57 protein-coding genes, 2 pseudogenes and 1 riboswitch (1 of these 60 only partly in view) are annotated in these 56,256 nt (G+C 62.9%); of the genes and pseudogenes, 23 read left to right on the top strand and 36 right to left on the bottom strand.

Annotated features, from left to right (window positions below; translation table 11 throughout):
• The 6 genes in view from pcaG to pobA are tightly spaced (at most 56 nt apart) and all read right to left on the bottom strand, a layout consistent with a single transcriptional unit that may run on beyond the window.
• Window positions 1-423: the 5' portion of a protocatechuate 3,4-dioxygenase subunit alpha gene (gene pcaG, locus GTW25_RS14350; protein WP_252912862.1), read on the bottom strand. Its footprint begins 192 nt before the window's first position; the window shows 423 of its 615 coding nt (coding positions 1-423); it begins with the start codon at window positions 421-423; its stop codon lies beyond the left edge, outside the window.
• 12 nt (window positions 424-435) lie between these two features.
• Window positions 436-708 carry a type II toxin-antitoxin system RelE family toxin gene (locus GTW25_RS14345; RefSeq protein ID WP_308206262.1) on the bottom strand — a complete coding sequence of 91 codons (273 nt, stop codon included), beginning with the start codon at window positions 706-708 and terminating at the stop codon, window positions 436-438.
• Entirely contained in the window at window positions 686-913 is a 228-nt protein-coding gene (relB, locus tag GTW25_RS14340; RefSeq protein WP_252912859.1) for a type II toxin-antitoxin system RelB family antitoxin, read from the bottom strand. The genes GTW25_RS14345 and relB overlap by 23 nt, the downstream gene beginning before the upstream one ends.
• Before the next feature lie 56 nt (window positions 914-969).
• Complete coding sequence (gene pcaH / locus GTW25_RS14335; protein ID WP_252912857.1) at window positions 970-1,725, bottom strand: protocatechuate 3,4-dioxygenase subunit beta; 756 nt, start codon at window positions 1,723-1,725, stop codon at window positions 970-972.
• Entirely contained in the window at window positions 1,722-2,114 is a 393-nt protein-coding gene (gene pcaC / locus GTW25_RS14330; protein WP_252912856.1) for a 4-carboxymuconolactone decarboxylase, read from the bottom strand. Before pcaC ends, pcaH begins: the two co-directional genes overlap by 4 nt.
• 9 nt (window positions 2,115-2,123) lie before the next feature.
• Window positions 2,124-3,290, bottom strand: coding sequence for a 4-hydroxybenzoate 3-monooxygenase (gene pobA / locus GTW25_RS14325; RefSeq protein ID WP_252912854.1), 1,167 nt, complete (start codon window positions 3,288-3,290; stop codon window positions 2,124-2,126).
• A 57-nt stretch (window positions 3,291-3,347) separates the two neighbouring features.
• Here pobA and GTW25_RS14320 point away from each other — a divergent pair, with 57 nt between their 5' ends.
• Entirely contained in the window at window positions 3,348-4,277 is a 930-nt protein-coding gene (locus tag GTW25_RS14320) for a helix-turn-helix domain-containing protein (RefSeq protein ID WP_252912852.1), read from the top strand.
• A gap of 51 nt (window positions 4,278-4,328) precedes the next feature.
• Here the strand turns inward: GTW25_RS14320 and GTW25_RS14315 are convergent, their stop codons facing one another.
• The 9 genes from GTW25_RS14315 to aptA all read right to left on the bottom strand — a co-directional run bounded on the left by GTW25_RS14315 (window position 4,329) and on the right by aptA (window position 12,893).
• Window positions 4,329-5,324, bottom strand: coding sequence for an ABC transporter substrate-binding protein (locus GTW25_RS14315; protein ID WP_252912850.1), 996 nt, complete (start codon window positions 5,322-5,324; stop codon window positions 4,329-4,331).
• Between the two features lie 21 nt (window positions 5,325-5,345).
• Entirely contained in the window at window positions 5,346-6,212 is an 867-nt protein-coding gene (locus tag GTW25_RS14310) for an ABC transporter permease (protein ID WP_252912849.1), read from the bottom strand.
• Entirely contained in the window at window positions 6,209-7,078 is an 870-nt protein-coding gene (locus GTW25_RS14305) for an ABC transporter permease (RefSeq protein ID WP_252913078.1), read from the bottom strand. The genes GTW25_RS14310 and GTW25_RS14305 overlap by 4 nt, the downstream gene beginning before the upstream one ends.
• A gap of 53 nt (window positions 7,079-7,131) precedes the next feature.
• Complete coding sequence (locus tag GTW25_RS14300) at window positions 7,132-7,665, bottom strand: endonuclease domain-containing protein (RefSeq protein ID WP_252912847.1); 534 nt, start codon at window positions 7,663-7,665, stop codon at window positions 7,132-7,134.
• Window positions 7,655-8,476: an ABC transporter ATP-binding protein gene (locus GTW25_RS14295; RefSeq protein WP_252912845.1), complete on the bottom strand. Its 822-nt coding sequence runs from the start codon at window positions 8,474-8,476 to the stop codon at window positions 7,655-7,657. Before GTW25_RS14295 ends, GTW25_RS14300 begins: the two co-directional genes overlap by 11 nt.
• A 13-nt stretch (window positions 8,477-8,489) precedes the next feature.
• Entirely contained in the window at window positions 8,490-9,941 is a 1,452-nt protein-coding gene (hydA, locus tag GTW25_RS14290; protein ID WP_252912843.1) for a dihydropyrimidinase, read from the bottom strand.
• 70 nt (window positions 9,942-10,011) lie between these two features.
• On the bottom strand, window positions 10,012-11,262 hold the full coding sequence (locus tag GTW25_RS14285; protein ID WP_252912842.1) for a Zn-dependent hydrolase: 1,251 nt from the start codon (window positions 11,260-11,262) through the stop codon (window positions 10,012-10,014).
• 10 nt (window positions 11,263-11,272) lie between these two features.
• Window positions 11,273-11,563 carry a cupin domain-containing protein gene (locus GTW25_RS14280; protein WP_252912840.1) on the bottom strand — a complete coding sequence of 97 codons (291 nt, stop codon included), beginning with the start codon at window positions 11,561-11,563 and terminating at the stop codon, window positions 11,273-11,275.
• A gap of 1 nt (window position 11,564) precedes the next feature.
• Window positions 11,565-12,893 carry an omega-aminotransferase AptA gene (gene aptA / locus GTW25_RS14275; protein WP_252912838.1) on the bottom strand — a complete coding sequence of 443 codons (1,329 nt, stop codon included), beginning with the start codon at window positions 12,891-12,893 and terminating at the stop codon, window positions 11,565-11,567.
• Between the two features lie 211 nt (window positions 12,894-13,104).
• Between aptA and GTW25_RS14270 the strand changes: the two genes are divergently transcribed.
• Complete coding sequence (locus tag GTW25_RS14270; RefSeq protein WP_252912836.1) at window positions 13,105-13,749, top strand: TetR family transcriptional regulator C-terminal domain-containing protein; 645 nt, start codon at window positions 13,105-13,107, stop codon at window positions 13,747-13,749.
• Between the two features lie 30 nt (window positions 13,750-13,779).
• On the opposite strand, the gene GTW25_RS14265 is transcribed toward GTW25_RS14270, so the two are convergent.
• The 6 genes from GTW25_RS14265 to GTW25_RS14240 form a co-directional block, all read right to left on the bottom strand.
• Entirely contained in the window at window positions 13,780-15,246 is a 1,467-nt protein-coding gene (locus tag GTW25_RS14265) for an alanine/glycine:cation symporter family protein (protein WP_252912834.1), read from the bottom strand.
• 63 nt (window positions 15,247-15,309) lie between these two features.
• A complete protein-coding gene (locus tag GTW25_RS14260) occupies window positions 15,310-15,705 on the bottom strand; it encodes a PaaI family thioesterase (protein WP_252913077.1) in 396 nt (131 codons plus the stop codon).
• Between the two features lie 19 nt (window positions 15,706-15,724).
• Complete coding sequence (locus GTW25_RS14255; protein WP_252912832.1) at window positions 15,725-16,645, bottom strand: DMT family transporter; 921 nt, start codon at window positions 16,643-16,645, stop codon at window positions 15,725-15,727.
• 78 nt (window positions 16,646-16,723) lie between these two features.
• Entirely contained in the window at window positions 16,724-18,037 is a 1,314-nt protein-coding gene (gene preA / locus GTW25_RS14250) for an NAD-dependent dihydropyrimidine dehydrogenase subunit PreA (RefSeq protein WP_252912831.1), read from the bottom strand.
• 79 nt (window positions 18,038-18,116) lie between these two features.
• Entirely contained in the window at window positions 18,117-18,434 is a 318-nt protein-coding gene (locus tag GTW25_RS14245) for a hypothetical protein (RefSeq protein WP_252912830.1), read from the bottom strand.
• A 26-nt stretch (window positions 18,435-18,460) separates the two neighbouring features.
• Window positions 18,461-19,810 carry an NAD(P)-dependent oxidoreductase gene (locus GTW25_RS14240; protein ID WP_252912828.1) on the bottom strand — a complete coding sequence of 450 codons (1,350 nt, stop codon included), beginning with the start codon at window positions 19,808-19,810 and terminating at the stop codon, window positions 18,461-18,463.
• A 161-nt stretch (window positions 19,811-19,971) separates the two neighbouring features.
• On the opposite strand from GTW25_RS14240, the gene GTW25_RS14235 reads away from it, so the two are divergent.
• Window positions 19,972-20,664 carry a fumarylacetoacetate hydrolase family protein gene (locus GTW25_RS14235; protein ID WP_252912827.1) on the top strand — a complete coding sequence of 231 codons (693 nt, stop codon included), beginning with the start codon at window positions 19,972-19,974 and terminating at the stop codon, window positions 20,662-20,664.
• Between the two features lie 22 nt (window positions 20,665-20,686).
• Here GTW25_RS14235 and GTW25_RS14230 read toward each other — a convergent pair whose 3' ends face one another.
• From GTW25_RS14230 to GTW25_RS14215, 4 genes are all read right to left on the bottom strand, one after another.
• Complete coding sequence (locus tag GTW25_RS14230; RefSeq protein ID WP_252912825.1) at window positions 20,687-23,155, bottom strand: dipeptide ABC transporter ATP-binding protein; 2,469 nt, start codon at window positions 23,153-23,155, stop codon at window positions 20,687-20,689.
• Window positions 23,156-23,159: 4 nt separating this feature from the next.
• Window positions 23,160-24,314 (bottom strand): ABC transporter permease, encoded by a 1,155-nt coding sequence (locus tag GTW25_RS14225; RefSeq protein WP_252912823.1) that lies wholly within the window; start codon window positions 24,312-24,314, stop codon window positions 23,160-23,162.
• A 9-nt stretch (window positions 24,315-24,323) separates the two neighbouring features.
• Complete coding sequence (locus GTW25_RS14220) at window positions 24,324-25,358, bottom strand: ABC transporter permease (protein ID WP_252912822.1); 1,035 nt, start codon at window positions 25,356-25,358, stop codon at window positions 24,324-24,326.
• 113 nt (window positions 25,359-25,471) lie between these two features.
• The gene (locus GTW25_RS14215) at window positions 25,472-27,142 is read right to left on the bottom strand and encodes an ABC transporter substrate-binding protein (protein WP_252912819.1); all 1,671 of its coding nucleotides are present in this window, start codon (window positions 27,140-27,142) and stop codon (window positions 25,472-25,474) included.
• 276 nt (window positions 27,143-27,418) lie between these two features.
• Window positions 27,419-27,611: riboswitch (cobalamin riboswitch) on the top strand.
• Between the two features lie 142 nt (window positions 27,612-27,753).
• Here GTW25_RS14215 and GTW25_RS14210 point away from each other — a divergent pair.
• From GTW25_RS14210 to exbD, 6 genes are read left to right on the top strand one after another with little or no spacing between them, the layout of a single operon-like run.
• On the top strand, window positions 27,754-29,625 hold the full coding sequence (locus GTW25_RS14210; protein WP_252912818.1) for a TonB-dependent receptor plug domain-containing protein: 1,872 nt from the start codon (window positions 27,754-27,756) through the stop codon (window positions 29,623-29,625).
• A complete protein-coding gene (locus tag GTW25_RS14205) occupies window positions 29,625-30,488 on the top strand; it encodes an ABC transporter substrate-binding protein (RefSeq protein WP_252912816.1) in 864 nt (287 codons plus the stop codon). The genes GTW25_RS14210 and GTW25_RS14205 overlap by 1 nt, the downstream gene beginning before the upstream one ends.
• Before the next feature lie 8 nt (window positions 30,489-30,496).
• Window positions 30,497-31,474 carry a FecCD family ABC transporter permease gene (locus GTW25_RS14200; RefSeq protein WP_252912814.1) on the top strand — a complete coding sequence of 326 codons (978 nt, stop codon included), beginning with the start codon at window positions 30,497-30,499 and terminating at the stop codon, window positions 31,472-31,474.
• A complete protein-coding gene (locus tag GTW25_RS14195; protein ID WP_252912813.1) occupies window positions 31,474-32,259 on the top strand; it encodes an ABC transporter ATP-binding protein in 786 nt (261 codons plus the stop codon). The genes GTW25_RS14200 and GTW25_RS14195 overlap by 1 nt, the downstream gene beginning before the upstream one ends.
• A gap of 1 nt (window position 32,260) precedes the next feature.
• Entirely contained in the window at window positions 32,261-33,073 is an 813-nt protein-coding gene (gene exbB, locus GTW25_RS14190; protein ID WP_252912812.1) for a tonB-system energizer ExbB, read from the top strand.
• A 4-nt stretch (window positions 33,074-33,077) separates the two neighbouring features.
• Window positions 33,078-33,512, top strand: coding sequence for a TonB system transport protein ExbD (exbD, locus tag GTW25_RS14185; protein ID WP_252912811.1), 435 nt, complete (start codon window positions 33,078-33,080; stop codon window positions 33,510-33,512).
• Here the strand turns inward: exbD and glpK are convergent, their stop codons facing one another.
• The 5 genes from glpK to GTW25_RS14160 form a co-directional block, all read right to left on the bottom strand.
• Window positions 33,513-35,000, bottom strand: a complete 1,488-nt coding sequence (gene glpK, locus GTW25_RS14180) for a glycerol kinase GlpK (protein WP_252912809.1) — start codon at window positions 34,998-35,000, stop codon at window positions 33,513-33,515.
• 20 nt (window positions 35,001-35,020) lie between these two features.
• Entirely contained in the window at window positions 35,021-36,526 is a 1,506-nt protein-coding gene (glpD, locus tag GTW25_RS14175) for a glycerol-3-phosphate dehydrogenase (protein WP_252912806.1), read from the bottom strand.
• Between the two features lie 66 nt (window positions 36,527-36,592).
• Window positions 36,593-37,366, bottom strand: coding sequence for a DeoR/GlpR family DNA-binding transcription regulator (locus tag GTW25_RS14170; protein ID WP_252912804.1), 774 nt, complete (start codon window positions 37,364-37,366; stop codon window positions 36,593-36,595).
• A gap of 68 nt (window positions 37,367-37,434) precedes the next feature.
• Window positions 37,435-38,439, bottom strand: coding sequence for an Ldh family oxidoreductase (locus GTW25_RS14165; protein ID WP_252912802.1), 1,005 nt, complete (start codon window positions 38,437-38,439; stop codon window positions 37,435-37,437).
• Window positions 38,432-38,575 (bottom strand): hypothetical protein, encoded by a 144-nt coding sequence (locus GTW25_RS14160; RefSeq protein ID WP_252912800.1) that lies wholly within the window; start codon window positions 38,573-38,575, stop codon window positions 38,432-38,434. Before GTW25_RS14160 ends, GTW25_RS14165 begins: the two co-directional genes overlap by 8 nt.
• 61 nt (window positions 38,576-38,636) lie before the next feature.
• Here GTW25_RS14160 and GTW25_RS14155 point away from each other — a divergent pair, with 61 nt between their 5' ends.
• The 5 genes from GTW25_RS14155 (at window position 38,637) to GTW25_RS14135 (ending at window position 44,401) form a co-directional block, all read left to right on the top strand.
• Complete coding sequence (locus tag GTW25_RS14155) at window positions 38,637-40,898, top strand: mechanosensitive ion channel domain-containing protein (protein ID WP_252912798.1); 2,262 nt, start codon at window positions 38,637-38,639, stop codon at window positions 40,896-40,898.
• Between the two features lie 139 nt (window positions 40,899-41,037).
• Window positions 41,038-41,256, top strand: a complete 219-nt coding sequence (locus GTW25_RS14150; RefSeq protein ID WP_252912796.1) for a hypothetical protein — start codon at window positions 41,038-41,040, stop codon at window positions 41,254-41,256.
• A 148-nt stretch (window positions 41,257-41,404) separates the two neighbouring features.
• Window positions 41,405-42,895: a sensor histidine kinase gene (locus GTW25_RS14145; RefSeq protein ID WP_252912794.1), complete on the top strand. Its 1,491-nt coding sequence runs from the start codon at window positions 41,405-41,407 to the stop codon at window positions 42,893-42,895.
• A 31-nt stretch (window positions 42,896-42,926) separates the two neighbouring features.
• Window positions 42,927-43,340, top strand: coding sequence for a response regulator (locus GTW25_RS14140; protein ID WP_252913076.1), 414 nt, complete (start codon window positions 42,927-42,929; stop codon window positions 43,338-43,340).
• A 5-nt stretch (window positions 43,341-43,345) separates the two neighbouring features.
• Window positions 43,346-44,401 carry a sensor histidine kinase gene (locus GTW25_RS14135; RefSeq protein WP_252912793.1) on the top strand — a complete coding sequence of 352 codons (1,056 nt, stop codon included), beginning with the start codon at window positions 43,346-43,348 and terminating at the stop codon, window positions 44,399-44,401.
• Window positions 44,402-44,408: 7 nt separating this feature from the next.
• Here the strand turns inward: GTW25_RS14135 and GTW25_RS14130 are convergent, their stop codons facing one another.
• Window positions 44,409-45,470: a DNA topoisomerase IB gene (locus tag GTW25_RS14130; protein WP_252913075.1), complete on the bottom strand. Its 1,062-nt coding sequence runs from the start codon at window positions 45,468-45,470 to the stop codon at window positions 44,409-44,411.
• A 172-nt stretch (window positions 45,471-45,642) separates the two neighbouring features.
• Between GTW25_RS14130 and GTW25_RS14125 the strand changes: the two genes are divergently transcribed.
• Window positions 45,643-45,870: a hypothetical protein gene (locus tag GTW25_RS14125; RefSeq protein WP_252912791.1), complete on the top strand. Its 228-nt coding sequence runs from the start codon at window positions 45,643-45,645 to the stop codon at window positions 45,868-45,870.
• Window positions 45,871-45,993: 123 nt separating this feature from the next.
• Complete coding sequence (locus GTW25_RS14120; RefSeq protein WP_252912788.1) at window positions 45,994-47,412, top strand: amidase; 1,419 nt, start codon at window positions 45,994-45,996, stop codon at window positions 47,410-47,412.
• Here GTW25_RS14120 and GTW25_RS14115 read toward each other — a convergent pair whose 3' ends face one another.
• The 3 genes and pseudogenes from GTW25_RS14115 to GTW25_RS14105 form a co-directional block, all read right to left on the bottom strand.
• Window positions 47,413-47,592 (bottom strand): hypothetical protein, encoded by a 180-nt coding sequence (locus GTW25_RS14115; protein ID WP_252912786.1) that lies wholly within the window; start codon window positions 47,590-47,592, stop codon window positions 47,413-47,415. It lies immediately after the preceding gene.
• 68 nt (window positions 47,593-47,660) lie between these two features.
• Entirely contained in the window at window positions 47,661-47,996 is a 336-nt protein-coding gene (locus GTW25_RS14110) for a hypothetical protein (protein ID WP_252912785.1), read from the bottom strand.
• Window positions 47,997-48,115: 119 nt separating this feature from the next.
• Window positions 48,116-49,138: pseudogene (locus GTW25_RS14105) on the bottom strand (aminotransferase class III-fold pyridoxal phosphate-dependent enzyme); the annotation flags it as partial.
• On the opposite strand from GTW25_RS14105, the pseudogene GTW25_RS14100 reads away from it, so the two are divergent.
• From GTW25_RS14100 to GTW25_RS14075, 6 genes and pseudogenes are all read left to right on the top strand, one after another.
• A pseudogene (locus GTW25_RS14100) lies at window positions 49,138-49,332 on the top strand (ectoine hydrolase DoeA); the annotation flags it as partial. The pseudogenes GTW25_RS14105 and GTW25_RS14100 overlap by 1 nt on opposite strands.
• A 4-nt stretch (window positions 49,333-49,336) precedes the next feature.
• Window positions 49,337-50,497, top strand: a complete 1,161-nt coding sequence (gene argE, locus GTW25_RS14095) for an acetylornithine deacetylase (RefSeq protein ID WP_252912782.1) — start codon at window positions 49,337-49,339, stop codon at window positions 50,495-50,497.
• 79 nt (window positions 50,498-50,576) lie between these two features.
• Window positions 50,577-51,770: a GGDEF domain-containing protein gene (locus tag GTW25_RS20590; protein ID WP_252912780.1), complete on the top strand. Its 1,194-nt coding sequence runs from the start codon at window positions 50,577-50,579 to the stop codon at window positions 51,768-51,770.
• 195 nt (window positions 51,771-51,965) lie between these two features.
• On the top strand, window positions 51,966-52,841 hold the full coding sequence (locus GTW25_RS14085; protein WP_252912779.1) for a putative selenate ABC transporter substrate-binding protein: 876 nt from the start codon (window positions 51,966-51,968) through the stop codon (window positions 52,839-52,841).
• Window positions 52,842-52,844: 3 nt separating this feature from the next.
• Window positions 52,845-53,504, top strand: coding sequence for an ATP-binding cassette domain-containing protein (locus tag GTW25_RS14080; RefSeq protein ID WP_252912778.1), 660 nt, complete (start codon window positions 52,845-52,847; stop codon window positions 53,502-53,504).
• Window positions 53,485-55,062, top strand: a complete 1,578-nt coding sequence (locus GTW25_RS14075; protein WP_252912777.1) for a PhnE/PtxC family ABC transporter permease — start codon at window positions 53,485-53,487, stop codon at window positions 55,060-55,062. The genes GTW25_RS14080 and GTW25_RS14075 overlap by 20 nt, the downstream gene beginning before the upstream one ends.
• A gap of 61 nt (window positions 55,063-55,123) precedes the next feature.
• On the opposite strand, the gene GTW25_RS14070 is transcribed toward GTW25_RS14075, so the two are convergent.
• Together GTW25_RS14070 and GTW25_RS14065 are read right to left on the bottom strand one after the other, a co-directional pair.
• Window positions 55,124-55,498: a BRA0787 family protein gene (locus GTW25_RS14070; protein WP_252912776.1), complete on the bottom strand. Its 375-nt coding sequence runs from the start codon at window positions 55,496-55,498 to the stop codon at window positions 55,124-55,126.
• 44 nt (window positions 55,499-55,542) lie between these two features.
• Window positions 55,543-55,731 carry a hypothetical protein gene (locus tag GTW25_RS14065; RefSeq protein WP_252912775.1) on the bottom strand — a complete coding sequence of 63 codons (189 nt, stop codon included), beginning with the start codon at window positions 55,729-55,731 and terminating at the stop codon, window positions 55,543-55,545.
• Between the two features lie 87 nt (window positions 55,732-55,818).
• Here GTW25_RS14065 and GTW25_RS14060 point away from each other — a divergent pair, with 87 nt between their 5' ends.
• Window positions 55,819-56,100 (top strand): hypothetical protein, encoded by a 282-nt coding sequence (locus tag GTW25_RS14060; protein ID WP_252912774.1) that lies wholly within the window; start codon window positions 55,819-55,821, stop codon window positions 56,098-56,100.
• Window positions 56,101-56,256 lie beyond the last annotated feature (156 nt).

The raw sequence follows: 56,256 nt of genomic DNA, 5'->3' as shown, positions 1-56,256 counted from the left end.
GCGCGCAACGATCCAGAACGAGACGTGCGGGGCCTGGCCGCGGCCATCCTTGAACGGCACCGAGCCGGGCTTGATCGTCTCGAAGCGGAACTCGCCATTGTCCATATTCGTCGCACACCGTCCCCAGCCGGTGAAGTTGGGGTCCGCCGAGCCGCGCATTTCAGACGGTGAGTTGTAAAGGCCGGCGGCATCCGCCTGCCAGATCTCGACCAGCGCATCCCTCAGCGGCGTTCCGGTTCCGTCGAAGATGCGCCCGACGATGGTGACGCGCTCGCCCCTGGTCTTGTCGTTGACCATGGAGATGCCGAGGTCCTCGCCATAGACGCCGTCGATCTCGGCGAAATTCGGCGTCAGCCCGATGTGGACGTAAGGACCAGCCGTTTGCGAAGCGGATTCCTTCAGGCGATTGAGCGATTGAGCCATGATGAACTCCTTCTAACGATAAACTTCCCGGCGATGGCCGATATCGATGACGAGGACCACCAAATGATGATCCTGAATTTCGCAGATCAGCCGATAGTCGCCGACGCGATAGCTCCAATAGGACTGCAAATTTCCTTGAAGTGGTTTGCCCAGTGCGCGCGGGTTGTTCGTACCGCCCACTCTTTCGATAAGGTATCGCGTCACGCGCTTGGCGATTGCACGGTCCATTTTTGAAAGTTGCCGTTCCGCGGCAACGGACACCTCAATCGTCCAGGCCAAGTTCACGCATCACCTGCTCAAGCGGCTTGGTCGTTTCCTCTCCACGCCGAATCCGCTTGGATATCTCTTCCGCACGATAGTAATCCTCCAGATCGTCGATGCCGTCTTCGACGATCTGCCTGAGATAAAACGCCTTCGTGCGCCCGGTCTTTGCAGCCAACGCATCAAGACGTGCTTCGATTTCCGGTTTCAGTCTAACCGATGTGGGCATCGCAGCCTCCTATGAATACATGTATTCAATGTATTCAATTTCGCGAAAATCGCAAATCAATTCCCCTCCATCCGGTTCTCGAACATGGTCGAGCGGCGGCCACGCAGCACGATGTCGAACTTGTAGGCGCGCGAATCCATCGGGATCGTCGCCTCGCGGTCGAGCGCCGCCGTCAGTGCTTCGATCGCAGCGCGGTCGTTGATCGTCTTCACGATCGGGCATTGCCAGATCATCGGGTCGCCATCGAAATACATCTGCGTGATCAGGCGTTGCGCGAAACCGTGTCCGAAGACCGAGAAGTGGATATGCGCTGGCCGCCAGTCGTTGATGCCGTTCGGCCACGGATAGGGGCCGGGCTGGATGGTACGAAAGGAATAATTGCCGTCCTCGTCGGTGATCGTGCGTCCGCAGCCGCCGAAATTCGGGTCGAGCGGCGCGATATAGCCTTCCTTGCGGTGGCGGTAGCGCCCGCCCGCATTGGCCTGCCAGAATTCGAGCAGCGCGCCCGGCACGCCTTTGCCGCGCTCGTCGAGCACGCGCCCATAGACGATGATGCGCGGGCCGATCGCCATTTCGCCGGGCTTGGCGAAATTGGTGATGAGATCGTTATCGTGCTCGCCGAGAATGTTGTGGCCGAACACCGGGCCGGTGATCTCCGACAGCGTATTGTCGAGCGACAGCAATGCTTTTTGCGGCGATCGCAGCACGGAGGTCTTGTAGCCCGGCGTGAACGCCGCCGGGTGCCAGTCGCGGTCGCGCTGGAAGAACGCGCCCGTTTCCGGCTTGAGGTTGGAATTGCGGACGTCGCTCATGCCTTTTCCGTCTCCATCTCGGCCAGCACCTGCTTCACCACTTTGATCCCGTGATTGGCGCGCGGCACGCCTGCATAGATCGCGACATGGAGCATCGCTTCCATGATGTCGTCGGGTGTCGCGCCGGTGTTGGCTGTAGCGCGCGTATGCAGCGCCAGTTCCTCGAAATTACCGAGCCCGGCCAGCAGCGCCAGCGTCATCATCGAGCGCTCGCGCTTCGTGATCGTATCGCGCGACCACACATGCCCCCATGCCGCCTCGGTGATCAGTGTCTGGAACGGCTCGTCATAAGCGCTCGGCTTCTTCGTCGCGGCATCGACGTAGGAACCGCCCAATACCGAACGGCGTGTCGCCATTCCCTGATCGTAGCGTTCGGATTTCTCGCTCATAAGACCCTCCTAATATGGCAGCCCGACATAATTTTCCGCGAGTGACGTCGAGGCCGCCTGCGAATGGACCAGATAGTCGAGCTCGGCTTCCTGAATGCGCTGACCGAAGGCACCCGTATCGGGAAAGCGGTGCATGGTCGAGGTCATCCACCACGAAAACCGCTCCGCCTTCCACACGCGCGACAGCGCCTTTTGCGAATAGGCGTCGAGCCCGGCGTCCGACTTCTCCCCATAATACTCCCGCAAGCCGTCGAAGAGATAGCGCACGTCGCTGGCCGCCAGATTGAGCCCCTTCGCGCCGGTCGGCGGCACGATATGGGCCGCGTCACCGACGAGTAACAGCCTTCCGAACCGCATCGGCTCGGCGACGAATGAACGCAGCGGCGCGATGGATTTTTCGATCGACGGGCCGGTCGTCACGCGGTTCGCGGAATCGGGCGGCAGGCGGCGGCGCAGCTCGTCCCAGAAGCGGTCGTCGGACCATGCCTCGACCTTGTCGTCGAGCGGGCACTGCACGTAGTAGCGGCTGCGCGTGGTCGAGCGCATCGAGCACAGCGCAAAGCCGCGTGGATGATTGGCGTAAATGAGTTCGTGATGAACCGGCGGCACATCGGCGACGATGCCGAGCCAGCCGAAAGGATAGACCCGCTCGAAGGTTTCCAGCCCCTTGCCTTCGACCGCCTTGCGCGAGGCGCCGTGGTACCCGTCGCACCCTGCGATGAAATCGCAGTCGAGGCGGTGCGAAACGCCGTCCTTTTCATAGGTTATGAAGGGCTGGCTGCCGAAATCGTGCGGCTCGACATTGCCCGCTTCATAGATCGTCACCCCGCCCGTCTCGGCGCGCTTGTCCATCAGGTCACGCGTGACTTCCGTCTGGCCATAGACCATGACGCGTTTTCCGGTCAGTGCATGAAGATCGATGCGATGGTGCCGCCAGCCAAAGGCAAGGTCGAACCCGTCATGCGGCAGGCCCTGGCGATTCATGCGCGCACCGACGCCCGCTTCATCGAGCATGCCGACCATGCCCTCTTCGAGCACGCCGGCACGAATGCGACCACGTACGTAGTCACCGGTCTGGCGCTCCAGAATGACATTGTCGATGCCCGCATTGGTCAGAAGCTGGCCGAGCAGAAGCCCGGACGGCCCCGCGCCGATGATGGCGACCTGCGTGCGCATTGCATTTCCTCCCGAAATCCTCACCGCCACGAATGACGCAGAAAACGGGCGGCCTCAATGGACAGAAGCATCATCCGATTGCATTATCCGACCATGATGATCCATGCGCCCGATGTTCCCTCCTATCGCCTCTTCGATGAGAAAGCCGACGATCCCGCAGATTTCTGGCTGCACTGCGAACCGATCGCGGATCGCACGCACCTGCACAATTGGGAGATTGCCCTTCATCGCCACGAACAGTTCTTCCAGATTTTTCTTCTGCCCACCGGTTCGGGAGAGATCGTCACCCAAAGCGGAACGCGCCGTTTCGAGGCGCCCGTCATCCTGTTCATACCGCCGGACGCCGCGCATGGTTTTCGCTTCACCCGCGACATCGACGGGCTGGTCGTCACCGCGCTTGCCGATCGCCTGCGCACGCTGACCGCTGCCGATCCGGAGATCGCCCGTTTCGCCTCGCAACTCCGCATCGTCGAGATCGGAAGGGAAGACGCAGAAGCCCAGCGAGCCGTCGAATCCATCGAGCGGATCAATGTCGAACTTGCCGGTCGCGCGGCCGGGCGATCCCTGCTGCTGGAACCCTTGATGACAGAGGCGCTCGTGGCGCTCACGCGTAATGTCGGCGCAAACGGACCGGCACCTTCAGGTGGCATCGGGCGACAGCGCATCGAAGCGCTTCTGACCGTGATCGACACGCATTTTCGTGACCGGCCATCCGTCACCTTCCTTGCCGGCCGCCTCGGCATCTCCCCCACGCATCTGAACAGGGTCGTGCGTAATGCGACGGGATTGAGCGTCCAGATGCTTCTCGACCGCCGCACGCTGGAAACGGCCCGGCGCGACCTGATCTTCACGCCATCGCCGATAGCCAAGATCGCGTTCTCTCTCGGCTTTGCGGATCCCGCCTATTTCAATCGCTTCTTCCGCCGCCAGACCGGCATGACGCCCGGCGCGTTTCGCGAACGGGAGCGCAAGCGGCTGTCGCCATAAAAGAAAAGAGGCGGTCGCCCGCCTCTTTCGTTCAGTCGCGCTGCGAACCGATCAGTCGAGCTGGTCGGTGACGACGGTCGTGGTCGCGCCTTCCGGCTCCTCGGTGATCGCCGGATTGTCCGGCGAGACCGCCGAAAGCAGCGTCTGCACGGTCTGTTCGTAGGATGCCGGATCAAGCGCTGCCGTATCGCCGACAAGCCCGGCCGCGACTTCCACCTGCCAGACCTGACCGTCCTCGGTCAGCGCGCCGGAAAGGTCATTCTCCAAAACGATACCGGCCGCTTCATCGACATTGTCCCTGGCGTATTCCCAGCCGCGCATCGACGCACGCACGAAGCGAACCATCTGGTCTACGAATTCCGGATCGTCGAGACGGTCCTGCATCACGTAAAGCCCGTCTTCCAGCATGCCGACGCCTTCGTCCGCATAGTTGAAGACCTTGAGGCCGTCTTCCGGAACGCCCGCGTCGAGCAACTGCTTGAACTCGTTATACTGCATGGTCGAGATGCAGTCGGCCTGGTTCTGCAGCAGCGGATCGACGTTGAACGCCTGACGCAGCACCTCGACGCCGCCATCACCGCCTTCGGTGGAGAGCCCAAGCTTCGCCATCCAGGCATAGAACGGATATTCGTTGCCGAAGAACCAGACGCCGAGCGTCTTGCCGGGGAAGTCGTCGGTCGACTGGACGCCGCTTTCTTCTGAGCAGACGAGTTGCAGTGCCTGACGCGCGAAGGGCTGGGCGATGTTCACCAGCGGCACGCCGCGTTCGCGCGCTGCAAGTCCGGCCGCCATCCAAGTGGTGATGACATCGGCGCCGCCGCCTGCGATCACCTGCTCGGGCGCGATGTCCGGCCCGCCCGGATTGATCGTGACGTCCAGCCCTTCCTCCTCGTAATAGCCGAGATCCTTGGCGACGAGATAGCCGGCGAACTGGCCCTGATTGACCCATTTGAGCTGGAAGGTGATCGGGTCGAGATCCTGCGCCATGGCCGGCAACGCGGCCAGTGCGACGGATGAGGCGAGCGCGCCCATGATAAGCTTTTTCATGTCAGTTCCCCTTTTTATAGTTCACGTCTTTCCACCACGGATCGACGGATGCCAGAAGGTTACGCCACGCTCGATGAGCGCGATGACACCGTAAAACACCGAACCGGCGAGAGCCGCCACCGCGATTTCAGCCCAGACCATGTCGACATTCAAGCGGCCGATGGCCGAGGAGATGCGAAAACCCATTCCGACGACAGGCGTGCCGAAGAATTCAGCCACGATCGCGCCGATCAGCGCCAGCGTCGAGTTGATCTTGAGGGCGTTGAAGATGAACGGCCAGGCGGCCGGCAGGCGCAGCTTGAACAGCGTATGCCAGTAGCTCGCCGCATAGGTGCGCATCAGATCCTGCTCCATGCGGCTCGCGGCATTGAGACCGGCGACGGCGTTCACAAGCATGGGAAAGAAGGTCATCACGACCACGACCGCCGCCTTCGAATGCCAGTCGAACCCGAACCACATGACCATGATCGGCGCGATGCCGACCAGCGGCAGCGCGGAGACGAAATTTCCCACCGGCAAAAGCCCGCGCTTGAGGAAGGGCGAGCGATCGATGGCGATGGCCGCGGCGAGCCCGGCAGCGCAGCCCATCACGTAGCCCGGAAGCACGGACCGGATGAAGGTCTGGTAGAAATCGGCCCACAGCGTCGCCGTCGAAACGGTGATGCGTGCCCAGATCGCGCTCGGCGGCGGCAGGAGCACGGACGGCACGTTGAAGCCGCGCACCAGCCCTTCCCACAAAACAAGCAGCGCCGCACCGAACAGCACCGGAACGAGGACGTTGATCAGCCGCGCGGCAATTCCACGAGCCCTGACGCGCACGAGCCATTCGTTGATGGCCCATGTGACGAGCCAGAAGGCGACCGCCCCCGTGACGAGACCCGCATTCATGCGTTTGCCCCCATGCGGGCCAGCACGACGCGCTGAGCGACGGTGATGGCGAGGATGAGCATCGCCGACAACGCTGCCGCCATAAGCAGCGCCGACCAGATCTGCACCGTCTGTCCGTAATAGGAACCGGCCAGAAGCCGCGAGCCGAGGCCGCCGGCCGCGCCTGTCGGCAATTCACCGACGATGGCCCCGACGAGGCTTGCGGCGACGCCCACTTTCATCGACGTGAAGAGATACGGCAACGAAGCCGGAAAGCGCAGTTTCCAGAAGGTCTGGTTCGAACTCGCATTATAGGTGCGCATCAGGTCGAGCTGGATCTGATCGGGGCTGCGAAAGCCCTTTACCATGCCCACCACCACCGGAAAGAACGACAGATAGGTCGAGATCAGCGCCTTCGGCACCAGCCCGGTCATCCCGATCGACGCCAGAACGACGACGACCATAGGCGCGATGGCGAGAATCGGGATCGTCTGGGAGGCGATGATCCACGGTAAGAGCGAGCGATCCATGGCGCGGTTGTGGACGATCAGGACAGCCAGCAAAATGCCGAGCCCGGTGCCCATCGCGAAGCCGAGCAGCGTCGCCGACAGCGTGATCCAGGCGTGATAGACCAGGCTGCGCCGCGAGGTCACGTTTTGCCCGACGACCGTGTTCCACAACTCGACCGCCACCTGATGCGGCGCGGGCAGCAGCGGCCGGTCCTGGGAAAACGTGCCGGCGACGAATTCGCCCCACGTCCAGTCGCCGTCGCCGCGCGCGAAGACCTGAAACTGCCATGCCGAGTTCAGCCAGACCGACGCCGCGTACCAGATGACGATGATCGCCGCGACGACGATCAGCACGGGTACGGTCGTGCCATGCGACATGCGAGTCCAAATACCGGTGCGGCCGATGGCGGTCGAAGGAGCGGCGATCGCGATCACGCTTCACCCCCCTCACCCGGCCGCTTCGCGGCCACCCTCTCCCCGGCGGGGAGAGGGGCAGCCTGCCGCGCGGCATTTGTGAAATCCGGAAAAGTCAGGGATGAGCGCTCCCCTCTCCCCGCTGGGGAGAGGGTGGCCGCGAAGCGGCCGGGTGAGGGGTTGAGCCGTCCTTCAAGAGCTGCGAGAATCGTATCGAGAACTGCTTCCCGCTCTTGCAGAACCTCCCCGTTCCAGAACCGCAATACCGAATATCCGGCGCCGTTTAGAAAGAGCGTCCGCCGCTCGTCATGCACAGACTCGGCATGCTGGCTTCCATCAACCTCCCCGACCAGCTTGACCTCGCAGCATACGAAATCCGCGAAGTAGGGGCCGAGCGGTACCTGCCGGGCGAACTTGAAACCGTTCAACCGCCGATTTCGCAACTCGCGCCATAACCTCATTTCGGCGTCGGTCTCATCATCACGCAACAGGCGGGCCCGCCCGGTTGCGCCTTCTCGACGCCTAGTAATCGGCGCCACGCTATTCGTCATAGCTATGCCCCGCCCGCAACCCCTCGCGCACCCGCGCGGCAATGGCCAGAAACTCCGGCGTCTCGCGGATGTCGAGCGGACGTTCCGTCGGCAAGGTGCTTTCGATCACATCGGTCACGCGGCCCGGACGCGGCGACATCACCACGATCTTGGTCGACAGGTACACCGCCTCGGGGATCGAGTGCGTGACGAAGCAGATCGTCTTGTTCGTCCGTTTCCACAATTGCAAAAGCTGCTCGTTCAGATGATCGCGCACGATCTCGTCGAGCGCGCCGAACGGTTCGTCCATCAGGAGAAGGTCGGCGTCGAAGGCGAGCGCCCGCGCGATCGAGGCGCGCTGCTGCATGCCGCCGGAAAGCTGCCACGGATATTTCTTCTCGAAACCGGAAAGGTTCACGAGGTCGAGCGTGCGCGCGATGCGCTCGCGTCGCTCAGTGCGCGAATAGCCCATGATCTCCAGCGGCAGAGCGACATTACGCTCGATGGTCCGCCACGGATAAAGCGCCGCCGCCTGAAAGACGTAGCCATAGGCGCGGTGCCGACGCGCCTCTTCCGGCGACATTCCGTTGACCGAAATCGTGCCCGAAGTCGGTTGTTCCAGATCGGCGATGACGCGCAGGAACGTCGTTTTCCCGCAGCCAGACGGTCCGATGAAGGAAACGAACTCGCCCTTTTTGATGTCGAGACCGACATCCGTCAGCGCATGGACGGGGCCGTCATTCGTCTCGAAGGTGAGGCCGAGGCCCTTCGCCTCGATCACCTTGGTCGTTGTTTGCGGGGCTGGCTTTGAGAGGCTGGCAGGCGCATTCATATGGAATGCCGCCTTAAACGCCGCTGGCCGGAATGCCCGTCCGCTCGATCCTGCGCGGCGCGACGACTTCCTTCCATGTCGACAGGGCCTTCGACACGGGCGGATTCGCCTCGCGCACCACGAACTTGCCGTGACCCGGCTCGGCCTTCACCGCACCGTTCTCCACCGCCACCTTGCCGCGCGTGAAAACCGTGCGCGGCAGGCCCTTCACCTCGATGCCCTCGAACACGTTATAGTCGATCACCGATTGTTGGCTGCCGGCGGCGATCGTCTTCGTCGCCTCCGGGTCCCAGATGACGAGGTCGGCATCCGCGCCTTCCACGATCGCGCCCTTCTTCGGGTACATGCCGAAGATTTTCGCGACATTGGTCGATGTCACCGCCACGAACTCGTTCGGCGTCAGACGGCCGGTGACGACGCCCTTGGTCCACAGCACCGGCATGCGGTCTTCGAGCCCGCCCGTGCCGTTCGGGATTTTCGTGAAATCGCCGACGCCGGTGCGCTTCTGCTCGGTCGTGAAGGCACAATGATCGGTCGCGACCACTTGCAGCGAACCCGCCGAAAGCCCGGCCCAAAGCGAATCCTGATGCTGCTTGGAGCGGAAGGGCGGGCTCATCACCCGCCGTGCGGCATGGTCCCAGTCCTTGTCGAAATATTCGCTCTCATCAAGCACGAGATGCTGAATCAGCGGCTCACCGAAAACGCGCATACCCTTCTGGCGCGCCCGGCGGATCGCCTCGTGGCTCTGCTCGCACGACGTGTGGACGACATAAAGCGGCACGCCCGCCATGTCCGCGATCATGATCGCGCGGTTGGTCGCCTCGCCTTCCACCTCCGGCGGACGCGAATAGCCATGCGCTTCCGGGCCGTTGTTGCCGGCCGCCAGCAGTTTTTGCTGAAGCTGCGCCACGACGTCGCCGTTCTCGGCATGGACCATCGGCAACGCGCCGAGTTCGGCGCAGCGCTGGAACGACGAGTACATCTCGTCGTCATCCACCATCAGCGCGCCCTTATAGGCCATGAAATGCTTGAACGAGGTGATGCCCTTTTCGACCACCTGCGGCATCTCGTCGAACACCTGCTCGCCCCACCAGGTGATCGCCATATGGAAGGAATAGTCGGTGCAGGCCCGCGTCGACTTGTTGTCCCACATCTGGATCGCTTCGAGCAGCGACTGGTTTGGCGACGGCAGGCAGAAATCGATCACCATCGTCGTGCCGCCAGCCAACGCCGCGCGCGTGCCGCTTTCGAAATCGTCGGCCGAATAAGTGCCCATGAACGGCATTTCGAGATGCGTGTGCGGATCGATGCCGCCCGGCATGATATAATAACCGGTCGCATCGAATTCCTCGTCGCCGGCAAGGTTCGGCCCGATACCGGCGATTGTCTCGCCGTCGATCAGGATGTCCGCCTTCCAGGTCCGGTCGGCGGTGACGATGGTTCCGTTCTTGATGACTTTCGTCACTCTCGTTCCCCTTTTTTCATCGGCCGCTTCTTGGCGAGCAGCTTCAGGAATTTTCTTCAAGCGATTCGGATTATTCGACAATCTCCGCCGTCTCGACGACCGCATGGAACAGCACGTCGGCACCCGCGCCGGCCCACTCTTTCGAGATGTCCTCGGCCTCGTTGTGCGACAACCCGTCGACGCAAGGGCAGAAGATCATCGCCGTCGGTGCGAGCGTGTTGATCCAGCAGGCATCGTGCCCCGCACCAGAAACGATGTCCCGGTGCGAATAACCGAGACGATCCGCAGCATCGCGGACCGCCTTCACGCAATTCTCGTCGAAGGTCACCGGCTCGAAATGGCCGACATTTTCGATGTCAAAGCCAATGTCGAGCGCTTCACAGATCGTTTCGATACCGGCCTCGATGCGAGTTCGCATCTCATCGAGCACTCGCGCGTCGGGCGAACGAATGTCGATTGTGAACACCACTTCGCCTGCGATCACGTTGCGCGAATTGGGATAGACTTCGATGTGCCCGATCGCACCGACCGCGTCCGGCTGGTAGTCCATCGCGACTTCATGAACGAGTTCGGTCACCCGGGCGAGACCAAGGCCCGCATTGCGGCGCTTGTGCATCGGGGTCGAGCCGGTATGCGCATCGTTGCCGGTCAGCGTGACCTCCAACCACCACAGTCCCTGCCCGTGCGTGACGACGCCGATATCGATGCCCTCGTCCTCGAGGATCGGCCCCTGCTCGATGTGAAGCTCGAAAAACGCCTTCATCGGGCGATTGCCGACTTCTTCCTCGCCCTTCCAGCCAATGCGCTCCAGTTCCTCGCCGAAGCTCTTGCCCTTGGCGTCGGTGCGCTCATAGGCCCATTCGAGATCGTGCTTGCCGGCGAACACGCCCGAGGCGAGCATGGCGGGCGCAAAGCGCGTGCCTTCCTCATTGGTCCAATTGGTCACGACGATCGGATGCTTCGTCCTGATGCCGAGATCGTTGAGCGAACGGATGACTTCCAGCCCGCCGAGAACGCCCAGCACGCCATCGAACTTGCCGCCGGTCGGCTGCGTGTCGAGATGCGAGCCGACATAGACCGGCAATGCGTCGGGGTCGGTGCCCTCGCGACGGGCGAACATGGTGCCCATCTTGTCGACGCCTAGCGCCAGCCCGGCATCCTCGCACCAGCGTTTGAAGAGATTGCGGCCCTCGCCGTCCTCGTCGGTCAGCGTCTGCCGGTTGTTGCCGCCGGCGACCCCCGGTCCGATCTTCGCCATCTCCATCAACGAATCCCACAAACGGTCTGGATTGATTCGCAGATTTTCGCCGGGTGCGGCCATTTCTCTTCCTTTATGCTTTCAGTTCGACTTCCACGAACGACATCGGAGCGGCACCTGCATTGACGACATTGTGCTCCACGCCCTCGTCGCGGCGATAGGCAAGTCCGGCGGCGAATCCAACCGTGCGGCTCGTCCCGCCCGGTTCCTCCAGAAGCATGGAGCACGGCGTCACCGTGGTGATGACATAGTCCATGCCGTGCCTGTGCCAGCCCGTTTCAGCTCCCGGCGCGAAGTCCCAGCGCGTGACGCGAACCTTTGCGTCGTCCACCAGCACCTCGTGCGTCGCCTGCGGCCGTGCCATGTCAGGCCACCTCGTTCAGGACGGTGCGGATGCAATCGACGATCTCGTCGATATGATGCTTTTCCACGATCAGCGGCGGCGACAGCGCGATGATGTCGCCGGTGGTGCGGATCAGGACGCCCTTCTCGAACGCTTTCACGAAGGCCGAAAAAGCGCGCTTGGTCGGCTCGCCGTCGATCGGTTTCAGTTCGATCGCACCGACGAGACCGATGTTACGGATGTCGATGACGTTCGGCGCATCCTTCAGCGAATGAAGCGCATCCTCCCAATAGGGCGCGAGTTCCGCGCCGCGCGTCAAAAGCCCCTCTTCCTTGTAGGTGTCGAGCGTGGCGAGTGCGGCTGCGCACGCGATCGGATTGCCCGAATAGGTATAGCCGTGGAAGAACTCGATCATGTGTTCCGGGCCGGTCATGAAGGCGTCGTGGATTTCTTTCGTCACGAACACGCCGCCCATCGGGATGACGCCGTTGGTGATGCCCTTGGCAGTCGTGATGATGTCGGGCGTGACGCCGAAATAATCGGCACCGAAGGGCGTTCCCAAACGTCCGAACCCGGTGATGACCTCGTCGAAAATCAACAGGATGCCATGCTTGGTGCAGATTTCGCGCAGGCGTTTCAGATAGCCCTGCGGCGGGATGAGGACGCCGGTCGAGCCTGCGACCGGCTCCACGATGACCGCCGCAATGGTCGAGGCGTCGTGCAGCGTGACGATCCGCTCCAGTTCGTCGGCAAGGTCGCCGCCATGCTCGGGCACACCGCGCGTAAACGCGTTCTTCGCCGGCAGATGCGTGTGCGGCATATGATCGACGCCCGTCAAAAGCGTGCCGAACATCTTGCGGTTGGTGACGATGCCGCCCACCGAGATGCCGCCGAAATTGACCCCGTGATAGCCGCGCTCGCGGCCGATGAGACGCGTGCGAGAGCCCTGCCCCTTCACGCGCTGATAGGCGAGCGCGATCTTCAGGGCCGTCTCGACCGATTCCGAGCCTGAATTGGTGAAGAACACATGGTCCATGCCTTCGGGCGCCACATCGACCAGCCGGTTGGCGAGTTCGAAGGCGATCGGATGGCCCATCTGGAAGGCAGGCGCGTAATCGAGTTCGGCCGCTTGCTTCTGGATCGCCTCGGTAATCTTCGGACGGCAATGACCGGCATTGACGCACCACAGGCCCGCGGTGCCGTCGAGCACCTTGCGCCCGTCGGTCGTGGTGTAGTGCATGTCCTTCGCACCCGCCAGCATACGCGGCGTCTGCTTGAACTGACGGTTCGCCGTGAACGGCATCCAGAATGCGGAAAGATCGTTCGGCGCGACGTTGAGCCGGTTCGACATGACCAAGCTTCCCCTTGTTATCGTGTTCCCGTTTCGGCCAACGCTTGGTTTGTCGGGCGCAGTCATGCTACGCATTTTTTGACCGATTGGACAAACGTTAGCACCGCCACCATGGCGGTCAAGAACAGAATAGGGGAAAGTGCCTTGCAGTCTCGCGCGCCACACGACGGCAGCGACTGGTCCAGTCGATTGGTCCAAAGCAAGGCGTGCCATGGACGCTGACGCCCCGCCCCGCCGTCCGCGCACGCGCATCCAGACCGAGAAGCGCCAGCGCATCCTTGACGCTGCGCTCGATGTCTTTTCGCAGCACGGCTTTCGCGGTGCAACGATCGACCAGATTGCGGATGCCGCCGGCATGTCGAAGCCGAACCTTCTCTACTACTTCCGTTCCAAGGAGGAGATGTTCACGACGCTGATCGAGAGGCTGCTGGAGACGTGGCTGGCACCCTTGCGCGAACTCGACGACATTGGCGACCCGATCACGGAGTTGCGTTCCTATATCCGCCGCAAGCTCGAAATGGCGCGCGACTATCCACGCGAAAGCCGCCTCTTCGCCAATGAGATATTACAGGGCGCGCCACGCATCGCCGACTTGCTCGAAGCCGAACTGAAGCCGCTGGTCGACGAAAAGGCGGCGCTCATACGCGGCTGGATGAAAGCCGGCAAGATCGCCCGGACCGATCCCTGGCACCTGATCTTCTCGATCTGGGCGACGACGCAACACTATGCCGATTTCGACGTGCAGGTCCGCACGGTGCTCGGCCCGGATCGCGGCGGCGACGGCCGCTTCGAAGACGCCGCGCGGTATCTGGAACAGCTTTTCCTCGACGGGCTGCGGCCAAACCCGCCGAAATGAGAACGGCCCCACCGAAGCGGGGCCGTTAGACTATGCGGAGCGCTCGTTGCGTTTCCATTCATCCCAGCCGGCATCGCCCTTCATGAAGGCTTCGATCTCCTCCGTGTTGGCTTCGAGCTTCGGATCGTGCTTCAGGTAAAGCCGCGTTTCGCGAACGATAAGACCGGACAGGATCAAAAGGCCGATCAGGTTCGGGATGGCCATCAGCCCGTTCATCACGTCCGAGAAGTTCCACACGACGCCGAGCTGCACCGTGCAGCCGATGAAGACGATGAGCGAGAACAGGACGCGGAACGGCATCACGCCGCCACGCCCGACCAGACGCTCCACGTTACGCTCGCCATAATAGGCCCAGCCAAGGATCGTCGAATAGGCGAAGAGCGCGAGCCCGATCGTCACGACCCAATGGCCCCATTCGCCGGGCAGGCCGTGGCTGAACGCTTCGCCCGTCATGATCGCGGCGGAAATCTGCTCGCCCGTCGCCGGATCCGTCGCCGTCCACACGCCCGTCGTGATAATGACGAGCCCGGTGCAGGTCACGACGATGATCGTGTCGATGAAAGTCTGCGTCATCGACACCAGCCCCTGCCTCACGGGATGCGCGGTTTGCGCCGACGCAGCCGCAATCGCCGCCGAACCCATGCCGGATTCGTTGGAGAAAATGCCGCGCGCAACGCCATATTGCACCGCGATCATGATCGTGGAGCCGATGAAGCCGCCGGCCGCCGAAGATCCGGTGAAAGCGGACGAGAACACCAGCCCGATCGCGCCCGGCACGTCGCCGATATTGGCGAGCAGGATGTAGAGCGCGCCGAGCACATAGAAGATGATCATGCCCGGCACGAGCCTGGCCGTGACGCTGCCGATCGACCTGATGCCGCCGATGAGGACGAGCATCGTCATACCGGCCAGAACGATGCCCGTCGCCCAGGTCGGGATCAGGAAGCTGCGCTCGAGGTTGGAAGCGATCGAATTGCCCTGCGTCATGTTGCCGATGCCGAAGCACGCACACACGGCGAAGATCGCAAATGAAAGAGCGAGAAACTTGCCGAAGCCGCCCGGGATGCCGCGTTCGAGATAATATTGCGGCCCACCCGATTTTTCGCCCGCCGCGTCGGTGACGCGGAACCGAACGCCCAGAAAAGCTTCGGAATATTTCGACGCCATGCCGACGAGCGCCGTGATCCACATCCAGAAAAGCGCGCCCGGCCCGCCGATGGCGATTGCGGTCGCGACGCCGACGATATTGCCAGTGCCGACCGTCGCGGCCATCGCTGTGGTCAGCGCCTGAAACTGCGTGATGTCGCCATCGGTCGTATCGTCGCTGCGTTTCAGGAGACCGAGCCGCAAGGCCGCGCCGAGCCGGATGAACTGGATGCCGCCGAGCCGCACGGTCAGATAAAGACCAGTGCCGAGCAGCAACGGGATCAGGAGATACGGTCCCCATACGATGCCGCCAATGTCTCCGAGAAAACTTTCCAGACCGTCGAGATTCATCGCCCTTCTCCGTGTGGCCGGACCTTTACGGCATCCCCCGACCTTGAACAGGTAAACTAATACTCATCCGGCCTTGCGTATCGTGCCTTGCGCGGTTGCACACATCTTTTCCGTGCCGTCGCCGGACACGAAAACGTCGCAGTGGCAGACGGCCTGTGTCTTGCCGCTTCCGGTAACGCGCGCGCGGGCGACGAGGCGCTGACCGATGGCCGGGCGCAGATAGTTGATCTTGTATTCGAGCGTGACGGAATCGCCGAGCACCGAGCCGCCTGCGAATGTCAGCGCATTGTCGGCAAGGTAGCTGACGACGCCGCCATGGGCGAAGCCGTGCTGCTGGAGATGTTCCGGTTGCAGAGCAAGCGCAAGTTCTGCCCGGCCTTGTTCGAATACAACGAGTTCCGTGCCGAGCAGCCGGCTGAACGGCTGCGCCTCTAGGACCGATCGGCCGAATTCGAGCATGTCCGTCAAAACTTTCTCCTTACCCATCCGGTGCCATGGCCAGTACAAACAGCGCCGCCATCGTAACCAGCGCGCCGACCGCGACCGCGCCGCTCGCCCATCCATGGCCAAGCAATCCTTCATAGAGAATGATGAAGGACGGCGTCAGATAGGTGTAGGCCATCACCTTCGCCGCCGGCAGGCGCATGGCGCCGAACTGGACGAGAAAGGTCGTGCCGGCCGTTGTAAACACAGCGAGATAGGCGACCGCGATCCACACGATCGGCGGCAATGCGGTCCAGTCCGTTTCGAAGATTTCCGGCAGCGCGTAAAGCGCGATCCAGGTGCCGGTCCCAAACAGCGTCCATAGCGTGAAGACCGGCAGCGCCTCGCCGCGATTGAGCCGGCGCACCAGCGGCGCATAGGCCGAATGGCAGGCGACGCCGACGAGGAAGATGAGTTCGCCCGCGCCCAGATCGAACGCCATCAGCGCGTTCAGGTCACCGCGGAAGATAACCCAGACGGCACCGCTTGCAGCGACGACAAGGCTGACGATCACCAGCGCGCGCGGCAGCTCGCCGAGAAAGAGAAAACCGAAACCGGCCGCCATCAGCGGCATCAGCGTGAAGACCGCGCCGGTCGAGACCGGCGTCGTCAGGCGCAGCGCGATGAACATGGTGATGAAGAACACGGCCATCAGAAAGCCGAGCACGCCGTATCGCCATGCCGCCTGCGGAGCGGGGATGCGTCCTCTGTTGAGCAGTGCCACCGCGCTCGCCATCACGCAGATACCGAAGACGAAGCGCACCGCATTGATCGCGCCCGGCCCGATATGGGGCGCGGCCATAGCGCCGATCGAATAGGAGCCGGAGACGAAGGCGGCAAAGCACAGCATCGCCAGATGGCCGATCAGCTTGTCGCGGCCCTTGGCGTGGGCGTGCTTTATCGTGATGTCCGCCAATTTGGCTCCTCCCGACGGCGACGGGCGCGGTTGCCCGCGCCCGTCTCAGTTCACTCCGGAATGAAAGCTGCCGCAACACTATTCGGCCGCCACCTTTGCGGCAGGGTTGTTGGGATGAGTGGTCCAGTTCGCATAGTCCGGCGAGACCGTCCGGTCGGTGCGCCTGTCCATCGCGCCTGCCGCCAGCGGCACCATGTCGATGCAGCCTTCGACGGGACACACATTGACGCACAGATTGCAGCCGACGCATTCCGCGTCGATCACCTCGAAATGCCGTTTGCCGTCCACCATCGAGGTGATCGCCTGATGCGAGGTATCCTCGCAGGCAATGTGGCAGCGCCCGCATTTGATGCACAGATCCTGGTCGATCCTTGCCTTGGTGACGTAGTTCAGATTGAGATACTGCCAGTCCGTCACGTTCGGCACGGCGCGCCCGATGATGGCGTCGAGGTCGCGGTGACCCTTTTCGTCCATCCAGTTCTTCAGCCCGTCGATCATCTCCTCGACGATCTTGAAGCCGTAGGTCATCACCGCGGTGCAAACCTGCGCGTTGCCGGCGCCGAGCGCCATGAATTCGGCCGCGTCGCGCCACGTCGTGATGCCGCCGATGGCCGAGATCGGCAGTCCATGGGTTTCGGGATCGCGCGCGATCTCGGCCACCATATTCAGGGCGATCGGCTTGACCGCCGGGCCGCAATAGCCGCCATGTGTGCCCTTGCCGTCGATGGTCGGCTGCGGGGCGAAATCGTCCAGATCGACCGATGTGATGGAGTTGATCGTGTTGATCAGCGAGACCGCATCGGTGCCGCCGGCATGCGCCGCGCGCGCGGGCTTGCGCACATCGGTGATGTTCGGGGTCAGCTTGGTGATCACCGGCATGCGCGTATATTGCTTGCACCAGCGCACGACCATTTCGATATATTCGGGCACTTGCCCGACGGCCGCGCCCATGCCGCGCTCGCTCATGCCGTGCGGACAGCCGAAATTGAGCTCGATGCCGTCCGCGCCGGTTTCTTCCACACGCAGGAGGATCGCCTTCCAGGCATCTTCCGTGCACGGCACCATGATCGAGACGACCATCGCCCGGTCGGGCCAGTCGCGCTTGACCTGCTTGATCTCGCGCAGGTTCGTTTCAAGGTCGCGGTCGGTAATGAGTTCGATATTGTTCAGGCCGAGCAACCGCCGGTCCGCGCCCCAGATCGCGCCGTAGCGCGGCCCGTTGACGTTGACGACGGGCGGACCTTCCTCGCCGAGCGTCTTCCACACGACCCCGCCCCACCCCGCCTTGAAGGCGCGCACGACGTTGTAGGCCTTGTCGGTCGGCGGCGCGGATGCCAGCCAGAACGGGTTCGGCGATTTGATGCCGACGAAATTGCTGCGAATGTCTGCCATGGCTTTCTTCCTCTGGCTTCGGCAGGTGCCAGCGGCACCGCCCAAAAATCGTCACCGTCCGGCCGGCTTCAGCGCAGGCTTACCCGTCGCATCGGGCAAAGCGCACCGGCTGGCCGTCCTCTACCGTCACCGTGATCTCATCGGGACCGTCCCGGTCGGCCTGAAGACGGACCGCTCTTTCGTCCATGCGGACCCATCCGCCCTGCCCGTCGGCATGGATATTCGCGCACGACACCATCACATCGAAGGCGCCGCCTTCCGGCCGGTTCTCGCTCCATTCGCACACCGTGTGCTCGTTGAAGCCAACGACATCCCCGTCGATGACAAGCCGTTCGCCATCCGCCTCGCACCATTCTCCCACCACCCGGTCGGCCGAGGCGGGTGCTGCTGCGGCCATCAGCACAGCCAATCCCGCAGCCATTCTCATGCCAGCGCCCGATGAATGCTCTCTGCCGCGTCGCGGCCCTGCGCGACCGCCGAGACAGTCAGATCGTCGCCGCCGAAGATGCAGTCTCCGCCGGCCCAGACGTTGGCCAGTGACGTGCGGCCATCCGCATCGACCTTGATACGCCCACCTTCCATGACGACCGCCGCGCCCGAGCCGTTGAGCGGAATCGGATCGAATGTCTGGCCGATCGCCTTGAATATCTGGTCGGCATCAATGCGCACAGTCTCGCCTGTCCCGGCGAGCCTCCCGTCGCGCATGGTGGTGTATTCCATCTCGATGCCGCTGACCTTGCCGTTACCGGACAATATACGCGCGGGCTTCAGCCAGTGCCGAATGGTAACGCCCTTGGAAGCAGCAAGGTCCTGCTCGAACTCGGATGCGTTCATCGCATCCTTGCCGCGCCGGTAGCAGATCGTAACCTGTTCGGCACCGAGCAACTTGGATTGTACGGCGGCGTCCACCGCCGTCATGCCTCCTCCGATGACGACGACGCGCCGGCCGACGCTCAGCTTCGACATGTCGGACGCCTGCCGGATCATCGCGATGAAATCCACGGCGTTCTGGACGCCTTCGATGTCCTCGCCCTCGGCCTGAAGCGCGTTGACGCCTGAAAGCCCAGCGCCGAGGAACACGGCATCATGCCGGTCCGCAAGGTCCGAAAGCGAAAAGTCGCGGCCCAAGATCTGGTCGTTCTGCACCTCGATATTGCCGATCGACAGCACGTAGTCGACCTCGTCCTGCGCAAAGCCTTCCGGTGCTTTGTAGGCCGCGATGCCGTATTCATTAAGGCCACCCGCCTTCGGTCGCGCCTCGTAGATCGTCACCTTGTGCCCGTGCATGGCCAACCGGTGTGCACAGGCGAGACCAGCGGGTCCCGCGCCGACCACCGCGACATGCCTGCCGGTATCCGGCGCGCGCTCGTAAAATTGCGCGCCGCGTTCCATCGCCGTGTCGGTCGCATAGCGCTGGAGCCTGCCGATCTGCACCGGCTTTCCTTCGGCGACCTCGCGCACGCACACTTCCTCACACAGCGTCTCGGTCGGACAGACGCGCGCGCACATGCCGCCGAGAATGTTCTGGTCGAAAATGGTCTTGGCCGAGCCGAGCGGATTGCCGGTCGAAATCTGCCGGATGAACATAGGAATGTCGATCGATGTCGGGCATGCCTGCATGCAGGGCGCGTCGTAGCAGAAATAACAGCGATCCGATTCCACCAGCGCCTCGTGCCGGTCGAGCGGCGGGTGCAGATCGGAAAAATTCGCCGAATATTGTTCGGGCGCGAGCCGCTCGGCGGCAATGCCCTCCTTATAAAGGCCGTCAGCCATCTGGTTCCCCATTCTTATGACTTAGGGGAAGGCTAGCACGGATTCTTTTTTTATCAATCGGTCAAAATTTGACACGATGCGCACAAGCGACTGATTAATATGAGTAATATTGTCCACTTATCGCGACTTGGCTTGGCCGACTTCACGGGTTAAGCAGCGGAATGACCGATTTCGCATTTTCCCCACCGCCGCAGGCCTCGCTTGCCATCGCCGACAGCGCCCAGCGCTTCCCCATCCGCCGCGTTTTTTGCGTCGGGCGCAACTACGCCGCCCACGCCCGCGAGATGGGCAATGACGAGCGCGATCCGCCCTTCTTCTTCATGAAGCCGGCCGACGCCGTGGTCGATGCGGCGGGCGAAATTCCCTACCCGCCCCTGACCCAGGATCTGCACCACGAGGTCGAACTTGTCATCGCCATCGACAAAGCGGGCCGTGACGTTGCGCCGGAAAATGCGCTCGATCTCATGTTCGGCTGTGCCGTCGGCATCGACCTGACGCGGCGGGATTTGCAGGACGTGGCCAAGAAGGCCGCGCGTCCGTGGGAGTGGGCCAAGGCGTTCGACGCGTCCGCGCCGATCGGCGCAATCGTCCCCACATCGCATGACAGAACCGGAAACGGCCTCATTTGGCTCTCGGTCAACGGCAAGATGCGCCAGGAAGGCAACCTTGGCGATATGATCTGGAACGTCGCGGAAATCATCGCGGCTGCCAGTCGCTCGGTCGCGCTGGCACCCGGCGACCTGATCATGACGGGAACGCCCGCCGGCGTCGGCGCGCTCCAGCCGGGCGACCGCGTGGAAGCGGGAATCGACGGCATCGGCACGATCGCATTTTCGATCGCGCCGCGAGATTAGGAGACCGGCTCGCCTGCCGAAATCAGTTCGGCAGGCCCTTTGACCCCACAGGCTTCGCCCCGATCGCGCGGCGGGCTTCCTCCGGCGAGTTTGCGTAATCGACGGGGCGCGAAGGCGTCGCCGCGCGGCCTTTTCCCGCCGCTTCTTCTTCCGGCGTCGCCGCCAGTCCAGGCTTCACCTCGGCGCTTGCGGCCTCGCGTCCCTCGCCAACTTCCGTCAGCGTTCGTTCGGGCGCGGATTCGCCTGGCAGGGCGGACATCTCTTTCGATGCCACGACCCGAGGCTCGCCGCCCGGCGCACCATCCTCGATCGCATGCTCGGTCGGGTCCAGAACCTGCCCGCGCGCGGCACCGTCGTCCGGCCCGCTTGTCGCGGAATCCGCCGGCTTGTCGCCGTCGAAACTGATCACCGGCTCCATCGTGCGCAGTTCCTCGTCGGGAAGCCAGCACAGGCTCATATGCCCGCCGCCGAGATCGCGCAGCGGCGGCAGTTCCGTCTCGCATTTGTTGCCCGGAACGCGCTCCTTCCAGCGGCAGCGCGTCTGGAACGGACAGCCCGGCGGCGGGTTCATGGCCGAGGGAATGTCGCCTTCCAGAACGATATGCTTCTTGACGACGGACGTGTCCGCAATCGGGATCGCCGAAAGAAGCGCCTCCGTATAGGGATGATAGGGCGGCGCGAATATCTGGTCCGTCGTGCCCTGCTCCACGATATGGCCCAGATACATGACGACGACGCGGTCGGCGAGATAGCGCACGACCGACAGATCGTGGCTGATGAACAGCATCGTCGTCTTGTTCTTGCGCTGGATATCCATCAAAAGTTCGGTGACGGCCGCCTGCACCGACACGTCGAGCGCCGAAACCGGCTCGTCGGCCACCACCACCTTGGCGTTGCCGGCAAACGCGCGCGCAACGCCGATGCGCTGCTTCTGTCCGCCCGAGAGCTGGCGCGGCATGCGCGTCGCGAACGCGCGTGGAAGCTTCACCAGATCGAGCAGTTCGAACATGCGCTGACGCCGTTCGGCCGTCGAATTGCCGATCTTGAATTTTTCCAGCGTGCGGACGATCTGCGAGCCGACCGAATGGCTGGGGTTCAGCGTATCGAACGGGTTCTGGAACACCATCTGGATCGACGAGATCGTGTCGGTGTCTCGCTTTTCGATGCCGATCTCGCCGATCGGCCGGTTGCCGAGCGTCACGGTTCCGTCCGTCGCCGTTTCGAGCCCGAGCAGGACCTTCGCCAGCGTTGATTTCCCGCAGCCCGATTCGCCGACGATCGCCACCGTCTCGCTCTCGCGCGCCTCGAAGCTGATCTGCTCGTTGGCCTTCACGGTGCGCGTATCGCCGCCGCCGAAGATCGCATTGGCGGTGACCTGATAGTATTTCTTCAACCGGTCGATCTTGAGCGCCGTCGCGCCCGGCGTCACCGCTTCCTTCTCGGTCTTGGCGCCCTCGGGCAGCGCCGCCCAGTCGATCTGGTCGAAGCGCACGCAGCGGCTGAAATGGCCTTGGTGCTCGCCAACCTTGACCATCGGTATTTCGGCGGCGTTGCACACGCCTTCCACGAAATGGTGGCAGCGCGGCCCGAAATTGCAGCCCTTCGGACGCTCATGCGGCAGCGGAAGCTGGCCGGGAATGGCGATCAGCGGGCGCGAATTCTTGTCGGCTCCCGGCAGCGGGATCGAGCGGAACAGCCCTTGCGTATAGGGATGGCGCATATGGTCGAAAACGTCGCGGATCGAGCCGGTCTCGACCGCTTCGCCCGAATACATCACCGTGATCTTGTCGCAGGTTTCCAGGATCAGACCCAGATTGTGCGACACGAAGATCATCGACGTACCGAAGCGCTTCCCGAGATTCTTCACGAGTTGGACGATGCCCGCCTCGACGGTCACGTCCAAGGCCGTGGTCGGCTCGTCGAGCAGCAGAAGCGCGGGCTTCGACAAGAGTGCCATGGCGATGACGATGCGCTGCTGCTGGCCGCCCGAAAGCTGATGCGGGTAGGACCCCATCATGCGCGCCGGATCCGGCAGGCGCACGGCCTCAAGCATCTCCAGCGCGCGGTCGTAAGCTTCCTTTTTGCCGACCTTGTCGTGGATGATCGGCACTTCCATCAACTGTCGGCCGACCTTCATCGCCGGATTGAGGCTGGCCATCGGCTCCTGATAGATCATCGCGATCTTGTTGCCGCGAATGGCCCGCAGTTCGGCCTCCGACATGTCGCCCATGTCGCGGCCCTGGAACTTGATGCGGCCGCCGACGATCTTCCCGACATTGGAAAGGTCGCGCATGATGCCGAGCGAAACAGTCGATTTCCCGCACCCGCTCTCGCCCACGATGCCCATCGCCTCACCCGGCATGACCGTGCAGGAAAAGTCCATCACGGCGGGAATTTCCCCGCGCTTGGTGAAGAACGAGATGGAGAGGTTCTCGATCTCGAGGATCGGCTCGGCATTCTCGATGCTTTGCGGGGCGACGGTCTCGTTCATGGCCTCAATCCTTCAGCGATTGTTCGCGCAGGGCGTCGGCGAGCAGGTTGAGCCCGAGCACGAAGCTCATCAGCGCGATGACGGGCGGCAGGGCAGGATGTACGAAGGCGCGCAGGAGCCGGCTCGCATCCTTGATCGCCGTGCCCCAGTCGGGGCTTTCCGGCGACAGGCCGAGGCCGAAATAGCCGAGCGTCCCGAGCAGGATCGTCGTGTAGCCGATGCGCAGGCACGCATCGACGATCAGCGGTCCGCGCGCATTAGGCAGCACCTCCCAAAGCATGATGTACCAAGGCGTCTCGCCGCGCGTCTGCGCGGCGGCCACATAGTCCCGCGTCTTGATGTCCATGACGAGGCCACGCACGATGCGGAAGACGCCCGGCGATGAAGCGAACACCACCGCGACGAAGATGTTCAGCTCGTTCGGGCGGATGGCGATGATGCCGAACGGATCGGCATTGAAGACGAGACCCGCATAGATCCAGCCGCCGATCAGCACCGTCAGGCCGAGTTGGATCGCCAAAAGACCCGGCCGATGCTTGTTGCGCGTATAGAAAAGCGTGGCGAAGAAGATGATCGGGAACAGGAAGAAAACGCCTGCCATCGCATAGGGGATCGGCGTTTCCATGATACCCGGCGTGACCAGCAGATAGAAGAGCAGGATCACCGGGAAGGCCAGAACGAGATTGGCCAGGAACGACAGGATCGAGTCGATCCGCCCGCCATAGTAACCGGCCGGCAGCCCGAGCGTGGTGCCGACCATCAGCGCGAAGCCGGTTGCCGCCGGCGCGATCAGGAGCACGATCTGACTGCCATAGACGGTGCGCGAGAAGATGTCGCGCGCCAGCCGGTCGCCGCCGAGCAGGAAGGCGCGGCCGGATTCGGGATCGATCGCGCCCGGCAGCGAGTCCTTCATGATCAGCACCTGCGCCAGCGGGTTGAACGGCGCGATGAGGGAGGCGAAGAGCGCGGTAAACAGCCAGAAATAGCATAGCGTCACGCCGGCGATACCGACGCCCGACCCGAACAGTTCGCCGTAGAGCCCAAGGCTCCTGCGAAAGAAGAAGGATAGCGACAGCACCACCGCCAGCGCGATCCAGACGGGCAGAAGCTGCCACAATATGCCGGTGATGATCTGCGGAACGGTCAGGAACTCATACATGGCCGCCCCCTACTGAACACGGATGCGCGGATTGAGATAGGCATAGCCCACATCCGAGATGAGCTGCGTCGACAGGACGACGAACACGGACACCAGCGAGGCCGCCAGAAGCATGTCGATGTCATTGTTGCCAGCCGCTTCCACCAGCATGAAACCGAAGCCCTGATAGCGGAACATGACCTCGACAATGACAACACCGGTCAAAAGCCACGGGAACTGAAGCATGATGACCGTGAACGGCGCGATCAGCGCGTTGCGCAGCGCATGCTTGACCACCACCGTGCTGAAGCTGAGGCCCTTCAGACGCGCCGTACGGATATATTGCTGCGTCATCACCTCGACCATCGAGGCGCGCGTCATGCGCGCGATGTAGCCGATGCCGTAGATCGCCATCGTCATCACCGGCAGCGTGAAGTTCGAAAAGGTGATGCCTTGCGCGGTGGCGCTCGCCGCCGAGCCGTTCAGCCAGCCGAGCCATGAGGCGAAGATGACGGTGAAGATGACGCCCGAGACGTATTCGGGCGTCGCCGTCGTCGTGATCGCCGCGACCGACAATGTCCGGTCCGTTCGCGTGCCCTCGCGCATGCCGGCGAATATGCCCATGATGAGCGCCACGGGCACCATCGTCACCATGACCCAGAACATCAGCTTGCCGGTTGCGGCAAGGCCGGGGAAAAGCCGGTTCTCGACATTCGTTCGGAATGTGGTGGAGCAGCCCCACTGGCCTTGCAGGATACCCGAATAGGAAGGCTCCGTCGGCTCCGAACAGAAGGCGAAGCGGCTGACCGCCTGCCCGTCCTCGTTGACCGCGGGCTGCTTCTGGACCACGCCGAGCCATTGACCGTAGCGGATCAGGAACGGCTCGCGATAGCCGTTGCGCTCCAGCCAGCTTTCGATCTGCGCGTCGGGCGTGCGCATGTCGAGCTGGCTGATCGCGAGCCGGCGCAGATTCGGGTCGAGATTGACGAGAAAGAAGACGACCAGCGTCAGGCAGACCATGGTCAGCGCCATGACGCCCAGCCGCTTAACGATAAAACCCAGCATGTGCCCCCTGCCGTTCTGGTTGGGGTTTTATATTTATGTTCCCCGATGCGGTTGGCGAGGGCCGCTTACGCCCCTCGCCTCATTATCGCGATATCTCGCTGTTTCCGGATCGCTCAGGCGCTTTCGTCGAGCCAGACCTTGCCGAGATCGATCTCGAAGGTCGGGTGCATGCCGTGGTTCTTCACCGCGGCCACCGAGTGGTTGTAGAGCGTGCGCCAGTAAGGCTGGATGATGATGCCCGAATCCTGGATGATCGTCTCGATGCGCTCCATGACCGACTGGCGCTGCTCCGAATCGGCGATCGACAAGGCTTCGGCGATCAGGCCGTCGAGTTCCTCGTTCGAAAACGCCGTCTCGTTCCAGCTTCCGCCGGTGCGATAGCCGAGCGCGATGACCTGGATGCCGAGCGGGCGCATGTTCCAGTTAGTCGCCGAGAACGGATACTTCGTCCAGTCGTTCCAGAAGGTCGAGCCCGGCAGAACCGTACGCTTGACGCGGAAGCCAGCCTCGCGAAGCTGCGCGGCGACGGCGTCGCACGAATTGCGGTGCCAGGTTTCGTCGACCGAGATGATCTCGTGCTCGAAATCCATCTGGCCGGCTTCTTCCATCAACTGCTTGGCGCGCTCGACGTCGCGCTCATGCGTGGCGATGGCAACGTAGTCGGGCTGGATCGGCGCGACGTGGTAATTGTCGGCCTTCTCGCCCGCGCCATCGATGCCGAGCGCGAGGATGGCGTTGTTGTCGACGCCGAGTTGCACGGCCTTGCGCACGTTCTGGTCGTCATAGGGCGCGTTGTCGACATTCATGCGGATGGTCAGCGTGGTGGAGGTCAGAACCTCCGAGCGCACCAGGCCAAGGCTGTCCATGATGTCGAGATAATCGGCCGTCGTCTCGTAGTTGGTATGAATTTCAAGCGCTTCGAAAGCGTTGACCATGGCCGACGGATCGGTGCCGTAGTCGATGAACTCAATGCCGTCGAGATAGGCTTCGCCGTCCCACCATGCACCGTTCTCGCGGCGCTTGAACTCGATCCGGTCGCCGACCGAATAGGAGACGAGTTCGAACGGGCCGGTTCCGATTGGATTGGCGACCCAGTCCGCGCCCGTCTCGTCGAAGGTCGGATGCACGATGAGGGCCGGATAATCCGAGAACCCCGGAATGATCGAAACGTCCGGCTCGGAAAGGATGAGCTTGACCGTGTAATCGTCCACGCGCTCGATCGCGCCTTCGCGAAGCTGGTTTGTATCAGGATCGATCATGGAGGCGACGCGCGTCGCCATGGAATTGCCTTCGGCCGTTCCGTCCGCCCAGCGCGTCAGATTGTAGATGACGTCGTCGGCGTTGAATTCATCGCCATTCGTCCATGTCACGCCCTGGCGCACGTTGAGGACGTATTCGGTGGCGTCGTCGTTGGCTTCCCAGCTTTCGAGAAGCATGCCCTCGAAGGTGAATTCGCGTGTGTACTTGACCAGCGGCTCGAGCGACTGGCGCATGCCGTTGGAGATTTCCGACCAGTCGGCGGTGCGCGGGTCCTTGTTGGCCTTGACGAACATGGCCACGCGCAGGACGCCGCCGATCACAGGTTCGCCGAGCGCCTCGTCCTGCGCGAGCGCCTTCGACGGCACGGCAAGGCCGATCATCGAATAGGCCAGCGCCGTCGAGGCGCCGAAGGCCGAAGCGATCGCGAGGAACTCGCGGCGGTCGACCCGTCCCGCCTTCACGTCCTCGGCCATCTTCTCGACGTGCCGGGGAACGCGATTCCCGTTACTTTTGAAGAATTTCATGCCACCGACTCCCACTTGTTCCTGATGTTCCCTACCATCCCGTATCAGCCCGCTCTTGTCAAAAAGCCCTATAGATCAGGATGTTCGGCTTCAATTTGGTACCACTTCGACCGTTCCACTGGCGCAAAAACGACATCTAGCACCTCGTTTTTGCAACTTTACGACTGAATCTGACGCAAGGGAATGGATTGCGTCAGTTGCGGCGAAGCAACAACGCGTGACGACCAGTCATGAACGGCTCGCAACGGCGATTGACCGCGCTTCCCCGTGCCTGCTACGCACGCATCAGCTTGAGGTGCCTGCGTCGCTGACGCCGGCTAAGAGGGAATGCGGAAGGACATTTTGTCTGAGCCGCGGCTGCCCCCGCAACTGTAAGCGCCGAGGACATTCGAAAACCACTGGGCGACCGGGAAGGTGAGTGATCCGCTGAAGCGCGAGCCAGGAAACCTGCCTTGAGCGTCACCTTTGCCGGATGCGGGGAGCGTCCGGGGCTGTGGTTTCGCAGTGGTGACATATGTCATCGCTGGCGAAGCCGGATCGGGCGATCCGAAGGTTTCTCCAGCATCTTTGAGAAGATGGGTTCCGGCCAAGGCCGGATATCGGGGGACCGAATGCACAATTTGAAACTTGGAGCGGCCTGCGCCGCATCCGCCATCGCCATCTTAGGCAGCCAGCCGGCACACGCGCAGTTCACCGAACTGCCGCAGATCGTCATCACGCCGAACCGCGCGCCGACGGAAGCCGAACGCTCCGGCTCGCGCGTCGAAACGGTCACGCGCATGGAGATGGAAGAGCAGAATCTGCCGCTCGCCGTGGACTATCTGGAACGCCTGCCGGGCATTTCGATTTCTTCGCCCGGCGGTGTCGGGCAGGAAGGATCGCTGTCCGTGCGCGGCGCGCCGCGCCGCTACGTGAAGACGCTTTATAACGGCATCGACATTGGCGATCCGACGAGCCCTCAGGTTCAGACATCCTATCAATATCTCCTCTCCGGCGGCCTCGATTCGATCGAGGTGCTGAAAGGCTCGCAATCGACACTGTACGGTTCGGACGCGATCGCGGGCGTGATCTCGTTCTCGACACTCGGCGACATCGAGCCCGGTGTCTCGCACATCCTTCATGGTGAAGCCGGTTCGCGAGGCACCGTACGCGGTGGATATGGCCTGCGCGCGGCAACCGACGCCGGCCGCGCGGCTGTCAACATCACCGGCTTCCGCACCGACGGCATTTCTGCCGCCGCTGGCGGCAGCGAGCGTGATGGCTATGAGAACGTCACCTTCGATGCCGCAGCCGACTATCGTTTCAACGAAGTCGTCTCCGTTTTCGGCTCTCTCCTGTTCATCGACGCCGAAGCGGAATTCGACAATGACGGCTTTTTGTCGGGAGGCATCTTCTTTCCTCCTAGCGACAACCTGACGGCGAAGAATCTCAGTCGCCAACTGGGGGGCCGCGCGGGGGTCAACGTGGATGTTCTGGACGGTCGTTTCCGGAACCAGTTTTCGATACAGGCCTTCGACATCGACCGCACGATAGAAGGAACGACCTTCGACGGCGTATATGAAGGCGAACGACGCAAGATCGAATATCAAGGTGCTTTCGATGTAACCGAACGCGTTACGCTACAGGGCGGCGCGGATTACGAATGGCAGGATGCCCGTTTTCCGGCCGGCAGCTTTAATCCACAGGTCGATGCCGACTTCACTATCGGGGGTGTATGGCTCGACGCTATGGTGGAACCTGTCGATAATCTCGACCTGACGGTCGGCGTGCGCCAGACCGAACATTCCGACTTCGGCGGCGACACGGCGTATCGGGCGAGTGCATCCTATCTTATTCCCGGCACGTCGACGCGCTTTCTCGGCTCGATCGGAACCGGATTTCGCGCACCCTCGTTGTCGGAACTTTTCGGGCCGTTCGGCCCGAACCCCGATCTACAGCCCGAAACGAGCTTCGGGTTCGATCTGGGCATAGAACAACGTTTTCTCGAGGATCGTCTGACGGCAAGGCTTACCTATTTCGATCTCGATATCGATGATCTCATCGTTAGCAACGCCTCGACGGGTTTCGTGTACGAGAATACGCCAGGCACCTCAACGCATCGCGGTATCGAAGCCTCCTTTACCTATGATGTGAACAACGCTCTCGCACTCGGCGGTGCCTACACCTACACGGATACAAAGGGTGCTTCCGGTGCGCGCCTGATCCGCGTTCCCCGCCACGAGGTCGCCCTCACCGCAGCTTATAAGCCGGCAGAAAAGTGGACGATCACCAGTTCGGCTAAATTCGTCGCCGACACGGTTGACAGCGGCGATTTCGAACTCGACGACTACGTCCTCGTGAACGCCAAGGTCTCCTATCAGGCGACCGAATCCACGGAGCTTTACGTGCGCGGTGAAAACCTGCTCGATCAGGACTACCAGACGGTCCGTGGCTACAACACGCCGGGCATCGGCGTCTTCGCCGGCTTCCGGTCCACCTTCTGATGAAACGGGCGGCGCGCGGACGATCCGTTCTGCGCGTCGCCACCCTTACGCTTGCTCTGACTGCGCCAGCCATCGCGTCCGATGCGCCGCGCGTTATGTCGATGAATGTGTGCACGGACCAACTCGTGCTGCTTCTGGCCGATCCCGGTCAGATCGTCTCGCTCTCGGATCTCTCCACCGACCCGACGCTGTCCTTCCTCCACGAGGAAGCCGCGCCCTACGCCAAGAATGGCGGACGGGCCGAAGAGGTTTTCCTGTCGAGGCCCGATGTGGTCGTGACCGGCACGTTCAGCCTGCACAACACGACAAGCCTGCTTCAGCGTCTCGATTTTACGGTCGAGGAATTCGCTTACGACAATACGGTCGACACAGTGCCGGCCGAGCTTCGGCGCATGGGCGCGATAGTCGACCAGCACGAACGCGCCGAAGAGCTTGCCGGCGCCTATGAGCGCGACTTGGACGACTTGCGCGCGCGCCAGTGCCCGACGCACCCGACCGCCATCGCCTATGAGCAGAACGGCGTCGTACTCGGTGCGGGCACGCTCGCCGACAGTGCGATGGAGGCCGCCGGCCTCACGAACCTCGCCGCCGAGCTTGGCTATTCGGCGATGACGCCGCTGCCACTGGAGCAGCTCGTTTCGCACCGGCCCGACATCATCATCCTTTCTGAGCCAATCGACGGCGCGCCTGCACTGGCCGACCAATTCGTCAGCCACCCGGCCCTGAAGGCTTTGGAAGGCGCAAAAGTCGGTGCATTCGTGCCGCGCGGCGCATGGGCCTGCGGTGCGCCCTTCGTCATCGAAGCCGTCCGCGCGCTGACCGAACTGCGCGAAGAGATCGCGCCGTGCGGCGAAACGCGATAGGAAGCGCGATGCTGAACGCGGTCCTCGCCCTCGCCTGTCTCGTGCTCACCGTGGCATCGCTGCTCATCGGCCCGGCCGATCTCGACCTGACCGCCAGCGTCACCGGCCTGTTCGCCGGCGGCGACGAGGCGGCGATGATCATCATGCAGGAAATCCGCCTGCCCCGCGCGCTTCTGGCGCTGACGGTCGGCATCGGGCTCGGGCTTTCAGGTGCTGTCCTGCAAGGATTGCTGCGCAACCCGCTCGCGGAACCCGGCATCATCGGCATCACGGCCTCGGCGTCCTTCGGCGCGGTCGCAATTTTCTATACCGGCCTTGCGGGCGCATCGCTCTACGCGCTTCCAGCCGGGGCGCTTGCCGGCGCGGCGCTCTCCGTCGTGCTTCTCCTCGGTATCGCCGCACGCGCGGGCGCGACGCTGACGCTGATCCTCGCCGGCGTCGCGCTGACCAGCCTTGCCGGCGCGCTGACCTCGCTGATCCTCAATCTGTCGCCCAATCCGTTCGCCAGCTATGAGATCATCTTCTGGCTGCTCGGCTCCCTGCGCGACCGCTCCATGAGCCATGTCTGGCTCGCCTTGCCGCTCATGGTCGCCGGCTGGCTCATGCTTGCCATGACGGCCCGCGCGCTCGACGCCCTGTCGCTCGGCGAGGAAGCAGCGGCGAGCCTCGGCGTCAAACTGCCCCTCGTGCGGCTGCTGATTGTCGCCGGCACGGCGCTGTGCGTCGGCGCGGGTACGGCCGTGGCAGGCGCGATCGGCTTCGTCGGCCTCGTCGTGCCGCATCTCGTGCGTCCCTTCACCGACCGCCTGCCGTCGAGCCTGCTTCTACCCAGTGCCTTGGGCGGCGGTGCGCTGCTGCTGGCAGCCGACATCGCGGCGCGGCTCGTCGTGCCGACGCGTGAACTGAACGTCGGCGTTCTGACGGCACTGATCGGCGCGCCCTTCTTCCTGTGGCTGGTCGTGCGCAGTCGGCGGGAGCTGTTCTGATGCTCGCCGCGCGCAATCTCTCCGTCAGCCTGTCGGGTCGGCCGATTCTCAACAGCGTCGATCTCGATCTTGGGCGCGGCGAGGTCGTCGGCCTTCTCGGACCGAACGGCGTGGGCAAATCGACGCTGATGCGCGCGCTTTGCGGCCTCTTGCCTTTCAAAGGTTCGATCCGGATAGACGGACGCGCGCTCGGCAGCATCACCGAGCGTGAACGCGCCCGGCTCGTCGCCTTTCTGCCGCAGGCGCGCGCGATCGCCTGGCCCCTGTCTGTCGAGAATGTCGTTCGGCTGGCGCGCACGCCCTGGCGCGGCATGGGCGGATTTTCCGAACGCGATACGAACGCCGTCGTCTCGGCCATGGAAGCCATGGACGTCGCGGACCTCGCAGACCGCACCGTGACCGAATTATCGGGCGGCGAACAGGCGCGTGTTCTGGCCGCCCGCGCGCTGGCGCAGGAAACGCCGCTTCTCATCGCCGACGAACCCGTCGCCGGCCTCGACCCCGCTCACCAGATGACGATGATGGCGGCCCTTCGCGCCCACGCAGCGGCGGGCAAGGCGATTTTCGTGTCGCTTCATGACTTGACCTTGGCCGCTCGCTGGTGTGATAGGATAATCCTGACTAAATCAGGAAGGATTTACACCGCAGGCCGACCAACCGAAACCTTGACTGCGACGGCATTGGCGGACGTGTTCGGGATCGAAGCCATGATCGCGTCCGACAGTTGCGGCATGGTTCTGGCGCCCACGGGTCTTTCCACGCATGAACCGACGGAAACGGACTGACATGATTGTGAGATTTGCAACTTCGCGCGTCGGCTTCGCCGCTCTGATGCTGCTTGCCGGCGCGCCGCTGGCGTACGCGCAGGAACCGGGCCTCGAAGGCACACTCGCCCCGATTCCCCACGATCTGTCGGCCGTGGGCATGTTCATGGCCGCCGACTGGGTGGTCAAGGCGGTCATGATCGGCCTTGCCCTCGCCTCGGTCGTGACCTGGGCGGTCTGGGTGATGAAGGTGATGGAAATCGGCCGCGCCAAACGACAGGTCGCAAACACACTTGCCGTGGTGACGAAGGTTCCGACGCTCGGTGAGGCCGAAAAGGCGCTCGCAAACCGGCCCGGCCCGGCAACCGCGATGGTCAAGGCGGCAGCCGACGAAGCGCGCCAGTCGGCCGCCGCGCTCGGCAGCGCCGGCGGCGACGGCCTCAAGGAACGCGTCTCGTCGCGGCTCGGGCGCATCGAGGCGCGCGCGGGGCGCAATCTTTCGAAGGGAACCGGTATTTTGGCGACGGTCGGCTCCGTCGCGCCCTTCGTCGGCCTGTTCGGCACGGTCTGGGGCATCATGAACTCCTTCATCGGCATCGCCGAAGCGCAAACCTCCAATCTTGCCATCGTCGCGCCGGGCATCGCCGAGGCGCTGCTCGCGACAGCGCTCGGCCTCGTCGCGGCCATTCCGGCGGTCGTCTTCTACAACGGCTTCGCCCGCTCGATCGTCGGCTACCGCGCCTCGCTCGCCGACGCTGCTGCCGGCATCGAGCGCCTCGTCAGCCGCGATCTCGACTATCGCCGGTTCACCAACGCACGCGAAGCGGCGGAGTAGACCCATGGCCGGTGGCATCAAACGCGGCGTCGAAAGCGGCGATATGGAGGAAAACCACGAGATCAACGTGGTGCCCTTCATCGACATCATGCTCGTGCTGCTCATCATCTTCATGGTGGCGGCGCCGCTGGCGACCGTCGACGTCAATGTCGACCTGCCCTCTTCCAACGCCGCGCCGGGGCAGCGCGTGGACGACCCGGTCTATCTGACGGTCCGCAACGATCTGACGCTCGCGCTCGGCGACGACGACATCGAGGACGGCACTTTGCGCACGGCGCTCGACGAGCGCACGGGCGGCGACCGCGAGGCCCGCATCTATCTGCGCGCCGACCGCGCCGTCGCCTATGGCGACTTGATGGAGGTGATGAACGACATGCGCGCTGCGGGCTATCTCAGCATCGCGCTGGTCGGCCTCGAAGCACCCGCGCGAAGCGAATGATCATGAACTAAGCGTGCGCCGGACGGCGTCGCGCCAGCCGTCGAGCTTGCTTTCGCGAAGCTCGTCGTCCATGCGCGGCTCGAACCGGCGTTCGAGCTTCCATGCTTTGGAAAAATCCTCGATGCCTGGCCATACGCCTGCGCGTGAGCCGGCGAGCCAGGCTGCGCCCAGCGCGGTGGTCTCGAGGATCGTCGGCCGGTCGACCGGCGCGTCGAGAAGATCGGCGAGGCGTTGCATCGTCCAGTCGGAAGCGACCATTCCGCCATCGACGCGCAGCACCGTCTCGCGAGCCTCCGGCCAATCCTTCTTCATGGCGTCGAGCAGGTCGCGGGTCTGGAAAGCGACGGATTCGAGCGCTGCCCGTGCGAATTCCGCAGGCCCAGTCGAACGCGTCAGGCCGAAGATCGCACCCCGCGCCTCCGCATCCCAATGCGGCGCGCCGAGGCCGACGAAAGCCGGCACCAGATAGACTTCCTGAGCCTCGTCGGCCTTTGCCGCCAGAACGCCGCTTTCCTCCGCCTTGCCGATGACGCCGATCCCGTCGCGCAGCCACTGCACCGCCGCACCCGCGACGAAGATCGAGCCTTCGAGCGCATAAATCGTCTTGCCGTCGAGGCGATAGGCAATGGTGGTCAGGAGCCGGTTCTTCGAGCGCACCAGCGTTTCGCCCGTGTTCAGAACCGCGAAGCAACCGGTGCCATAGGTGGATTTCATCATGCCCGGCGAAAAGCACGCCTGCCCGATAGTCGCCGCCTGCTGATCGCCGGCCACACCGAGAATCGGGATCGCCGCGCCGAACAGCCCTTCTTCCGTCACGCCGAAATCGTCGGCGCTGTCGAGCACCTTCGGCAACATGCCGAGCGGCACGCCGAGAAGGTCGGCAAGCTCACCGTCCCATTCGTTCGTCCTGATGTTGAAGAGCAGTGTGCGCGAGGCGTTGGTCGCATCCGTCACATGCGCCTTGCCGCCAGTCAGCTTCCAGATCAAGAAGGAATCGATCGTTCCGGCGAGAAGCTCGCCCGCCTCGGCGCGGCCACGCGCGCCGTCGACATCGTCGAGCAGCCAGGCGAGTTTGGTGCCGGAAAAATACGGATCGAGCAGAAGCCCGGTCTTTTTGGAGAATGTCTCCTCAAGCCCCTGCTCCTTCATGTCGTGACAAATCTGCGCCGTGCGCCGGTCCTGCCACACGATCGCGTTGTGGATCGGCGCGCCGGTCGCCTTGTCCCAGACGACGATCGTTTCGCGCTGGTTGGTGATACCGATGGCGGCTACGTCGCCGGCCGTTATCCCGGCCCTGTCGAGCGCCGATTTCACGACGGCGACGACGCTGTCCCAGATCTCGTCCGCATCGTGCTCGACCCAGCCCGATTTCGGGAAATGCTGGGTGAATTCCTGCTGTCCGACGCCGACGATCTCCATCCGCTCGTCGAAGACGATCGCCCGGCTCGATGTCGTGCCCTGATCGATCGCGAGAACGAACCCACCCATGAAACCTCCCCGGTTTTCGTTTACGCGGCCTTTGCGGTATCGCGCATGAAGCCGTCGAGCGCGGCTGCCTCGTCCTTTGACAGGACGAGACCGCGCTTTGTACGCCGCCATAGCACATCGTCCGCCTTCATGGCCCATTCATGCGCGATGAGATAGCGCACCTCCGCCTCGTAAAGATCGGCCCCGAAATGCTGGCCCAGATCGTCAAGTGACGTGGCCGCTCCCAGAATCTGCCTTGCGCGCGTGCCGTAAAGCCGGATCAGGCGGCGCGCCATCTGCTCGTCGACAAACGCATAGTCGGCGCGCAACCGCCTGACCTCGTCGCCGAACGTGCCCACCGCGAAATCGCCGCCCGGCAAGGTCCCGTTCGCGGTCCACGCCTTGCCCTTCCTTCCGATAAGGCCCTCGATCTTGTCCAGCATGGATTCGGCGAGCCGGCGATAGGTGGTGATTTTGCCGCCGAAGATGTTGATCAGCGGCGCGCCGTTCGTGTCGGCCTTGAGCACATAATCGCGCGTCGCCTCCTGCGCCTTCGACGCGCCGTCGTCATAGAGCGGGCGCACGCCCGAAAACGACCACACGATGTCGTCGCGCTTTACCGGTTCGGCGAAATATTCGCTGGCGCAGGCGGTGAGATAGTCGACTTCCTCGTCGCTGATCGAAACATCCTTCGGATCGCCTTCATAGTCCCGGTCGGTCGTGCCGATCATGGTGAAATCGTCGTGATAGGGAATCGCGAAGATGATCCGCCCGTCCGGGTTCTGGAAGAAATAGGCGCGCTGATCGTCGAACTTCTTCTTCACGACGATATGGCTGCCCTGAACGAGACGCACATTGTGCACGTTCGCGCGGCCGACCGTATCGCTCAACACATGATCGACCCACGGCCCGCCGGCATTGACGATGAGCCGTGCCCGGACGATCCGGCGCGCGCCGGTCGCCCGATCCTCGATTTCGGCCGTCCAGCCATCGCCCTCGCGGCGCGCGGCGACGACCTTCGTGCGGGTGCGGATGACGGCCCCCTTGTCCGCCGCGTCCCGCGCGTTGAGGACGACGAGACGCGCATCGTCGACGCCGCAATCCGAATATTCGAACGCCTTCTCGAAGATCGGCTTCAGCGGCTTTCCGGCCGGATCGGCCTTCATGTCGAGAACGCTGGTTTTCGGCAAAAGCTTGCGCCCGCCGATATGGTCGTAGAGGAACAGGCCGAGCCGCAGAAGCCATGCCGGGCGCAGGCCCTTGTGATAAGGCAGCACGAAGCGCATCGGCCAGATGATGTGCGGCGCGCTTTTCCACAGAACCTCGCGTTCCTTCAGTGCCTCGCGCACGAGCCGGAATTCATAGTGCTCCAGATAACGCAGCCCGCCATGGATCAGCTTGGTCGACCATGACGACGTGCCGCTCGCCAGATCGTTCATCTCGGCCAGAAACACCGAATATCCACGCCCGGCCGCGTCGCGTGCGATCCCGCACCCGTTGATACCGCCACCGATGATGAGAATGTCGTAGGTCGTCTCGCTGGGCACGTCCGCAAAATCCGCAATTTCGAAATCAAACGAAATCTAAGCGAAACGACATCGAAATCCAAGACTTCAATGCGATCCGCGCGCGGTTTCCACGAGTTGCACATTTGCCTCCTGGCAGATTTTCTTGATTTCCGCGCTGGGGCATGTGTCCGTCACGAAGCTCGACACCTGCGACAGATGCGCGATCCGAACCGGGGCGGTGCGTTCGAATTTCGTGGAGTCGGCGACTAGAATGACGTGGCGCGCATTGGCGATGATCGCCTGCGCGACCTTCACTTCGCGAAAATCGAAATCGAGCAGCGCGCCATCCTCGTCGATCGCCGAGGCACCGATCACGGCGTAATCGGCCTTGAACTGACGGAAGAAATCCACCGCCGCCTCGCCCACGACACCGCCATCGGAGCCTCGCACCACGCCGCCGGCGATCACGACTTCGATGGATGGCTGCACCCGCATGCGGTTGGCGACGTTGATGTTGTTAGTGATGACCATCAGCCCCTTGTGGTTCACCAGCGCTTCGGAGACCGCCTCCGTCGTCGTTCCGATATTGATGAACAGCGACGCATTGTCCGGCACCAGCGCGGCGGCGGCGCGCCCGATGGCATGTTTTTCATCGGCCGCAATGCGCCTTCGCGCCTCGTATTCCATGTTTTCGATGCCGGACGGAATGACCGCCCCGCCATGGATGCGCGCCAGAAAGCGCTTCTCGCACAATTCGTTCAAATCCTTGCGGATCGTCTGCGGCGAGACGTCGAAGCGCTCGGCAAGCTCCTCGACCAGCACACGGCCATTGTCCTTGGCGAGTTGAACGATTTCGGCATGACGGGGCAAAAGGAACATGGTGCGAACGGCTTTCGTTTTTCGCTCTTTCTAATGCAATTCGAAAGCCGGCGCAGCCGAAATTCGCGTCAGCCCCGCGCGATGGCCTCGATCTCTTCGATCAGCGACCGCGCCGTCGTGATGCCTTCGCGCGTCAGCTTTTCACGCAGCGCGATGCGGCGGTGTCCCGGTACGCGCGCGCCTTCGGTTCCCGCAATGGCGTCCGCCATCTGCGTGAAGCGGCCCGTTGCATCCCCGCCGAAGATCGCCGGATCGATGGCGATGATCGCCTGTCCGCAACCGGGCGCATCGCCCTGATCGTCGAACAGCGACGTCTGCTCGTAGGCATAGTTCGCGCCCGTCAGGCCGGCGCACATGAGTTCGACCATCAGCGCCAGCGCGGTTCCCTTCGCCTCGCCGAGCGGGATCATCGTGCCAGCCATCCCGGCAACGGCGTCGGTGGTCGGGTTGCCGTCCGGGTCGAGCGCCCAGTCCTCCGGGATCGGCTCGTTTTTCTGCTTCGCCGCCATGATCTTGCCGCGCGCAACCTTGGAGAGCGACACATCGACCACGATCGGATCTCCGCCCTCGGTCGGGCAGGCGAATGCGATCGGATCGGTTCCGAACAGCGGACGCCGCCCGCCCCACGGCGCCATCGAGGCCGGCGCGTTGGCGAACATCAGCGCCACGAGACCGCGTTCGGCCAGCGCCTCGACAGTCAATCCCGCGACGCCGGCGTGGTGAGAACGCCGAATGCCGGCCATCGCAATGCCCTGACCGGGGGCCATTTCGGCAAGTTCGCTTATGGCAAGGTCGAGCGCGGGATAGGCGAACCCGAAATGTCCGTCGACGGCGACCGCGCCCGGACGCGTGCGCTCGGTGCTCGGACGCGCGTGGCCCTTGACCTTGCCCGCCTTTGCCTGCGCGCAATAGGCCGGGACGCGCCGCAGCCCGTGACCGCCCTGGCCGGCGAGTTCGGCGCCCACGAGCGCCTTTGCCACGGCCTGTGCATTTTCCGGCGACGTATCGCAGGCCGTCAGGGCATCGACGATCAGTCGGCGCGCTTCATCCAGCGTCAATGTCAGTTCACTCATTCGCTCGTTCGCCCTTCCAGTTGCGGCGCGCCGCCATCGGTATCTGGCAAAGCCGCATATCCGATTCGTCCAGCCAGCGCAGACCGGCACGCATCGCAGCAGACACTAAATTCACCTCGTCGGGGTTGACCGCCACATTTGCCCCGCCATCCTAAGGGACTGCGAAGCCTCTCAGACTCTGGATGCATTTTCCCATCATGCGATTTATCGTCAGCGCCCTGTTCGCCCTGCTTCTGTTTTCGGCTCCCGTGAGTCTGGCGCAGGAGGCCGTCGCTCCCGAAACCACCGCTGCGCAGGAAAGCGCGGGCGTCGACGAATTGATCCGGCTGCTCGAAAACGAAACCACGCGCAACGAACTGATCGAGCGACTGCGTGCCGCCGGGGATGCCAACCCGCAAACGCAGGCCGAAGCGGCGGAAGGTACGAGCGACCCGACCATCGCACGCCAGATCGCCGAATATACGCGCGACATCGCCGAGGGTGCATCTGCGACGGTCGGCATGGTCGTCCAACTCGCTTCCGATATCGGCGATCTCGTTTCAGGTGTCGAAGGGAGCGATTATACGGAACTCGGCCGCATCGCCACCACGATCGCCATCCTCGCGGCCGTCCTTTTCGCAAGCTATTTCGTGCTGCGCACCATAGCGGGACGCGTTCAGACTTCGATTTCCAACCGGGTAACGGGGCGCGGATGGATCACGCGCCTGGCAGGCATCGTCGGTGCCGTTCTGGTCGACATCGCGGCAGTCGCTGCGGCCTGGGCCATCGGTTACGCTGTCGCGCTTTATTTCCTGACCGGAACGGGCGGGCGCATGGGCATCAACCAGACGCTGCTCCTCAACGCGTTTCTCGTCGTCGAACTGACGAGAGTGGCTTTGCGCGCGGTTTTCGAGCCGAACGGACCGGCATTGCGTCTCCTGCCGATGAGCGAAACGACCTCGGCATACTGGTATTTCTGGTTCTCGCGGATGATCGGCCTGATCGGCTATACGTTCATGTTCTTCGCGCCGGTCCTGGCCGACACTGTCAGTCTGGTGGCGGCGCAGTCGCTGCGCGTACTGGCGATGCTGACGGCCATCGTCATCGGCATCCTCATCGTTCTCCAGAACAAGCATCCCGTCCGCGCCGCGCTGAACCACAGGGCGAAAAACGGCAAGCAGGACGCACTGTCCAAATCGCTCGCCCTGGTCGGCGTCTATTGGCACCTGATCGCCGTCGCCTATCTCATCGCGATCTTCGTCTTGTGGCTGGTGCATCCCGACCATGCGCTGCCCTTCGTGCTGCGCGCCACCGTCCAGTCGATCATCGCGATCGTCGTCGGGGTCGTCATCATTGCCTTCATCTCCCGCTTCGTGAATGTCGGCGTGCGCTTGTCGCCCGATATCAAGGAGCGGTTGCCGCTTTTGGAAACACGTCTTCATGCCTTCGTGCCGCGCGTCATGCAGGTCGTGCGCACGCTGACGCTGATCGGCGTCATCATCGCCATCGCGCAGGCATGGGGTTTGGTCGATTTCTTCGGTTGGGCCGCGAGCGAGACGGGACAGCGCGTGACCGGGTCGGTTCTGTCCGCACTGATCATCGTGCTCGTCGGTTTCGCGCTTTACCTCGCCATGTCGTCATGGATCGAATATCGATTGAACCCGAATTACGGGACCGTTCCGACCCCGCGCGAAAAGACGCTCCTGTCGCTGTTCCGCAACGCGTTTACCATCACTTTGGCCGTACTCGTCGTGATGCTCGCGCTGGCTCAGATCGGCATCAACATCGCGCCGCTTCTGGCCGGTGCCGGCGTTCTGGGCCTTGCCATCGGCTTCGGCGCGCAGAAATTCGTGCAGGACATCATCACGGGCATCTTCATCCAACTGGAAAACATCATGAACGAGGGCGACGTGGTGGAGGCCGGCGGCCGATCGGGCGTCGTCGAGAAACTGACCATCCGTTCCGTTTCGATCCGTTCGCTCGATGGTACTTTGCATCTCATTCCCTTTTCCTCCGTCGACATGGTCTCGAATTCGATGAAGGGCTTCTCTTTCCATGTGGCCGAGATCGGCGTCGCCTATGACAGCGACATCACCGAAGTGAAGGCGGCCATGCAGGCCGCGTTCGAAAAGCTCATGGAGACGGATGCCAAGACCTCGATCATGGGCCCGCTGGAAATTCACGGCGTAACGCTCTTTGGAGATTCGGCGATCAACGTGCGCGCACGCATCAAGACGCTGCCAGGCTCGCAATGGGGAATCGGACGCCAATATAACGAGCTCATCAAAGACGCGTTCGCAGAACGCGGCATCGAGATACCGTTCCCGCAGATCACCTACCACGTCGGTGTCGACGGACAGGCCGACGCTCTCGCCTCGCGAAAGGCCCGCAAGAAAAACAAGCGAACGCAGGAGAAGATCGCGCCCCCGACGTCGCAAAATCCCGAAGGCGAGGACGGAAACGGGGCGTCGAAGGCATAGCCGCCAATCCTTCATTTTGGCTGTTGCCGAACCTCATTGGCAGGAACCAAAGCATGTGTCCCTTCATTATCGGCGCGCAAAGGGACATTTGCCGCCGCCTCTCTGATCCGGGCGGCGCATTCATATGAGAGGATTTTGCATGTCTGATCGTGGACCGACCGTAATCAACACCGGTGGCGGCGGCGGAAGCGGCGGCTGGGCCGTCGCGCTTCTTCTGGCCGTCGTGATCATCGTCGGCGGCTTCTGGCTGCTCGGCGGCTTTGGCACAGGCGGCAGCGGCGCGCAGGACGTGAACGTCACGATCGACACGCCCGCGATCGACGTACCCGACGTCAACGTCGAAACAACCGGCGACTGACCAAACCAACAAATGTTAGTCGAAGAGCCCGCCGAAATCGTCCGGCGGGCTCTTTTTCCTTTGATCTGTCGGTCCGACGACAAGATTCCAGTGGCGTTTGCGCGAATGATCCGGCATTGCTCGGACCTGTTTGGGCGAACGGGGCTTCATGCCGACTGCTAACAAAAATTTCATCGGGGCCACCGCAGCCCTGTTGCTGATCGGCCTTGCCGCGCTGACGATCATCGTCAGCATGTCCATCTGGCTGGTCGAACTTAACGAGGAAGAATTCGACCGCGTGCTGGCCGTGCGCGTCGTGCGAGCCAACGCGGTCGACCTTCGTGCCGCCCTTCAGGATATCGAGACGAGCCAGCGCGGCTTCCTTCTGACCGCTTCCGAAAACTATCTCACGCCCTACACCCAGTCGCGCGACGACATCGCCCCGCTTTACACGTCGCTGGTTCAACATGCTCGGACGCTTCCGAACCTGACCGGGCCGGTGGCAAGGCTGGGCGAGATCATCGACGACAAGCTGGTCGAGCTGGACGGAACCATTCAGCTCGTTCGTGACGGGCAACAGCAGGCCGCGATCGAGATCTTGCAGACCGATCGCGGCAAGGAACTGATGGACGAGGCGAGAGCCATTTTCGCATCGATCGTCCAGACGACCGATGCCGCTTATGTCGAAGCGGCCGGCAATCAGCGTTCAAGCGTCGACTGGCTGCGCTGGACGACCTTTGCCGGAGCGTTCATCATCGCGCTCGTGGTCGGCAGCGCGGTGTGGATGGCATTGCGCTATACCCGCGAACTCCTGAATGCGCGCCGGGAAGTGGAAGCGCTGAACGCGGGGCTGGAAGCGCGCATCGACGAACGCACGCAGGACCTCGTGCGCGCCAACGAGGAAGTGCAGCGTTTCGCCTATATCGTGACGCACGATCTGCGCGCGCCACTCGTCAACATCATGGGTTTCACCAGCGAACTCGACACCACGATGGAAACGATCCAGACCTATGTTCTGGCCGACGGCGACCCGTTGAGCGAACAGGAAATCAAGGAGGCGCGTCTTGCCGCATCCGAGGACCTGCCCGAGGCCATCGGCTTCATCCGCTCGTCCACGCGCAAGATGGATGCGCTGATCAACGCGATCTTGAAGATATCGCGTGACGGGCGTCGTCCCTTGAAGCCGGAGCGAATCAACCTTGGCGAACTGATCGAGGCCAACGCGAACACCGTTCAGCATCAGGTCGCCGATACGGACGGTCGCATCAATCTCGACATCAAGACGCCGCCGATCGTCTCGGACCGTCTGTCGCTCGAGCAGATCTTCGGCAATCTTCTCGACAATGCGGTGAAATACCGCGCGCCCGACAGGCCGGTCGAGATCGACATTTCCGCGCATCGCGGGCCGAACCGCCGCATCATCATCGACGTCAAGGACAACGGGCGCGGCATCGCAGCCCAGGATCATCAGCGCGTCTTCGACCTTTTCCGTCGTGCCGGCACGCAGGACCAGGCCGGAGAGGGCATCGGCCTTGCGCATGTGCGCACGCTGGTGCGCAATCTGGGCGGAGATATTACATTGGAATCCGAATTTGGACAGGGAACGACCTTTCGGGTCACATTGCCCGAACAACTCCCGAACGTGGACAGGAGTAATTGAAGTGAGCAACGGACAGCCCGTGACCATCATCATGGTCGAAGACGACGAAGGCCATGCGCGCCTCATCGAGAAGAACATCCGCCGCGCCGGGGTCAACAATCAGATCATCCCTTTTCAGGACGGCACGTCCGCGTTGCGTTATCTGTTCGGCGCAGACGGCTCGGGCATGGAAAGCGCCGGCCGGCAGCTTTTGATCCTGCTCGATCTGAACCTGCCCGACATGACGGGCGTGGACATCCTCGAAAAGGTCAAGAGCAATGTCCACACCAAGCGCTCGCCGGTCGTCGTTCTGACGACCACCGACGACCAGACCGAAATCCAGCGCTGCTACGATCTGGGGGCGAACGTCTACATCACCAAGCCGGTCGACTACGACGGTTTCGCCAATGCGATCCGCCAGCTCGGCCTGTTCTTCTCGGTGATCCAGGTTCCCGAAACCGCCTGACCACGATGAGCGAACCCGTCCACGTCCTTTACATCGATGACGATCCGGCGCTGGCGCGCCTGGTCCAGAAACGCCTTGGCCGGCAGGGCTTCGTCGTCGAGCATGCCGGCGATATCGCGCAAGGTCTCGCGCGCATCGACGAGACGGGCATCGACGTCGTCATTCTGGATCACTATCTGGCGTCCGGCACGGGGCTCGACGTGCTGGCCGCGCTGAAGAAGCGGCCCGTTGCACCGCCCGTCGTCTATGTGACGGGCTCGTCCGAGGCCACCGTCGCGGTCGACGCCCTGAAAGCGGGCGCTGCCGACTATGTCCTCAAGAGCATCGGCGACGAATTCTTCGTGCTCTTGTCGAGCGCGATCGACCAATCGCTTGAGAAAGCACGCCTGCATCGCGAAAAGCAGCGCGCCGAACAGGAAGTGCGCGATGCCCGCGACCGTGCCGAAATTCTGCTGACGGAGGTCAACCACCGCGTCGCCAATTCGCTGGCGCTCGTCGCCGCGCTTGTCCGGATGCAGATTTCGGCGATTGCCGAGCCGAAGGCCAAGGATGCACTGGCCGAGACCCAGGCACGCATCTCGGCGATCGCGGGTCTTCATCGCCGCCTCTACACCTCCGAAGATGTCAGGACGGTCGATCTCGACGCCTACATTTCCACCCTCATCAACGAACTCGACACCTCGATGAAGGCGGCCGGTCACGCATCACGGATCAGAACCGACCTCGACGCGCTCATCGTCCCGACGGACAAGGCGATCTCCATCGGCATGATCGTCACCGAACTCGTCACCAACGCCTACAAATATGCCTATCCGGGAAACGCGGAGGGCGAGGTGCGGATTTTCATCCGCAGGGAGGGCGACGGATCGGCGGTTCTGCGCGTCGAGGACGACGGCATCGGATGGAACGGCGAAGGCAAACCGCAGGGAACCGGCCTCGGCACGCGCATCGTCAAGGCGATGGCCACGAGCCTCAATACATCGATCGTCTACGGAAACGGCGTCGGCGGCACACGCCTGACCATGGACTTGCCAATCGGCGGCAGCACATCACCCAACTGACTTGAGATCAGCGCCCTGCCTCCTGCGACAGCCACCGCAGGACCAGCATCTCCTCGTCGTCGAGCCCTTCCAGCGGCTTGCGATAGCGCTTTCGCGCTTCCGCGAGTTCTTCGACCAACCGCCCCGCCGACCATGAATCGACCACGCGCGGATGAATGTAGCAACTGCGGCAGACCGCGCGGGTATTGCCGAGGCGCGCCGCGACCTTGTCGATCAGCGCATTGAGAACCTTCGCCGTTTCGCGCTTGGTTTCGGGCAGTTCGACGGTGGCGAACAGCGCTGTCGCACTGGTCGTACCGCCCCATGTGCGAAAATGTTTCGACGAGAACTCCTCGCCCGTCGCCTCGCGGATATAGGCGTTGACGTCCTGTGAATGCACCATCCGCCGTGTTCCCTCCTCGTCGCGATACTGGAAGAGGTGCTGACCGGGCAGGTCGAGAATGTCTTTCAGGATGCGCGCCATGCGCCGGTCGACGAGCTTGAGATTCCATTCCTTTCCCGACTTGCCCTTGAAGGCGAAGCGCAGTTTCGATCCGTCCACCTCGACATGGCGCGAGCGCAGCGTGGTCAGGCCGAAGCTCTTGTTGTCGCGCGCATAGGCCGGGTTGCCGACGCGGATCATCGTATTGTCGAGAAGCCAGACGATCGAGGCCAGCACCTTTTCGCGCGGAAGGCCCCGGCGGCGCAGGTCGCTGTCCATCCGCGCGCGCAGACGCGGCAGGGCAGCGGCGAAACTGGCAAGGTTCTGGTATTTCACGTCGTCGCGATATTCGCTCCAGCGGGCATGGTAGCGATACTGCTTGCGCCCCTTCTGATCGCGCCCGGTCGCCTGGATGTGACCGAGCGCGTCAGGCGAAATCCACACATCGGTCCAGGCCGGGGGAATGACCAGCGCCTTGATCCGCGCAATCTCGGCCTTGTTCGTGATCTTCTTTCCATCGGGTGACGTGAACCCAAATCCCGTGCCCGCACGTCGACGGCGGATACCGGGCTCGGTATCGCTGACATAGGCCAGATCGTCCGGCCGGCGCGGTGCTGCCGGATCGTCGTCGGCATGGTTGGATGACACAGTGGAGACCTTATCGAGCACGGGCAACGCTCCTGAAGCTGCACGGCAAAATGCGCACCGCTCGCCAAAAGTTCCTCATCGTCATTTCGAACGCTGGAACGTGTAACCGCCCGTCGCGTTAGAACTGCGCCCCGCCACGGGGCTCAACTTTCGAAAACGACAGGCTGGAACCATGGATCACCGAGACCGGCTCATTCTCGCTCTGTCCGCACTCGTGCGTGCGGAACGCGAGGTCAAGAGTGCCTGGGAAGATGCGATCGCCGCGGACGCGATTTCTCCCGCTATCGTCGAAGCGGTCGGCAACGATCCGCGTCGGCTCATCGATCAGGACGATATCGACCTGGCCGAGGCGTTCGTATCGCCGATCAGGGCGGAAGCGCACCGCGCAGGCGCGGCCTGACAGCGGCCGATCGACAAATTGAATTCCGGCCCGGCGTCATCGCCGGGCTTTTTGCATCAAGGCCGTGGTTCGCAGGCAGGCGATCGGTTATCACGACAGGGACGAGTGGGGAGACCGGCCGCAATGACATCCGAACTGATCAGCAAATCCGCCTGCGAAATCGTGGATCGGCTCCGGGCCGAAACCCTTGACCCGCATCGATTGCTCGATGCGCTCGAAGAACGAATCGCGGCCGTGGAACCTTCGGTAAACGCTCTTCCGACGCTTGCCTTCGAACGTGCCCGCGCACATGCCGACGCAATGCTGAAGCGCCCTGTGAGCGAACGCGGCCTGCTTGCGGGCATCCCCGTCGCGATCAAGGATTTGACCGAAGTCGAAGGCGTGCGCACGACGCACGGCTCGCGTATTTTCGAGAACAACATTTCCGCCCGCTCAGACATCATGGTCACGCATCTCGAAACCGAGGGCGCACTGATCTACGCGAAGACCGCGACGCCTGAATTCGGCGCCGGCGCCAACACGTTCAACGACGTCTTCGGCGCAACGCTCAATCCGTGGAACATTTCGCGTTCGGCGGCAGGCTCGTCGGGCGGCTCGGCCGTAGCGCTCGCCACCGGCATGGCGTGGCTCGCACAGGGCTCCGATCTCGGCGGCTCGCTGCGCAATCCGGCAAGCTTCTGCGGCATCGTCGGGCTTCGCCCCTCGCCCGGCCGCGTCGCTGCCGATCCGGGCCTGCTTGTCGACGACATCCTCTCTGTCGAAGGCCCGATGGCGCGAACGGTCGAGGATGTCGGGCTCTTCCTCGACGCCATGAGTGGCGAGGATACCGCCAATCCAATCTCGCTGCCGCGTGACGGGACGAGCTATCGTGCGGCGGCGCAAAGCCGCGCGCTCCCCGCGCGGATCGCTTTCAGCGCCGATCTCGGCATCACGCCCGTCGACCCGGAAGTCGCCGACATCTGCCGCGCGGCCGCCTACCGCTTCGCCGAACTCGGCGTCGATGTCGTGGACGCCCATCCCGACCTTTCGGGCGCGCACGAAACATTCCAGACGCTCCGTGCAGTCTCCTTTGCGACGGGCCATGCGTCCAAGCTCAAAACCCATCGCGACCTCTTAAAGCCCGAAGTGATCTGGAACATCGAAAAAGGACTTGCACTCACGGTCGGCGATGTCGCCAAGGCCGAAGCGCGCCGCGCCGGCATCATCACCCGCGCCCTCGCCTTCTTCGACGACTACGATCTGCTTTTGACCCCGGCCACGATCGTTGCGCCCTTCCCCGTCGAGAACCGCTACGTGACGGAATGCGCCGGCAAGACGTTCGAAACCTATATCGACTGGCTGGCTATCGCCTATGCGATTACGCTGACCACGGCGCCGGCGCTTTCGCTACCTTGCGGGTTTACGCGCGAGGGTCTGCCGGTCGGACTTCAGATCGTGGCGCGACCACGCGGCGAAGCGCGATTACTCGCAGCCGCCGCCGCGCTCGAACATCACCTTGATCTCGGAACAGTCGATCCGATCGATCCACGCTCCGGGAATTGATCAGCTTTCCGCTTTTATCGTCGCGGCGATCTTCATCAGGTTCTCGCGGTCCGCGCCGTGTTTACGCACCAGCTCGGCTGCCTGATTCGGCGATAGATCGGTATGCTCGACGAGATGCCGAATCTCGGCCTCGTCGGGATTTTTCGGATCCATCCATTCATGCGGTTTCGTTTCAGCCATCGTCTTGCCTCCACTTCATTCATTGAGTGAAGCGGTCAACGGCTCGCTTGTTCCATTCCACCGCGCGCCTAGCCCCGCGCGGGTCCAAGCGTGATCATCGCAACCGCGATGACCGCCAGCACCAATCCCGCAGCTTGGACGCCCGAAACGCGCTCGCCGAAAAAGGCGAGTGCGACGAGATTGACGGCAACGAGTTGTACCACCGCCGACAAGCTGAGCGCCACGCCCATGCCGACATCGCGGATCAGCCTCAGCATGATCAGATTACCGACCGTGTAAAGCACGAGCGTCAGTGCCAGCCATGCGAAATTATTGGCTGAAAGCGTCCACGCCTTCGCCGCGCTCGCCGCACTGACGAATATGATTGTCGAAGCGGCAAGCAACGCGGTGCTCAGCGGCGACATGGGATGGATGGGTCCTGCAAAAGAGGAGGGACCGGCCACGCCGATCCCCGCATAATCTCCATCAGACCGATGATTCTGTCACGAGAATTCTTCGTCGTCTCAACAGATCTGAATGCCCGTCAGCCGAGCACCTCGCGCACAGCCTCAGTGGCCTTGGAAACGACCTCGTCGGCCTGTGCCTTCGTCAGGCAAAGCGGCGGCGCGAAGCCCAGAATGTCGCCCTGCGGCATCGCACGGCCGATCACGCCGCGCTTCAAAAGCGCCGCCGCGACGGACGGCCCGACCTTCTTCGCCGGGTCGAAGAAGGTGCGCGTCGCGCGATCCTCGACGAATTCGACGGCGCACAGCATCCCCTCCCCGCGCACGTCGCCGACATGGACATGGTCGCCGAGTGCCGCCCTCATCTGCTCGTTCAGGTAGCGTCCCGTCTCGCCCGCATTCTGCACGAGCCCCAGATCGTCGATCAGCTTCAGATTGGCGACACCCGCAGCCGCCCCGATCGGATGGGCCGAATAGGTCCAGCCATGGCCGATCGGCCCGTTCTCGTCGGTGCCCTGCTCTAAAACCTTCCAGACCTTGTCCGACACGATCGAGCCCGAGAGCGGCGCATAGGCCGAGGTCAGCCCCTTGGCGATGGTGATGAAATCCGCCTCGATGCCGTAATGATCCGAGCCGAACATCGTGCCGAGCCGCCCGAAACCGGTGACGACCTCGTCGGAGATCAGGAGAATGTCGTGCTTGCGAAGCACTGTCTGGATCGCGTCCCAGTAGCCGGCCGGCGGTGGCACGATGCCGCCGGTGCCGAGCGCCGGCTCGCCGATGAAGGCGGCGATCGTGTCCGCGCCTTCGCGCGCGATCAGTCTTTCGAGGTCGTCGACGCAATGGGCGACGAAGTCCGATTCGCTCAGGCTAAGATCGGGCCTGCGGAAATAATCCGGTGCCTGCGTGTGCATGACGCGCTCCAGCGGCAGGTCGAACTTGTCGTGAAAGAGCTTCAACCCCGTCAGCGAGCCGGTGACGAGGCCGGAGCCGTGATAGCCGCGCCAGCGCGAGACGATCTTCTTCTTTTCCGGTCGGCCGAGAATGTTGTTGTAGTACCAGACGAGCTTGATGTTGGTCTCGTTCGCATCCGAGCCGCCGAGACTGGGGCGAGCGCACCATCTCGTTCCGCAAGGAAGACGAGACGGTTCTCGAAGCCGGCATGACCTTCCATTTCATGCCGGGTCTGTGGATGGACGACTGGGGGCTGGAGATCACGGAGAGCATCCTGATCCGCGACAACGCGGCGGCGGAATGCTTCTGCGACCGCCCGCGCAAGCTCATCGTCAAGGACTGAGCCCGTGAGCGAGCTTGACCACACGCGCGAAATCCTTAGCCATCTCGTCGCCTTCCCGACGGTCTCGTCCGACAGCAATCTCCAGCTCATCACCTATGCCGGCGATCTGCTGTCGAGTGCGGGCGCGCGCCTGTCGGTCTCGCTCGATCCGTCCGGCGCCAAGGCCAATCTCTTCGCCACCATCGGGCCGGAAGGCGATGGCGGCATCGTGCTTTCGGGCCATTCCGACGTGGTGCCGGTCGAAGGGCAGGACTGGACGAGCGACCCCTTCGAACTCACAGAACGCGACGGGAGGCTCTACGGGCGCGGCACCTGTGACATGAAAGGCTTCATCGCCGCCAGCCTCGCCATGGCACCGCGTTTCGCAGCTTCAAAACTGCATCGCCCGCTCCACTTCGCCTTCACCTATGACGAGGAAATCGGCTGCATGGGCGCCCGCGCGCTCGTCGGCGAATTGAGGAAGGCGGGCGTCCGACCGTCCGTCGCCACCGTCGGCGAGCTGACCATGATGGGCGCCATCGAGGGGCACAAGGGCTGCTTCGAATACACGACCGAATTCACCGGGCTGGAGGGCCACGGCTCGCAGCCCGACAAGGGCGTCAACGCCATCGAATATGCCGTGCGCTACATCGCGCGGCTGATGGAACTTGGTGAAGACCTGAAGGCGCGCACGCCCGAAGACAGCCGCTTCACGCCGCCCTGGACCACCGTCCAGGTCGGGCGCATCGCGGGCGGCAATGCGCGCAACACCATCCCCGGCCAATGCGCGGTCGAATGGGAGATGCGCCCCGTCCATCTGGATGATTCCGACCATGTGAAGCGCGAACTTTCCGCCTATGTAGACGGCGTGCTCAGGCCCGCCATGCGCAAGGTCTGCGCTCATGCCGACATCGTCATGACGACGATCGGCGAGGTGGAGGGCCTTCTGCCCGTCACAGAATCCGAAGCGCGCGACATCGTCTTCGAGCTGACCGGCGCGCATGAGGCCGAACTGGTCGCCTTCGGCACCGAGGCCGGACTGTTTCAGTCGATGGGCATGTCGGCCGTCATCTGCGGTCCCGGCTCGATCGCGCAGGCGCATAAGCCCGACGAGTTCATCGCCATCGAACAGCTCGACACCTGCCTGACGATGCTCGGCAAGCTCCACGCGAAGATGGCTGCCTGAGGAGCGATTTAACGTTTCCTTATCGGCTGCTGGCCCAGATAGCTTTCCGCGACCCCACGGCAAAGTGCAGACCCTTCAAGTGACCGGCGAACTCGCGTTCAAGTTACTCAACCCGGCGATTTCGCTGGTGCTGGTGACGACATTCCTGACACTCTGGTTCAGGCACAGGAGTCACACGCATCTCCTGATGCTGGCAGGCGCCTTCACACTCAGCGGCATCGCCTTCGCCGCAAACGATTTTCTTCATGCCTATGACGGCCCCGCCCTTCGCGTTTTCGTCAACGGCCTGTTTCTCGCCGCCATCTTGGGGGCCTGTCTCAGTGCTTTTGTTCGCGCCCGTATGCCCGTCCCGTTGGGGCTTTTCGCGGCAGTCGTCACGGCAGGCGCGACGGGCTTTTCGTGGTTCCTGTTCGTGGAGCCGTCGACGCCGGCGCGCATCTATATCGTGAACGCGACCTTCGCCGTGATCGCGACGATAACCGGCTACGCCTTGATCCGCGCGAAGCCGCGATCGGCGGTCGACTGGATGTTCGTCGGCCTTGCCGGTTTCATCTTCACCCTCGCGATCGCGCGTCCTGTCGCAACGTTCATGGACAGGCTCGACATCAATCCGGGCGGTCCGATCGGCGCCTCAGCCTATTGGGCGACGATTCAGGCGCTGACCCCGTTGCTCGCGCTGACTATCGCATTGTCGTTTCTGGCCGCCTTCGCCGTGCAGATCTTCGCCGAGCTGCGCAATCAGGCGGAGCGCGATTACCTGACCGGCCTTCTCAACCGTCGCGGCTTCGACATGCAGGCAGCCCGGTCGATTGATGCGGTCGAGGGGACGATCTGGCAGCCGGCGCTGATGGTCGTCGACATCGACAACTTCAAGATGATCAACGACACCTTCGGCCACGGCACCGGCGATCGCGTTATCGCGGCAGTGGCGCGCGCGCTGGCGACCCATGCCGGTGCGGATATTGTCGGGCGCATGGGCGGGGAGGAATTCGCCCTCTTCTACAATCGCGCGCGGCGCGGCGAACTCGCCCCTTGCGCGGATGCCCTTCGTCGTGAAATCGGGCGGCTGCGGATCGTCGATCTGCCGGCCGGTTATCCGCTGACGGTCAGCATCGGCATCCACCCGCGCCACCAGTCGCAGACCCTCTCCGAGATGATGAAGCAGGCCGATCAGGCGCTTTACGCGGCAAAATCCGGCGGCAAGGACCAGGCGCTGATGACGGCGCTTTCGTTGAATCCGGTGCCGGACAAGCGCGACACGGGCACCGGCTGAAAGCCGGATTGTGTTGACATCGATCCTGTTCCGGTTAGCTTCGTTTTCAGCTTCTGGAACGGACCGTCGATGCGCCGTGTGCGCTCATGCCAGCCGGCATTTGGCGATCGGATTGAAGATCGTGACAGGCAACCGCCTGTCCTGTTCTGAAATATTCAGGCGCAGCCCGCTTTTTCATATTTTGGAGGAACGTCCATGCATCGCCTGATCGGCGGCGTGGTCGCGGCTGTGGCCCTTGTGCTTGGCAGCATTGCGACATCCAGCGCCCAGACCACCCCGACCCTCTATTTTTCCGCCATTCCCGACGACGACGAAACGCGCCTGATGGAACGGTTCGGCAACGTCGCCGCCTATCTTTCCGAAGAACTCGGCGTTCCCGTCGAGTATGTCCCGGTGAAGAACTATGCCGCATCGGTCACGGCCTTCCGCAACGACCAGATCCAGCTCGGCTGGTTCGGCGGATTGTCTGGCGTTCAGGCCCGTCTTGCCGTGCCGGGGTCGCGGGCCCTCGCCCAGGGCGACGAGGACATGAACTTCATCTCCTATTTCATCGCGCATGAGAGCACCGGGCTCGAACGATCCGACGATTTTCCGGCGGAAGCTGCCGGCATGAGCTTCACCTTCGGCGCGCAGACCTCGACATCGGGCCGCCTCTTCCCCGAATTCTATATCCGCGAGGAAACCGGCGAAGCGCCGGACGACTTTTTCTCGCAGGTCGGCTTTTCGGGCGATCACGGCCAGACGCTGCGGCTCGTCTCGACCGGCGCATTCCAGATCGGCGCGCTCAACTACACCGTCTACGACACGGCCGTCGCCGAGGGCGCTCCCGAATCGGAAACGGCGCGCGTCATCTGGCAGACGCCGCCCTACCCGGACTACAACTGGACCATCCGCGGAGACGCGGACGAACGCTTCGGCGAAGGCTTCACAGAGCGGGTGAAGGCGGCGCTGATCGGCATGGACGATCCCGACCTTCTCGCCTCCTTCCCGCGCGCGGCATTCGTGGAAGCCTCGAACGAGGACTACGCGCCGATCGAGGAGACCGGACGCGCACTCGGCATTCTCGACTGATCGATGCTGAGATTCGAGGGCGAGGCGCTTGCCTATGGCAGCACGACCGTTCTTGCGGATGTGGACTTCGCGCTGCATCCAGGAGAACGCGTGGTCCTGCTCGGCCGCAGCGGCGCGGGCAAGAGCACGCTTCTCAACGCCGCTTATCGGCGCCTCGCCGAGACTTTGCCCGAAATAGCGCTCGTGCCGCAAGAACACGGGCTCGTTCCGCAATTGTCGGTCTTCCACAACGTCTATATGGGGCGGCTCGACGCGCGTGGAGCGATCTATAACCTGGCCAACCTCGCCTGGCCGTTTCCTTCGCAACGGCGCAGCGTCGCGGTCGCACTGGAAACGGTCGGCCTGACCGGTTTCGACCGAAAGCCGGTGGAAAGCCTGTCCGGCGGCCAGAAGCAGCGCACCGCGCTTGCCCGCGCCATTCATCGCGGCGGCCGCATCCTCGTCGGCGACGAGCCGGTTTCGGCTGTCGACGAGCGGCAGGCCGCGCTTCTCGTCGACGAACTCGAACGCTGCTTCGAGACCGTTCTTCTGGCGCTGCACGATGTCGAACTGGCGCGCCGTTTCGCAACGCGCCTTGTCGGCATACGCGGCGGGCGCATCCATTTCGACCGGCCGACCGCCGAGGTTTCAAACGGCGACATCCATGACCTCTATCGCGCCTGAGCGGCGGCGGTTGCCGCGCCTTGGTCGCATCGGAACGGCCGCCGCCTTCGTGGCGCTTGCCGTCGCGCTTCTTCCAATCGCCGATCTGCGCATGGCCAGCCACGATCCGTGGGCTGAACTCGGCCGCATGGGCGCGGGCCTCCTGTCGCCGGATTTTTCCTCGCTCGGCGCACTTTCCTATGCGGCGGCACTGACGGTGGCATTCGCGATATGCGGCGTTGCCCTGGGTGCGACTGCCGGGTTTCTTCTCGCCCCGCTCTATCGTTTCGCTCCGGTGCGGCTTTTGTGCATCGCCATCCGTTCGATTCACGAACTCTTCTGGGCGATCCTGCTCCTTCAGGTCACGGGCCTCTCCGCGACGACGGGCATTCTGGCAATCGCGATTCCCTATGCCGGCATCTTCGCCAAGGTCTTTTCCGAATATCTGGACGAGGCCGATTCGCGCCCCGCGGCCGCCATGCCCCCACGCGCCGATTTCGTATCGGTTCACTTCTTCGCCCGCCTGCCGCTCGCCGCGCGCGAGTTTCAGGTCTACCTTCTCTACCGGCTCGAATGCGGCCTGCGGTCCAGCGCCGTCCTCGGCTTCGTCGGCCTGCCGACGCTCGGCTTCCAACTCGATACCTTCTTCAAGCAGGGCATGTACGGCGCGGTCGCCGCCGTCCTCATCATCTATTACGTTCTGATCGCAACGATGCGGCTGTGGATGCACTGGCCGCTCGCGCCGGTCTATCTCATCGGCTCGATCGGCTTCATGGCGACTCTGACGACACCGCCCATGGCGCAGGGCGCGCTGATACGCTTCCTGACGAGCGACATCGTGCCCGCCCCCTTGCGCAATGGCGATCTGGCCGATGGCGAAACATGGTCGCGCTTTTTCGACTGGCTCCACAATCTCCTCGTCAATCAGGCCCTGCCGGGCCTTACGGCAACGATGATCGTGACGCAGATCGCCCTCGTCCTTGCCGGCTTCGTCGCGTTGATCGGTTTCCCGCTTCTCGTGCGTCCTGTCATCGGTCGCTTCGGCTCGATAATCGGCCATATCGGGCTGGTCGTCGGCCGCTCGACGCCCGAATACATGCTGGCCTACATCGCCTTGCAGGTCTTCGGCCCGTCGATACTGCCGGCTGTGATCGCGCTGGGCCTGCACAACGGCGCGATCATCGCGCATCTCTTGGGACGCCAATCCGCGCATGTGCACGAAAGCCTGCGTCAGGATGCGCCGCGCGGGATCGTGCTTTACGCCTATGAACTCCTGCCCCGAATCTACGGATCGTTCCTGGCGCTGTGCCTGTATCGCTGGGAGATCATTGTTCGCGAATCCGCCATCGTCGGACTTCTGGGCATCGCGACGCTCGGCTTCTATGTCGACCGCGCCATTCAGGAAATCCGTATCGACCGGGCTGTTATCCTCCTGCTCGTCACCATGCTCGCGACCGTCGCTATCGACTACATATCAAGAAAGTTTCGTGCCGCGATCGGCATCGAGAAACTGGTCGCGAAGAAGGATCAAGTGCCGACGAGTGCCACGAATCTGCACGCGGCCATATCAGGCAGGTAGCCTGCCACCCGCTGGAAACCGAAGATTCGATCTGAAATGCCCGCGCCTCCTTGATCCTCGGTCACGATGCGCGCAAGGCATTGATCCGCGAAGCGGACAGGGTCGCGGCTTTTGGAAGCGACGCCTTCATCTGCTCAACGCACAAGGTCCGAAGTACCCTGGCCGCATCGGAATAGGTCACAGGTTCAGCCACCATTGCGAAATTCTCGCCGGTGACGGCGGCGATATCTGCACGCACGCGCGACGGGAGCACGTCGGTGCAGACCCGCATGCGACCGAACAAGACGCTGATGGGAAGATTCCGGCCGGCAAAGGCGATCACCGGCTCACCGCTTCCGTGGGACCAGTCTTCGAAGGCCGCGAGCGCGCCATCGAAGGCTTCCAGAAGCTCGGCAGGCGCATGACCTTCAAACAGAACGGGCAATTTTTCACGCATGACAAGTCCTCCTTTGCCAGAAATGAAACTGTTCTTGCGCAAGCTCACCAGTGGCCGTGAACGCACCAGCCCCAGTAGTAGCTTTCGTCCCGATAGGCGCGCAGGCAATCGTCGTCGGCGGATTCGCCTTCCAGAGCGCCTGAAGGATTGTCCAACACGATGGTGGGTTCGTGGATTGCCGGAAAGACGCGGCCGAGAAACGACCGGATCCGATCGATTGCTTCCTGTGTCATCTGAACCTCCGTCATGCGAACATGAGTTGATCGGCTTCAAGCTGGCACGTCGTTAATGACTATGAACGAAACGCCCGATCTGTCAAATTGCTCAACCGTTACTGTCGGCATTCACGCGCTCGTTACCGCAGCATGGGCTCGCACCGGCCGCTGACATCAGACCCGGCCAGCCGCCACATCGAAAATATGATCGATAAAGCCATGGCGCTGAAGCGGCTCCATCTTAAGGGTGAGAAGGTTCAGCCGATCCTCCAGATTGCGCCCTTCTGCTCGAAGGGGCTTTCACTGGGAAAACTGACCGCCAACGCTTATGCCGGAGACATGTCGGCTCTTCAGGCGTACTTTCTGGTATACAAGCCCGCGCCATGATGGCGATTCTTATTTAAGGTCAATTAGTTAAGAACGACCCGAGACATAGGTGACGTTTTGTACCGGACACATGGGTAACACTTTTCGGCTTTGCCGGGAGGTGTTGATGCCGTGGATGGAGTGTTCGGTGATGGAAGAACGTCTACGCTTCGTGGC

This window comes from Aliihoeflea aestuarii, from assembly GCF_024105665.1.
GTDB classification, from domain to species: domain Bacteria; phylum Pseudomonadota; class Alphaproteobacteria; order Rhizobiales; family Rhizobiaceae; genus Aliihoeflea; species Aliihoeflea aestuarii.
This window is presented reverse-complemented; position numbering and strand designations above follow the sequence as displayed.

Excerpts from the sequence above, each read along its gene's own strand:
- relB (WP_252912859.1), bottom strand. The coding sequence starts at position 913 with ATGCCCACATCGGTTAGACTGAAACCGGAAATCGAAGCACGTCTTGAT.
- pcaH (WP_252912857.1), bottom strand. The coding sequence starts at position 1,725 with ATGAGCGACGTCCGCAATTCCAACCTCAAGCCGGAAACGGGCGCGTTC.
- pcaC (WP_252912856.1), bottom strand. The coding sequence starts at position 2,114 with ATGAGCGAGAAATCCGAACGCTACGATCAGGGAATGGCGACACGCCGT.
- pobA (WP_252912854.1), bottom strand. The coding sequence starts at position 3,290 with ATGCGCACGCAGGTCGCCATCATCGGCGCGGGGCCGTCCGGGCTTCTG.
- GTW25_RS14320 (WP_252912852.1), top strand. The coding sequence starts at position 3,348 with ATGGACAGAAGCATCATCCGATTGCATTATCCGACCATGATGATCCAT.
- GTW25_RS14315 (WP_252912850.1), bottom strand. The coding sequence starts at position 5,324 with ATGAAAAAGCTTATCATGGGCGCGCTCGCCTCATCCGTCGCACTGGCC.
- GTW25_RS14310 (WP_252912849.1), bottom strand. The coding sequence starts at position 6,212 with ATGAATGCGGGTCTCGTCACGGGGGCGGTCGCCTTCTGGCTCGTCACA.
- GTW25_RS14305 (WP_252913078.1), bottom strand. The coding sequence starts at position 7,078 with ATGTCGCATGGCACGACCGTACCCGTGCTGATCGTCGTCGCGGCGATC.
- GTW25_RS14300 (WP_252912847.1), bottom strand. The coding sequence starts at position 7,665 with ATGACGAATAGCGTGGCGCCGATTACTAGGCGTCGAGAAGGCGCAACC.
- GTW25_RS14295 (WP_252912845.1), bottom strand. The coding sequence starts at position 8,476 with ATGAATGCGCCTGCCAGCCTCTCAAAGCCAGCCCCGCAAACAACGACC.
- GTW25_RS14285 (WP_252912842.1), bottom strand. The coding sequence starts at position 11,262 with ATGGCCGCACCCGGCGAAAATCTGCGAATCAATCCAGACCGTTTGTGG.
- GTW25_RS14280 (WP_252912840.1), bottom strand. The coding sequence starts at position 11,563 with ATGGCACGGCCGCAGGCGACGCACGAGGTGCTGGTGGACGACGCAAAG.
- aptA (WP_252912838.1), bottom strand. The coding sequence starts at position 12,893 with ATGTCGAACCGGCTCAACGTCGCGCCGAACGATCTTTCCGCATTCTGG.
- GTW25_RS14270 (WP_252912836.1), top strand. The coding sequence starts at position 13,105 with ATGGACGCTGACGCCCCGCCCCGCCGTCCGCGCACGCGCATCCAGACC.
- GTW25_RS14265 (WP_252912834.1), bottom strand. The coding sequence starts at position 15,246 with ATGAATCTCGACGGTCTGGAAAGTTTTCTCGGAGACATTGGCGGCATC.
- GTW25_RS14260 (WP_252913077.1), bottom strand. The coding sequence starts at position 15,705 with ATGCTCGAATTCGGCCGATCGGTCCTAGAGGCGCAGCCGTTCAGCCGG.
- preA (WP_252912831.1), bottom strand. The coding sequence starts at position 18,037 with ATGGCAGACATTCGCAGCAATTTCGTCGGCATCAAATCGCCGAACCCG.
- GTW25_RS14245 (WP_252912830.1), bottom strand. The coding sequence starts at position 18,434 with ATGGCCGCAGCAGCACCCGCCTCGGCCGACCGGGTGGTGGGAGAATGG.
- GTW25_RS14240 (WP_252912828.1), bottom strand. The coding sequence starts at position 19,810 with ATGGCTGACGGCCTTTATAAGGAGGGCATTGCCGCCGAGCGGCTCGCG.
- GTW25_RS14235 (WP_252912827.1), top strand. The coding sequence starts at position 19,972 with ATGACCGATTTCGCATTTTCCCCACCGCCGCAGGCCTCGCTTGCCATC.
- GTW25_RS14230 (WP_252912825.1), bottom strand. The coding sequence starts at position 23,155 with ATGAACGAGACCGTCGCCCCGCAAAGCATCGAGAATGCCGAGCCGATC.
- GTW25_RS14225 (WP_252912823.1), bottom strand. The coding sequence starts at position 24,314 with ATGTATGAGTTCCTGACCGTTCCGCAGATCATCACCGGCATATTGTGG.
- GTW25_RS14220 (WP_252912822.1), bottom strand. The coding sequence starts at position 25,358 with ATGCTGGGTTTTATCGTTAAGCGGCTGGGCGTCATGGCGCTGACCATG.
- GTW25_RS14215 (WP_252912819.1), bottom strand. The coding sequence starts at position 27,142 with ATGAAATTCTTCAAAAGTAACGGGAATCGCGTTCCCCGGCACGTCGAG.
- GTW25_RS14210 (WP_252912818.1), top strand. The coding sequence starts at position 27,754 with ATGCACAATTTGAAACTTGGAGCGGCCTGCGCCGCATCCGCCATCGCC.
- GTW25_RS14205 (WP_252912816.1), top strand. The coding sequence starts at position 29,625 with ATGAAACGGGCGGCGCGCGGACGATCCGTTCTGCGCGTCGCCACCCTT.
- GTW25_RS14200 (WP_252912814.1), top strand. The coding sequence starts at position 30,497 with ATGCTGAACGCGGTCCTCGCCCTCGCCTGTCTCGTGCTCACCGTGGCA.
- GTW25_RS14195 (WP_252912813.1), top strand. The coding sequence starts at position 31,474 with ATGCTCGCCGCGCGCAATCTCTCCGTCAGCCTGTCGGGTCGGCCGATT.
- exbB (WP_252912812.1), top strand. The coding sequence starts at position 32,261 with ATGATTGTGAGATTTGCAACTTCGCGCGTCGGCTTCGCCGCTCTGATG.
- exbD (WP_252912811.1), top strand. The coding sequence starts at position 33,078 with ATGGCCGGTGGCATCAAACGCGGCGTCGAAAGCGGCGATATGGAGGAA.
- glpK (WP_252912809.1), bottom strand. The coding sequence starts at position 35,000 with ATGGGTGGGTTCGTTCTCGCGATCGATCAGGGCACGACATCGAGCCGG.
- GTW25_RS14170 (WP_252912804.1), bottom strand. The coding sequence starts at position 37,366 with ATGTTCCTTTTGCCCCGTCATGCCGAAATCGTTCAACTCGCCAAGGAC.
- GTW25_RS14165 (WP_252912802.1), bottom strand. The coding sequence starts at position 38,439 with ATGAGTGAACTGACATTGACGCTGGATGAAGCGCGCCGACTGATCGTC.
- GTW25_RS14155 (WP_252912798.1), top strand. The coding sequence starts at position 38,637 with ATGCGATTTATCGTCAGCGCCCTGTTCGCCCTGCTTCTGTTTTCGGCT.
- GTW25_RS14150 (WP_252912796.1), top strand. The coding sequence starts at position 41,038 with ATGTCTGATCGTGGACCGACCGTAATCAACACCGGTGGCGGCGGCGGA.
- GTW25_RS14145 (WP_252912794.1), top strand. The coding sequence starts at position 41,405 with ATGCCGACTGCTAACAAAAATTTCATCGGGGCCACCGCAGCCCTGTTG.
- GTW25_RS14140 (WP_252913076.1), top strand. The coding sequence starts at position 42,927 with ATGGTCGAAGACGACGAAGGCCATGCGCGCCTCATCGAGAAGAACATC.
- GTW25_RS14135 (WP_252912793.1), top strand. The coding sequence starts at position 43,346 with ATGAGCGAACCCGTCCACGTCCTTTACATCGATGACGATCCGGCGCTG.
- GTW25_RS14125 (WP_252912791.1), top strand. The coding sequence starts at position 45,643 with ATGGATCACCGAGACCGGCTCATTCTCGCTCTGTCCGCACTCGTGCGT.
- GTW25_RS14120 (WP_252912788.1), top strand. The coding sequence starts at position 45,994 with ATGACATCCGAACTGATCAGCAAATCCGCCTGCGAAATCGTGGATCGG.
- GTW25_RS14115 (WP_252912786.1), bottom strand. The coding sequence starts at position 47,592 with ATGGCTGAAACGAAACCGCATGAATGGATGGATCCGAAAAATCCCGAC.
- GTW25_RS14110 (WP_252912785.1), bottom strand. The coding sequence starts at position 47,996 with ATGTCGCCGCTGAGCACCGCGTTGCTTGCCGCTTCGACAATCATATTC.
- GTW25_RS14085 (WP_252912779.1), top strand. The coding sequence starts at position 51,966 with ATGCATCGCCTGATCGGCGGCGTGGTCGCGGCTGTGGCCCTTGTGCTT.
- GTW25_RS14080 (WP_252912778.1), top strand. The coding sequence starts at position 52,845 with ATGCTGAGATTCGAGGGCGAGGCGCTTGCCTATGGCAGCACGACCGTT.
- GTW25_RS14075 (WP_252912777.1), top strand. The coding sequence starts at position 53,485 with ATGACCTCTATCGCGCCTGAGCGGCGGCGGTTGCCGCGCCTTGGTCGC.
- GTW25_RS14070 (WP_252912776.1), bottom strand. The coding sequence starts at position 55,498 with ATGCGTGAAAAATTGCCCGTTCTGTTTGAAGGTCATGCGCCTGCCGAG.
- GTW25_RS14065 (WP_252912775.1), bottom strand. The coding sequence starts at position 55,731 with ATGACACAGGAAGCAATCGATCGGATCCGGTCGTTTCTCGGCCGCGTC.